Annotated in this window: 45 protein-coding genes (2 of these 45 only partly in view); 22 read left to right on the top strand and 23 right to left on the bottom strand. The window is 71.9% G+C overall.

Going from position 1 to position 57,671, the window contains the following annotated elements:
• A protein-coding gene (gene ngcE / locus M1O15_RS01610) for an N-acetylglucosamine/diacetylchitobiose ABC transporter substrate-binding protein (RefSeq protein ID WP_248631311.1) crosses the window boundary here: on the bottom strand, positions 1-178 show its start. It extends 1,277 nt beyond the left edge of the window; only the first 178 of its 1,455 coding nucleotides appear in the window; its start codon is at positions 176-178; its stop codon lies beyond the left edge, outside the window.
• Between the two features lie 582 nt (positions 179-760).
• Here ngcE and M1O15_RS01605 point away from each other — a divergent pair.
• Positions 761-4,615, top strand: a complete 3,855-nt coding sequence (locus tag M1O15_RS01605; protein ID WP_248631310.1) for a GH92 family glycosyl hydrolase — start codon at positions 761-763, stop codon at positions 4,613-4,615.
• A 180-nt stretch (positions 4,616-4,795) separates the two neighbouring features.
• Here M1O15_RS01605 and M1O15_RS01600 read toward each other — a convergent pair whose 3' ends face one another.
• Entirely contained in the window at positions 4,796-7,630 is a 2,835-nt protein-coding gene (locus M1O15_RS01600) for an aconitate hydratase (protein ID WP_248631309.1), read from the bottom strand.
• A 512-nt stretch (positions 7,631-8,142) separates the two neighbouring features.
• On the opposite strand from M1O15_RS01600, the gene M1O15_RS01595 reads away from it, so the two are divergent.
• Positions 8,143-9,672 (top strand): helix-turn-helix domain-containing protein, encoded by a 1,530-nt coding sequence (locus M1O15_RS01595; protein WP_248631308.1) that lies wholly within the window; start codon positions 8,143-8,145, stop codon positions 9,670-9,672.
• Between the two features lie 141 nt (positions 9,673-9,813).
• Here M1O15_RS01595 and M1O15_RS01590 read toward each other — a convergent pair whose 3' ends face one another.
• The 3 genes from M1O15_RS01590 to M1O15_RS01580 form a co-directional block, all read right to left on the bottom strand.
• Positions 9,814-10,581, bottom strand: a complete 768-nt coding sequence (locus tag M1O15_RS01590; protein WP_248631307.1) for a tyrosine-type recombinase/integrase — start codon at positions 10,579-10,581, stop codon at positions 9,814-9,816.
• A 131-nt stretch (positions 10,582-10,712) separates the two neighbouring features.
• The gene (locus tag M1O15_RS01585) at positions 10,713-11,015 is read right to left on the bottom strand and encodes a helix-turn-helix domain-containing protein (RefSeq protein WP_248631306.1); all 303 of its coding nucleotides are present in this window, start codon (positions 11,013-11,015) and stop codon (positions 10,713-10,715) included.
• A 383-nt stretch (positions 11,016-11,398) separates the two neighbouring features.
• Positions 11,399-11,692, bottom strand: a complete 294-nt coding sequence (locus tag M1O15_RS01580) for a site-specific integrase (protein WP_248631348.1) — start codon at positions 11,690-11,692, stop codon at positions 11,399-11,401.
• A gap of 669 nt (positions 11,693-12,361) precedes the next feature.
• On the opposite strand from M1O15_RS01580, the gene M1O15_RS01570 reads away from it, so the two are divergent.
• Complete coding sequence (locus M1O15_RS01570; RefSeq protein ID WP_248631305.1) at positions 12,362-13,483, top strand: three-Cys-motif partner protein TcmP; 1,122 nt, start codon at positions 12,362-12,364, stop codon at positions 13,481-13,483.
• Between the two features lie 101 nt (positions 13,484-13,584).
• Here M1O15_RS01570 and M1O15_RS01565 read toward each other — a convergent pair whose 3' ends face one another.
• Entirely contained in the window at positions 13,585-14,352 is a 768-nt protein-coding gene (locus tag M1O15_RS01565; RefSeq protein WP_248631304.1) for a DUF5131 family protein, read from the bottom strand.
• A gap of 897 nt (positions 14,353-15,249) precedes the next feature.
• Complete coding sequence (locus M1O15_RS01560; RefSeq protein WP_372499330.1) at positions 15,250-21,444, bottom strand: RHS repeat-associated core domain-containing protein; 6,195 nt, start codon at positions 21,442-21,444, stop codon at positions 15,250-15,252.
• Between the two features lie 1,376 nt (positions 21,445-22,820).
• Here M1O15_RS01560 and M1O15_RS01555 point away from each other — a divergent pair.
• The 3 genes from M1O15_RS01555 (at position 22,821) to M1O15_RS01545 (ending at position 26,808) form a co-directional block, all read left to right on the top strand.
• Complete coding sequence (locus M1O15_RS01555) at positions 22,821-23,078, top strand: hypothetical protein (protein ID WP_248631303.1); 258 nt, start codon at positions 22,821-22,823, stop codon at positions 23,076-23,078.
• A 610-nt stretch (positions 23,079-23,688) separates the two neighbouring features.
• Positions 23,689-25,122 (top strand): HIRAN domain-containing protein, encoded by a 1,434-nt coding sequence (locus M1O15_RS01550; RefSeq protein ID WP_248631302.1) that lies wholly within the window; start codon positions 23,689-23,691, stop codon positions 25,120-25,122.
• 423 nt (positions 25,123-25,545) lie between these two features.
• Positions 25,546-26,808: an extracellular solute-binding protein gene (locus M1O15_RS01545; protein ID WP_248631301.1), complete on the top strand. Its 1,263-nt coding sequence runs from the start codon at positions 25,546-25,548 to the stop codon at positions 26,806-26,808.
• A 36-nt stretch (positions 26,809-26,844) separates the two neighbouring features.
• Here the strand turns inward: M1O15_RS01545 and M1O15_RS01540 are convergent, their stop codons facing one another.
• Both M1O15_RS01540 and M1O15_RS01535 read right to left on the bottom strand, forming a co-directional pair.
• Entirely contained in the window at positions 26,845-27,858 is a 1,014-nt protein-coding gene (locus M1O15_RS01540) for a hypothetical protein (protein WP_248631300.1), read from the bottom strand.
• Complete coding sequence (locus tag M1O15_RS01535; protein ID WP_248631299.1) at positions 27,851-28,453, bottom strand: RNA polymerase sigma factor; 603 nt, start codon at positions 28,451-28,453, stop codon at positions 27,851-27,853. Before M1O15_RS01535 ends, M1O15_RS01540 begins: the two co-directional genes overlap by 8 nt.
• Before the next feature lie 316 nt (positions 28,454-28,769).
• Here M1O15_RS01535 and M1O15_RS01530 point away from each other — a divergent pair, with 316 nt between their 5' ends.
• The 4 genes from M1O15_RS01530 to M1O15_RS01515 all read left to right on the top strand — a co-directional run bounded on the left by M1O15_RS01530 (position 28,770) and on the right by M1O15_RS01515 (position 32,683).
• Positions 28,770-29,915 carry a hypothetical protein gene (locus M1O15_RS01530; protein WP_248631298.1) on the top strand — a complete coding sequence of 382 codons (1,146 nt, stop codon included), beginning with the start codon at positions 28,770-28,772 and terminating at the stop codon, positions 29,913-29,915.
• A 159-nt stretch (positions 29,916-30,074) separates the two neighbouring features.
• Complete coding sequence (locus tag M1O15_RS01525; RefSeq protein ID WP_248631297.1) at positions 30,075-30,518, top strand: hypothetical protein; 444 nt, start codon at positions 30,075-30,077, stop codon at positions 30,516-30,518.
• A 49-nt stretch (positions 30,519-30,567) separates the two neighbouring features.
• The gene (locus tag M1O15_RS01520) at positions 30,568-31,020 is read left to right on the top strand and encodes a hypothetical protein (RefSeq protein ID WP_248631296.1); all 453 of its coding nucleotides are present in this window, start codon (positions 30,568-30,570) and stop codon (positions 31,018-31,020) included.
• Between the two features lie 82 nt (positions 31,021-31,102).
• Positions 31,103-32,683, top strand: a complete 1,581-nt coding sequence (locus tag M1O15_RS01515) for a hypothetical protein (RefSeq protein WP_248631295.1) — start codon at positions 31,103-31,105, stop codon at positions 32,681-32,683.
• A 103-nt stretch (positions 32,684-32,786) separates the two neighbouring features.
• Here the strand turns inward: M1O15_RS01515 and M1O15_RS01510 are convergent, their stop codons facing one another.
• Positions 32,787-33,506: a hypothetical protein gene (locus M1O15_RS01510; RefSeq protein ID WP_248631294.1), complete on the bottom strand. Its 720-nt coding sequence runs from the start codon at positions 33,504-33,506 to the stop codon at positions 32,787-32,789.
• The gene (locus tag M1O15_RS01505; RefSeq protein ID WP_282576148.1) at positions 33,398-33,961 is read right to left on the bottom strand and encodes an iron chelate uptake ABC transporter family permease subunit; all 564 of its coding nucleotides are present in this window, start codon (positions 33,959-33,961) and stop codon (positions 33,398-33,400) included. Before M1O15_RS01505 ends, M1O15_RS01510 begins: the two co-directional genes overlap by 109 nt.
• A gap of 161 nt (positions 33,962-34,122) precedes the next feature.
• Here M1O15_RS01505 and M1O15_RS01500 point away from each other — a divergent pair, with 161 nt between their 5' ends.
• The 4 genes from M1O15_RS01500 (at position 34,123) to M1O15_RS01485 (ending at position 37,431) form a co-directional block, all read left to right on the top strand.
• Positions 34,123-35,352 (top strand): aminotransferase class V-fold PLP-dependent enzyme, encoded by a 1,230-nt coding sequence (locus tag M1O15_RS01500; RefSeq protein ID WP_248631293.1) that lies wholly within the window; start codon positions 34,123-34,125, stop codon positions 35,350-35,352.
• Positions 35,353-35,641: 289 nt separating this feature from the next.
• Positions 35,642-35,974 (top strand): hypothetical protein, encoded by a 333-nt coding sequence (locus tag M1O15_RS01495; protein ID WP_248631292.1) that lies wholly within the window; start codon positions 35,642-35,644, stop codon positions 35,972-35,974.
• Between the two features lie 58 nt (positions 35,975-36,032).
• On the top strand, positions 36,033-36,851 hold the full coding sequence (locus M1O15_RS01490; RefSeq protein ID WP_248631291.1) for a siderophore-interacting protein: 819 nt from the start codon (positions 36,033-36,035) through the stop codon (positions 36,849-36,851).
• A gap of 190 nt (positions 36,852-37,041) precedes the next feature.
• On the top strand, positions 37,042-37,431 hold the full coding sequence (locus tag M1O15_RS01485) for a VOC family protein (RefSeq protein WP_248631290.1): 390 nt from the start codon (positions 37,042-37,044) through the stop codon (positions 37,429-37,431).
• Positions 37,432-37,525: 94 nt separating this feature from the next.
• Here the strand turns inward: M1O15_RS01485 and M1O15_RS01480 are convergent, their stop codons facing one another.
• Complete coding sequence (locus M1O15_RS01480; protein WP_248631289.1) at positions 37,526-38,221, bottom strand: DUF5701 family protein; 696 nt, start codon at positions 38,219-38,221, stop codon at positions 37,526-37,528.
• A 40-nt stretch (positions 38,222-38,261) separates the two neighbouring features.
• Positions 38,262-39,827 (bottom strand): FAD-binding oxidoreductase, encoded by a 1,566-nt coding sequence (locus M1O15_RS01475; protein ID WP_248631288.1) that lies wholly within the window; start codon positions 39,825-39,827, stop codon positions 38,262-38,264.
• A gap of 582 nt (positions 39,828-40,409) precedes the next feature.
• On the opposite strand from M1O15_RS01475, the gene M1O15_RS01470 reads away from it, so the two are divergent.
• From M1O15_RS01470 to M1O15_RS01440, 7 genes are all read left to right on the top strand, one after another.
• Complete coding sequence (locus M1O15_RS01470; protein WP_248631287.1) at positions 40,410-41,861, top strand: ATP-binding protein; 1,452 nt, start codon at positions 40,410-40,412, stop codon at positions 41,859-41,861.
• A 2-nt stretch (positions 41,862-41,863) separates the two neighbouring features.
• Complete coding sequence (locus M1O15_RS01465) at positions 41,864-42,280, top strand: roadblock/LC7 domain-containing protein (protein ID WP_248631286.1); 417 nt, start codon at positions 41,864-41,866, stop codon at positions 42,278-42,280.
• Positions 42,277-42,660, top strand: a complete 384-nt coding sequence (locus M1O15_RS01460) for a DUF742 domain-containing protein (RefSeq protein WP_248631285.1) — start codon at positions 42,277-42,279, stop codon at positions 42,658-42,660. Before M1O15_RS01465 ends, M1O15_RS01460 begins: the two co-directional genes overlap by 4 nt.
• A complete protein-coding gene (locus M1O15_RS01455) occupies positions 42,638-43,285 on the top strand; it encodes a GTP-binding protein (protein ID WP_248631284.1) in 648 nt (215 codons plus the stop codon). Before M1O15_RS01460 ends, M1O15_RS01455 begins: the two co-directional genes overlap by 23 nt.
• Positions 43,282-44,514, top strand: a complete 1,233-nt coding sequence (locus M1O15_RS01450; RefSeq protein WP_248631283.1) for a cytochrome P450 — start codon at positions 43,282-43,284, stop codon at positions 44,512-44,514. Before M1O15_RS01455 ends, M1O15_RS01450 begins: the two co-directional genes overlap by 4 nt.
• 54 nt (positions 44,515-44,568) lie before the next feature.
• On the top strand, positions 44,569-45,798 hold the full coding sequence (locus M1O15_RS01445) for a cytochrome P450 family protein (RefSeq protein WP_248631282.1): 1,230 nt from the start codon (positions 44,569-44,571) through the stop codon (positions 45,796-45,798).
• Between the two features lie 136 nt (positions 45,799-45,934).
• Positions 45,935-46,216 carry a peptidylprolyl isomerase gene (locus M1O15_RS01440; protein ID WP_248631281.1) on the top strand — a complete coding sequence of 94 codons (282 nt, stop codon included), beginning with the start codon at positions 45,935-45,937 and terminating at the stop codon, positions 46,214-46,216.
• On the opposite strand, the gene M1O15_RS01435 is transcribed toward M1O15_RS01440, so the two are convergent.
• From M1O15_RS01435 to M1O15_RS01395, 9 genes are all read right to left on the bottom strand, one after another.
• Positions 46,213-46,446 carry a hypothetical protein gene (locus M1O15_RS01435; protein WP_248631280.1) on the bottom strand — a complete coding sequence of 78 codons (234 nt, stop codon included), beginning with the start codon at positions 46,444-46,446 and terminating at the stop codon, positions 46,213-46,215. The two genes, M1O15_RS01440 and M1O15_RS01435, sit on opposite strands and share 4 nt — an antisense overlap.
• A gap of 303 nt (positions 46,447-46,749) precedes the next feature.
• Positions 46,750-47,757 (bottom strand): hypothetical protein, encoded by a 1,008-nt coding sequence (locus M1O15_RS01430; RefSeq protein ID WP_248631279.1) that lies wholly within the window; start codon positions 47,755-47,757, stop codon positions 46,750-46,752.
• A 72-nt stretch (positions 47,758-47,829) separates the two neighbouring features.
• Entirely contained in the window at positions 47,830-48,747 is a 918-nt protein-coding gene (locus M1O15_RS01425) for a glutathione S-transferase C-terminal domain-containing protein (RefSeq protein WP_248631278.1), read from the bottom strand.
• Between the two features lie 129 nt (positions 48,748-48,876).
• The gene (locus tag M1O15_RS01420) at positions 48,877-49,041 is read right to left on the bottom strand and encodes a hypothetical protein (protein WP_248631277.1); all 165 of its coding nucleotides are present in this window, start codon (positions 49,039-49,041) and stop codon (positions 48,877-48,879) included.
• A gap of 163 nt (positions 49,042-49,204) precedes the next feature.
• Positions 49,205-50,890: an FAD-dependent oxidoreductase gene (locus tag M1O15_RS01415; protein WP_248631276.1), complete on the bottom strand. Its 1,686-nt coding sequence runs from the start codon at positions 50,888-50,890 to the stop codon at positions 49,205-49,207.
• Between the two features lie 34 nt (positions 50,891-50,924).
• Complete coding sequence (locus tag M1O15_RS01410; protein ID WP_248631275.1) at positions 50,925-51,869, bottom strand: AurF N-oxygenase family protein; 945 nt, start codon at positions 51,867-51,869, stop codon at positions 50,925-50,927.
• Between the two features lie 235 nt (positions 51,870-52,104).
• Positions 52,105-53,349, bottom strand: a complete 1,245-nt coding sequence (locus M1O15_RS01405; RefSeq protein ID WP_308282186.1) for a beta-ketoacyl-[acyl-carrier-protein] synthase family protein — start codon at positions 53,347-53,349, stop codon at positions 52,105-52,107.
• Positions 53,346-53,711: a phosphopantetheine-binding protein gene (locus M1O15_RS01400; RefSeq protein ID WP_248631274.1), complete on the bottom strand. Its 366-nt coding sequence runs from the start codon at positions 53,709-53,711 to the stop codon at positions 53,346-53,348. Before M1O15_RS01400 ends, M1O15_RS01405 begins: the two co-directional genes overlap by 4 nt.
• Positions 53,712-53,839: 128 nt before the next feature.
• Positions 53,840-54,901 (bottom strand): class I SAM-dependent methyltransferase, encoded by a 1,062-nt coding sequence (locus M1O15_RS01395; protein ID WP_248631273.1) that lies wholly within the window; start codon positions 54,899-54,901, stop codon positions 53,840-53,842.
• Positions 54,902-55,082: 181 nt separating this feature from the next.
• Here M1O15_RS01395 and M1O15_RS01390 point away from each other — a divergent pair, with 181 nt between their 5' ends.
• Entirely contained in the window at positions 55,083-57,431 is a 2,349-nt protein-coding gene (locus M1O15_RS01390; RefSeq protein WP_248631272.1) for an MMPL family transporter, read from the top strand.
• Positions 57,432-57,616: 185 nt separating this feature from the next.
• On the opposite strand, the gene M1O15_RS01385 is transcribed toward M1O15_RS01390, so the two are convergent.
• On the bottom strand, positions 57,617-57,671 hold the final stretch of the coding sequence (locus tag M1O15_RS01385; protein ID WP_248631271.1) for an LLM class flavin-dependent oxidoreductase. The gene runs 1,313 nt beyond the window's last position; the window shows 55 of its 1,368 coding nt (coding positions 1,314-1,368); the start codon falls outside the window, past its right edge; it ends in the stop codon at positions 57,617-57,619.

Raw genomic sequence — 57,671 nt, 5'->3', positions numbered from 1 at the left:
TGTCCTTGCTGACCTTGCCCTTCTCGACCTTCTCGGTGCCGCCGCCGGAGCCGCTGGCACAGGAGGTCAGCAGGCCCATCGCGGGGACGCTGATCAGGCCGATCGCGGCGGACCGCTTGATGAGGTCGCGGCGGCCGAGACCGCCGTCGGGGCCGGGTCGTGCGGAGGTGGTTCCCATGCTCAAGTCCTCGCCTTCTCCAGGGACTGAAGGCGGTGGACCGGTCGCCCGTACTGTTCACCCCATGGGCGAAGGGCCCCGCCACCGCGGTCGTTTGCTGGGTCGTGCAGGTGCGTGGTGCTGGGTGGTGCGCGTGCTGGACGGTGTCCACCGGTGCCGGATGCCGCGGGGGCACCGGATGGACGTGGTACGCGGCCGGGCGTGGGCGCGGTGGTCTTGCCGCCAAGGCGTCGCGACCTCCCCGGACGCCGACAGGTATAGTCCACTTCTCGCCGCCGGAGCAAGATCGAAAGCAGCCGGATACGGCAACCTTTCCCGAGTTGAGACCTGAGCCGGGTTTCGCCGAAACCGGTGCCGTACGCAACGGTCGGCGCGCGCCGGAGGCAGGACCGCGGAGAGCCACCGGCGGACACCGGAGACAGCGCCACCGCGAAACGGCCGGCGGGCCGCCGGAAAACGGCCGCCCCGCGCCGCCCCGCGCCGTCAACACCCTTGACACCGCCCTTCACTTGGCCCCTACTGGTGTCCGCGCTCTTCTCTGACAACGTTGTCCATGCGCCCCCCGGCAGGAGGCCCCCACGGATGCGGACACGCCCCGGACCCCCGAAGCGCGGCAGACGCCGCCCCCTCGCCCGTGCGGCCGCCCTGGTGGCGGCCGCTTCGCTGCTCGCCGGCGTCGCCCCCTCGTCGGCGCTGGCCCTGCCCGCCCGGCCCGATCGGCCGGCCACCGAGTTCCGTACCTCCTTCGAGGCCGACGAGCGCCAACCGGACTGGCGGGACACCGTGGAGACGGACGCCGCCGGCCGCCGGCTCGCGGCGAACGTGGACGGCGGCTTCTCCACCGGGATACCGGGCAATGTCACCGACAAGGTGACCGCCCTGCGGGCCAGCGGTGAGAACGCCGGCGCCGGGGAGACCAAGGAGAACCTGGTCGACCTCCAGCCCGGCAGCAAGTGGCTCACCTTCGCCTCCACCGCCTGGGTGGAGTTCGACCTGGACGAGCCGGTGCGGGTCGCCACCTACGCGCTGACCTCGGCCAACGACCACGCCGAGCGCGACCCGGAGACCTGGACGCTCAAGGGCTCGGCGGACGGCAGCAGTTGGACCGTGCTGGACACCCGCGAGAAGCAGGTGTTCGCCAAGCGCTTCGAGACCAGGCCGTACGAGATCGCCTCCCCGGCCGCGTACCAGCACTATCGCCTGGAGATCACCGCCACCGCCGGCACCTCCTCGATCGTCCAGCTCGCCGATGTGCAGTTCTCGAACGGGGACACCGACGCCCCGGTGCCGTCGGAGATGCGCAGCCGGGTGGACCGCGGCCCGGCCGGCTCCCCCACCGCCAAGTCGAACGCCGGCTACACCGGGCTGCGCGCCCTGCGGTACGCCGGTTCGCACAACGGCGAGGGCCGCGGCTACTCGTACAACAAGGTCTTCGACGTGGACTTGGCGGTGCGGCGGGACACCGAGCTGTCGTACCGGATCTTCCCGGCGATGGCGGAGACGGACCTGAAGTACCCGGCCACCCAGGTGTCGGTGGACCTCGCCTTCACCGACGGGACGTATCTGAGCCGACTGCGGGCGGTGGACAGCCACGGCGGCGGGCTCTCGCCGCAGGGGCAGGGGGCGGCCAGGCGGCTGTACGCCAACCAGTGGAACCAGGTGACCGCGGCGATCGGCTCGGTGGCGGCCGGCAAGCGGGTGGACCGGATCCTGGTGGCGTACGACGCGCCGAAGGGCCCCGCGGTGTTCCAGGGCTGGATCGACGATCTGGCGCTGCGGCCCGCGCCGCGGGTGGACCGGCCGGGGCGGCCCTCGGACTGGGCCTCCACGGTGCGCGGCACCAACTCCAGCGGCTCCTTCTCGCGGGGCAACACCTTCCCGGCGACGGCGGTGCCGCACGGCTTCAACTTCTGGACGCCGGTGACCAACGCGGCCTCCACCAGCTGGCTGTACGAGTACGCGCGCGGCAACAACGCCGACAACCTGCCGACCGTCCAGGCGCTGGCGGCCAGCCATGAGCCGAGCCCGTGGATGGGCGACCGGCAGACCTTCCAGCTGCTGCCCTCGGCGCAGTCGGGGACGCCGGAGACGGACCGGGTGAAGCGGGCACTGCCGTTCCGGCACGAGAACGAGACGGCGAAGCCGCACTACTACGGGGTGCGGTTCGAGAACGGGCTGAAGGCGGAGGTCACCCCGACCGACCACGCCGCGATGATGCGCTTCCGCTACCCGGGTGCGGACGCCTCGGTGGTCTTCGACAACGTCACCACCCAGGGCGGGCTGACGCTGGACCCGGCCACCTCCTCCTTCACCGGCTACTCGGACGTGAAGAGCGGGCTGTCCACCGGCGCCAGCAGGATGTTCGTGTACGGGGTCTTCGACGCGCCGGTCACCGACTCGGCGGCCGAGGGGGTCAAGGGCCACTTCCGGTTCGACGCGGGCGCGGACCGCACGGTCACCCTGCGGATGGCGACCTCGCTGATCGGTGTCGAGCAGGCGAAGGCCAACCTCGCCGCCGAGCTGCCGGAGGGCTCCCGCTTCGAGCGGGTCCGGGAGCGGGCGCAGTCGGCCTGGGACCGCATCCTGGGCCGGGTCACCGTGGAGGGCGCCACCCGCGACCAGCTGACCACCCTGTACTCCAACCTCTACCGGCTCTACCTCTACCCCAACTCGGGCTTCGAGAAGGTGGCCGGAAAGGACCGGTACGCCTCGCCGTTCTCGGCGCCCACCGGCCAGAACACCCCGACCGAGACGGGCGCGAAGATCGTCGACGGGAAGGTGTACGTCAACAACGGCTTCTGGGACACCTATCGCACCACCTGGCCCGCCTACTCGTTCCTCACCCCGCGTGCGGCGGGCGAGCTGGTGGACGGCTTCGTCCAGCAGTACAAGGACGGCGGCTGGATCTCCCGCTGGTCCTCGCCCGGCTACGCGGACCTGATGACCGGCACCTCCTCGGACGTGGCCTTCGCCGACGCGTACGTCAAGGGCGTGGACTTCGACGCGGAGGCGGCGTACGAGGCGGCGCTGAAGAACGCGACCGTGGTGCCGCCGTCCTCGGGGGTGGGCCGCAAGGGGATGGCGACCTCGCCGTTCCAGGGCTACGCCTCCACCGCCACCCATGAAGGGCTGTCCTGGTCGCTGGAGGGCTATCTCAACGACTTCGGCCTGGCGAGGATGGCCGAGGCCCTGCACAAGAAGACCAGGAAGGCCCGGTACAAGGAGGAGGCGGCCTACTTCCTCAACCGCGCCCGGGGCTACGTCCACCTCTTCGACTCCGAGGCCGGCTTCTTCCAGGGCAAGGACCTGCAAGGGAAGTGGCGGGTGCCCAGCGGTTCGTACGACCCGCGGATCTGGGGCTACGACTACACCGAGACCAACGGCTGGGGCTACGCCTTCACCGCCCCGCAGGACAGCCGGGGCCTGGCCAACCTCTACGGCGGACGCCCGGGTCTGGCGGAGAAGCTGGACACCTACTTCGCCACCCCGGAGACGGCCTCGCCGGAGTTCACCGGCTCCTACGGCAGCGTCATCCATGAGATGACCGAGGCCCGGGATGTGCGGATGGGCCAGTACGGGCACTCCAACCAGGTCGCCCACCACGCCACGTACATGTACAACGCGGCCTCGCAGCCCTGGAAGACGCAGGAGAAGGTGCGCGAGGTGCTGTCCCGCCTCTACACCGGCAGCGAGATCGGCCAGGGCTACCACGGTGACGAGGACAACGGCGAGCAGTCGGCCTGGTGGCTCTTCTCGGCGCTGGGCTTCTACCCGCTGGTGATGGGCAGCGGGGAGTACGCGGTCGGGTCGCCGCTGTTCACCAAGGCGACCGTGCGGATGGACAACGGCCGCACCCTGGTGGTCCGGGCGCCGAAGAACAGCGAGCGGAACCTCTACGTGCAGGGGCTGAAGGTCAACGGCAAGCGCTGGAACTCCACCGCGCTCCCCCACGATCTGCTGGCCAAGGGCGGCACCCTGGACTTCGCGATGGGCCCGCGCCCCTCCACCTGGGGGACGGGCGCCCAGGCGGCGCCGGTGTCGATCACCCAGGACGACCGGGTGCCGGAGCCCCGGCAGGATCTGCTGGCCGGCGCGGGTGAGTTGTTCGACGACACCTCGGCGACCTCGGCCTCGGTGGAGTCGGTGGAGCTGCCGGCACCGGCGGCCGGGACCCGGGCGGTGCAGTACACCCTGACCTCGGCGGACCGGACGAAGGCCCCGGCCGGCTGGCGGCTCCAGGGCTCCCGGGACGGGACGAACTGGCGTGATCTGGACGTCCGGACCGGCCAGTCCTTCGCCTGGGACCGGCAGACCCGGGTCTTCACGGTGGACCGGCCGGGGAGTTACCCGCGCTACCGGCTGGTGCCGGACGGCCCCGCGGTGCTGGCGGAGGTCGAACTGCTCGGCCCGGCGGGGAGGGAGTCCCCGAGGCCGTAGCGCCACGTGAGGACCACCCGGCGACAGCGGCTGGAACACCTGCCGCCTGCTGTTCTGGTCGCGCCACCCGTGTGAACGAAGGGAGCCGCACCCCCGCCAGGGGTGCGGCTCCTCCGCGTTCCGCTGCCCGTCCCACCGCTGCACCGGCCGGGGCGGGCCCGGCCGGTGGGCGGTGAGCGGCTACTTGCGGATCAGGTTGCGCAGCACGTACTGCATGATGCCGCCGTTGCGGTAGTAGTCCGCCTCGCCGGGGGTGTCGATGCGGACGACCGCGTCGAACTCCACACCGGTGTCGGTGGTGACCTTGACCGTACGGGGGGTGGTGCCGTCGTTGAGCTCGGTGACGCCGGTGATGGAGAAGGTCTCCTCGCCGGTCAGACCCAGCTCCTCGGCGGAGCCGCCCTCCGGGTACTGCAGCGGCAGCACGCCCATGCCGATGAGGTTCGAGCGGTGGATGCGCTCGTAGGACTCGGCGATGACGGCCTTGACGCCGAGCAGCGCGGTGCCCTTGGCGGCCCAGTCGCGGGACGAGCCGGAGCCGTACTCCTTGCCCGCGAGCACGACGAGCGGGATGTCCTGCTCGATGTAGTTGCGCGAGGCGTCGTAGATGAACGACACCGGGGAGTCGGCCTGCGTGAAGTCGCGGGTGTAGCCGCCTTCCGTCCCCGGCGCGATCTGGTTGCGCAGGCGGATGTTGGCGAAGGTGCCGCGGATCATGACCTCGTGGTTGCCGCGGCGGGAGCCGTAGCTGTTGAAGTCGCGGCGCTCCACACCGTGCTCGGTGAGGTACGTGCCGGCCGGGGTGTCGGCCTTGATGGCGCCGGCCGGGGAGATGTGGTCGGTGGTGACCGAGTCGCCCAGCTTGGCCAGCACCCGGGCGCCGCTGATGTCGACGACCGCGGCCGGCTCCATCTCCATGCCCTCGAAGTACGGGGGCTTGCGGACGTAGGTGGACTCGCTGTCCCACTCGAAGGTGTTGCCCGTCGGGATGGACAGCGCCTGCCACTGGGCGTCGCCCGCGAAGACGTCCGCGTACGAGTTGTTGAACATGTCCTCGCCGATGGCGTTGGCGACGACGTCGTTGACCTCGGCCTCGGTGGGCCAGATGTCCGCGAGGTGGACCGGCTTGCCCTCGGTGTCCACGCCGAGCGCGTCCCGGGTGATGTCCACCTTCATCGAGCCGGCCAGCGCGTAGGCGACGACCAGCGGCGGGGAGGCCAGGTAGTTCATCTTGACGTCGGGGTTGATCCGGCCCTCGAAGTTGCGGTTGCCGGAGAGCACCGAGGTGACGGCCAGGTCGTGGTCGTTGACCGCCTGGGAGACCTCCTCCGGCAGCGGGCCGGAGTTGCCGATGCAGGTGGTGCAGCCGTAGCCGACCAGGTTGAAGCCGACCTTGTCGAGGTACGGGGTGAGGCCCGCCTTGTCGAAGTAGTCGGTGACGACCTTGGAGCCGGGGGCCAGGGTGGTCTTGACCCAGGGCTTGCGGGTCAGGCCCTTCTCCACCGCCTTCTTGGCCACCAGCGCGGCGGCGACCATGACGTACGGGTTGGAGGTGTTGGTGCAGGAGGTGATGGCCGCGACGGTGACCGCGCCGTGGTCGAGCTCGTAGGTCGAGCCGTCGGGGGCGGTGACGGTGACCGGGTTGGACGGGCTGGTGTCGACCGCCTGGCCGCCGGTCCGCGGGGCGCCGGAGCCGTTGTCGTCGTTGCCGTAGGCGGGGGCGTCGGAGGCCGGGAAGGACTCGGAGCTCGCCTCGTCCACCGGGGAGGCCACGCCGTGCGGCTTCTCCTGCTGCGGTACGCCGGGGCGGCGGTCGTCGCCGCCGGTGACGCCGGCCTCGACGTAGTTGAGGACGTCGATGCGGAACTGCGCGGCTGCCTCGGCCAGGACGATGCGGTCCTGGGGGCGCTTGGGGCCGGCGATGGAGGGGACGACGGTGGAGAGGTCCAGCTCCAGCTTCTCGGAGAAGTCCGGCTCGGCGGCCGGGTCGAGCCAGAGGCCCTGCTCCTTGGCGTACGCCTCGACCAGCGCGACCTGCTGCTCGCTGCGCCCGGTGAGCTTGAGGTAGTTGAGCGTCTCGCCGTCGATCGGGAAGATGGCGGCGGTGGAGCCGAACTCCGGCGACATGTTGCCGATGGTGGCGCGGTTGGCGAGCGAGGTGGCGGCCACGCCCTCGCCGTAGAACTCCACGAACTTGCCGACGACGCCGTGCTTGCGCAGCATCTCGGTGATGGTGAGCACCAGGTCGGTGGCGGTGGTGCCGGGCTTGAGCTCGCCGGTCAGCTTGAAGCCGACGACGCGCGGGATCAGCATGGAGACCGGCTGGCCGAGCATGGCGGCCTCGGCCTCGATGCCGCCGACGCCCCAGCCGAGCACACCGAGGCCGTTGACCATGGTGGTGTGCGAGTCGGTGCCGACCAGGGTGTCCGGGTAGGCCTGGCCGTTGCGCACCATCACCGTGCGCGCCAGGTGCTCGATGTTGACCTGGTGGACGATGCCGGTGCCGGGCGGGACGACCTTGAACTCGTCGAACGCGGTCTGGCCCCAGCGCAGGAACTGGTAGCGCTCCTTGTTGCGGCCGTACTCCAGCTCGACGTTCTGGCCGAAGGCGTCGGCGGTGCCGAACTTGTCGGCGATGACGGAGTGGTCGATGACCAGCTCGGCCGGGGCGAGCGGATTGATCTTCGCCGGGTCGCCGCCGAGCTCCTTGACGGCCTCGCGCATGGTGGCGAGGTCCACCACGCAGGGGACACCGGTGAAGTCCTGCATGATCACCCGGGCCGGGGTGAACTGGATCTCCTGGCTGGGCTGGGCCTGCGAGTCCCACTCGCCCAGGGCGCGGATGTGGTCGGCGGTGATGTTCGCGCCGTCCTCGGTGCGGAGCAGGTTCTCCAGCAGGACCTTCAGGCTGTACGGGAGGCGCGCGGAGCCCTCGACCTTGTCCAGCCTGAAGATCTCGTACGACTCGTCGCCCACGCGCAGCGTGCTGCGGGCGTCGAAGCTGTTCGCGGACACGACAGTCTCCTTCTTCAATGTGCGCGTTCCCACCGCATCCTGCCGCGACGACTCTGCGCCGATCCGCTAAGGTAAGACTTAGTTAGGTAACCCTTACCGGGTCGGCGTGGCCGCGGTGCCGCTGCGGTGCGCCTTCCGACAGATATCTCGATGTCGAGATAACTCTAGTACATGACCGCGGCGCGGTCATGCCCGGACGCATGTGACCGGCGCCATCCGGCCCGCCCTCCCTCGGACGCATGCCGAAGAGCCGGCCCGCCCTCCCCGGGATACGCCGGAAGGCAGGGCGCCGGTCGCACCGCGCCGCCCCGCGCGGCCTCCCGTCCCGGGTACCCCGCCACTCCACCCCGTACCGCCCGTCGGCCACCCGTCCGGCCGCCCCCCGCGCGCGCACCTCTCTCCCCCGTCCCACCATGGGGCCGGGACGCACGCACCGGGCCGACCCTTTCGGCCGTCACTCGTTCGACCACCCCCGGCGCGAGGTCATCTCATATCTGAGATAACCTGCCGCCATGTCAGACGACTACCTCGTACGCATCGGCAAGCTCATCCGTGACGCCCGCCAGCATCGCGGCTGGACGCAGACGCAGCTCGCCGAGGCGCTGGCCACCAGTCAGAGTGCCGTCAACCGCATCGAGCGCGGCAACCAGAACATCAGCCTTGAGATGATCGCGCGCATCGGTGAGGCGCTCGACAGCGAGATCGTGTCCCTGGGCTACTCCGGGCCCATGCATCTGCGGGTGGTCGGCGGCCGACGGCTCTCCGGCGCCATCGACGTCAAGACCAGCAAGAACGCCTGTGTCGCCCTGCTGTGCGCCTCCCTGCTCAACAAGGGCCGCACCACCCTGCGCCGGGTCGCCCGCATCGAGGAGGTCTACCGCCTCCTCGAAGTCCTCAACTCCATCGGCGTCCGCACCCGCTGGATCAACGACGGGCTCGACCTGGAGATCATCCCGCCCGGTCACCTGGACATGGCCGCCATCGACGCCGACGCGGCCCGCCGCACCCGCTCCATCATCATGTTCCTCGGCCCGCTGCTGCACCGGCTGCGCCAGTTCAAGCTGCCCTACGCCGGCGGCTGCGACCTGGGCACCCGCACCATCGAGCCGCACATGATCGCGCTGCGCCGGTTCGGCCTGGACATCACCGCCACCGAGGGCCTGTACCACGCCGAGGTCGACCGGGACGCGGTCCCCGACCGCCCGATCGTCCTCACCGAGCGCGGCGACACCGTCACCGAGAACGCCCTGCTCGCCGCCGCCCGCCACGACGGCACCACCGTCATCCGCAACGCCTCCTCCAACTACATGGTCCAGGACCTCTGCTTCTTCCTCGAAGCCCTGGGCGTACGGGTCGACGGCATCGGCACCACCACCCTCACCGTCCACGGCGTCCCGCAGATCGACGTGGACGTGGACTACTCCCCCTCCGAGGACCCGGTCGAGGCGATGAGCCTGCTCGCCGCCGCGGTGGTCACCGAGTCGGAGCTGACGATCCGCCGGGTGCCCATCGAGTTCCTGGAGATCGAGCTCGCGGTCCTGGAGGAGATGGGCCTGGACCACGACCGCTCCGGCGAGTACGCCGCCGACAACGGCCGCACCCGCCTGGTGGACCTCACCGTCCGCCCCTCCAAACTCGAAGCGCCGATCGACAAGATCCACCCCATGCCGTTCCCCGGCCTGAACATCGACAACGTGCCCTTCTTCGCGGCCATCGCGGCCACCGCCCAGGGCCAGACCCTCATCCACGACTGGGTCTACGACAACCGGGCCATCTACCTCACCGACCTCAACCGCCTCGGCGGCCGCCTCCAGCTCCTGGACCCCCACCGCGTCCTGGTCGAGGGCCCCACCCGCTGGCGCGCCGCCGAGATGATGTGCCCGCCCGCCCTGCGCCCGGCCGTGGTCGTCCTCCTGGCGATGATGGCCGCCGAGGGCACGTCGGTGCTCCGCAACGTCTATGTCATCAACCGCGGCTACGAGGACCTGGCCGAGCGGCTGAACTCGGTGGGGGCGCAGATCGAGATCTTCCGCGACATCTGAGACCTGGGTGTCGCCGCGCCCCGTCTGACCTGCTGCTCGGTGGGTGAGGGCGGGGTGCGGCGGCATGTCTGGGACTTCTCCGGGACTTTGGGCCTGCGGCGGGCTACGAGCCACTCCACGGGCCCAGCGGACCGATCGTGGCTACGCGAAGATCACGTCGATGGCGGCGCTACCTCGTGCGCCGGCGCGGGGCAGGAAGTGGGAGTACTTCCGCAGCGTGAACCCAGGGTCCGAGTGCCCCAGCCAGCGTGCCAGGGAGACGACCGATTCGCCAGCCTCCAGTTCCTCGGAGGCGAAGAAGTGGCGCAGGGCGTGGAAGCCGTGCTCCCGGGACGGCTCCCACACGCGAGCACCATCGGCTCCCTCGTCCAGCGCGGCGATCACACCCGCCGTGGCCAATGCGGGCTTCCACACGTAGGAGTTGAAGTAGTTCCGGTTGATGGCCTTCCGCTCGCGTCCCGTCGCCAGGAGGCTGTAGGTCCTCGGCCGTCGGTGTTTGGCCTCCACCGGCGTTTCGGCCGGAGTCGGGTCGTCCCAGGGCAGCGTGACCGGGATCGGCGCGAACTGCTCCATGTGCTGCCGGATTGCCCGGGCCACGCTGGCTGGCAGCGGCACGTCCCGCACCTTGCGGCCCTTCGGAAGCGCGAAGCACAGTTTCGCTCGCACCATCTTGATCTGCCGCCGGACGTGGACGACTTCCTTCTCGAAGTCGATATCGTCCGCTGAGAGTCCGAGCGCTTCCCCTTGGGGGAGGGAGATGGCCCCGTCCCGGGGATCGACGAACTCGCCTCGACGTGCATCGGTCTGGGCCTGGGCGAGCCAGGTCTTGGCGTCCTGGAGTGCATCGAAGGAACGGTCCTTGACGCCGGGGATGCCCTTGACTCGGTAGCGGGTGCACTTGCCGTACATGTCGGTGCGGTCGCGTTTGCCGGTTTTCGGGTTCGGGCGCTTCTTCAGCCATCGGTCTTCTATGTAGCCGGCCAGGTGGAACTCCTTTGTGATGAGGGTGACGGCGGCGTTCTACGGCGCAGGAGGCTGTGTCAGGCGGTGGTAAGCGGGCGGAACGCTCCTGCGGGCGGGACGCTGAGTGGGTTGAGGGCGGGGTTGGAGCGGGAGTCGGCCTGCTCCTGTTCTCGGACCCAGGCGTCGAGGGCTTCCACTCGGTACATGACGCGACCGCGAGGGCCCATGCGGAAGCTCGGCGGTCCCTGCCGGCGGTGGCGCCAGACATAGAGGGTGTGGGGTGAGAGGCCGAGGTAATCGGCGGCATCCTTCACGGTCAGGACGGCCGTGCGTACCGCCGCGGAGGAAGCAGTGGGGGAAGGCAAGGGTCGTGCAGGCATCTGGGTTCTCTGTGAGGGACGGGAGAGGCGAGCCAGGCTGGGCGGAAACCATTGGTCCGCCCAGCCGTTGCCTGTCGTGAGGCAGGGAAGAAGCGCGGACAGACCGCGACCCGGTGTCCCGCTACGGACGCCGCGCAGTCGAAGTCGGCTGGCTCGGCAGGACTGCAAGGGTCAATTCAGCTTCGAGTCGACCCCACGGAATTTCGTCCCGTGTCGGCTTGCGGAGGCAGCACGCGAAGCATTCGGCGAGGCGGGGAGCGCTCATTCCGGCACATTCGGCCACCGCAAGGATGTGCCCCACCGTTTCGTCGCTGTTCTTCAGCCACTCCGCGATGCGTGCGTCACGGAGAGCCGAGACGTGCCTACCGAGCGGCGAGTCGATTTCATGCGCCTGCAAAACCTTGCCGCCAGACCTTCCGGTAGACCTCGGCGGTCAGCAGTCGTCCATCGTCGAGAACGAACATCGCGTCTTCCGGGTGGAGATCGCGCCGGATGGCTTCCTCCTTCAAGATCGCCGCCAACTCGCGGCAGACGGGAACACGCCGTACGACGCCCGCGTGGTCCGAATCCTTCTCGCGGCGCTCTTGTGCCTGAGGGTGGACCGGAAGCCAACTGGCGCCGTCTTCTGTGATTTCCATGTCTCGAACGCGCAGCGCCAGGGCTTCTTCCGGACGCATGGCCGCGAGAGCGATGGAAGCCAGGAAGGCCCGCAGAACGAGGCCGCTCTGTGACTGAGAACCGTCTCCGTGGGCGTCCGCGTCCGGTGGAGCGGCGCCGCGGCGCCAGCCGGCCGCCCCGGGGGGGGTGTCCACCCGGCTACCGGGCGGTCCAGTGGCTGCTCGCCGCCCACCACGTCCAGCCGTACCCGGGCCGGCACCCCGTCGTCGTACGCCGGGAAGGGCTCCCAGCCGGCGAACGGGGCCCCGTACGGCCAGGAGCATCGCCGGGGCGAGAGCGAGGAGCCTGCTCCAGGAGCAGTGGCGAGCCAGGACCTGGCGAACAGGTACGCGAAATGGAAGGCCGCCAGCAGCGTTCCGATGACACCCACCGGATTGCCGACCGCGGCCGTCTCCTGCAATTCCCAAAGCGGCACCGTGGGCGAGGAAGAATCGCCGTCCGGACTGGTCTCGGTCATGGTCGCCGATCTCCTTCAGGTACGACGTCGGTGATCACGCGCCATACCGTAGGGACGGACTGTTCAGGCAGCGGCGCCACCTGCCGCGGAGTCACCCCTTTGTGCACCCTCGGAGATCCCGTGGATCGGCCTCTCACCGCCCTCTTCCGCATCACAGCGCGTTATCGGACAATCACGCCATTGGCGGATCGAGTGGAACGGGGAGGGCGGCATGGGGGTGCTGTGGAAGCTGGAGCCAGCAACGGCAGCCAAGCACAGGCTGTACCAGCGGTACTTGGACGCCTGGTGGCCGATCTTGCTGCAGACCTCGCAGCGCACCGGGTTCGCCTTCCCACGGGTGACGTTGCTGGACGCGTTCGCCGGGCCCGGCCGGTACGAGGGTGGGGAGCCGGGCTCACCCGTGTTCATCCTGGACCGGTTGCTCCACCACGACGCGGTGGAGCGCATGCACCTGAGCCGAAACCGGGTGCATCTGGTGTTCATTGAGCGCGACCCGGCGCGCTACGAGCACCTGGTGTCCGAGCTGGTCGCGGTGTTCGGTCCCTTGGCCGATCTGCCGGTGCGGGTGGAGGTCCGGCGCGGTGAGGCCGGGAAGGACAGCCTGCCGATCCTCACCGGGCTGGGCGCGTGGGGCAACCCGATCCTGGGGATTTTCGACAGCTGGGGCAGTGTGAACGTGCCGCTGGAGGTCATGGGCCGTATCGCGCACAACCGGTCCAGCGAGGTCATCACGACCTTCGGCCCGAACTGGTTCAGCCGCCGGGAGGAGCTGAACGCGGACATCCTCGACACCGTCTTCGGCGGCCGCGGATTCTGGCGGCCGGCCGCCGACGAGGCCCGGCCCGACGAACGGTGGCGGGCATGGCTGGGTATCTACCGCAACGCCTTGAAGCGGGCGGGGTTCGGCTACCAGCTGCAATTCCAGCTGGTGCCGCGCACAGGGCAGCCGCTCTACCTGGTCTTCGGTACCGGAAGTCCTGCTGGACTGAAGGCGATGAAGGAAGCGATGTGGAAGGTCGACGACCGCGATGGTGAGAGCTTCCGCGACCCGCGCAATCGCGGAAGCGCAGTCGCCGGACAGATCGACCTGTTCCAGATGGAGGAGGCCATTGATCCGGAGCTCGTGGAGCTCGTCACCCAGCTGCTCTGGCAAGGGGACGTCTCCGTGGAGACCGTTGGGCGGTGGCTGCTGACCGAGACCAGCCGCTGGATGCCCACGCACGCTCTCAGAGCCGCTCGGCTGATGCGCCAGGAAGGCTCCCTGGTCGTCCAGTCACCAGGGAAGCTGACGACCAAGAGCGTGGTCGGCCTGCCGGCGCCCGTGCGGTCCTGACGCACCGCCGTTGGCCGCAGAGCCCGATCACGTCGGAACGCAACGGCCCCTGTCCTCTGGTGATGATCGAGGCCGGGGCCGCTGCGAGTGACCTCGCGCGATCAGGCGGGGACCCGGGGCGTCGTCCGGGGGTACTCCCGCACCCGCAGGGACTCCGGGAACCGGCCGATGTCCTTGTGGTGCGCCTTGTTCCAGCACGATCCCAACTGCTTGACGAACACGGCCGTGCCGGAGGCCCGGCACGTTGCGACGATGTCGCCCGCCCATCCGAGGTCCATGGGACGGGCACCGGTGCCGGACTCGCCTCCGACGATCACCCAGTCGATCCCGGTCACGTCCAGATCGGGAAGCGGTCCGAGGAGCGGCTCGCAGGACAAGAACCGTACGGCGGCCGGGACAAGCCGCAGGTCCTCCACCCGTGGCAGCTCCTTGGCGCTTTCCACGGACACGCCCATCCACAGGTTCTCCGGCCAGTCCAGCCGGTCGGCGACCTGCCGCACTCGGCGGGCCCGCTTGGTCAGTACCTGGTAGGTGTGCTGCGGGGTGGAGGCCATCACCTCGAAGACGCGCCGCACGTAGTCCAGTGGGACGCGGGCGTGGAACAGGTCGCTCATGGAGTTGACGAAGACCGTCCGCGGGGTGGCCCACTTCAGCGGTACGGTCAGCGCCTGCGGATGCACCGTCAGGGCGAACCCGGGGCCGGACGTGCGGCCATCACCATCGTTCTGGTACTTCGCCGACCCCATCGCCTTCAGGCGCTTGGCCAGGACCAGGGCGTAGCAGTTGTCGCACCCCGCCGACACCCGGTCGCACCCCGTGGTCGGATTCCAGGTCGCTTCGGTCCATTCAATCGAACTGCGGTCGCTCACCGCTCCCCTCCCGCTCTCGTCCCCGTGGCGCCCCGACGACAGGCGACCGCGGTGTGCTGCCTAACGATGCCTTTCCCGCAGGAGTACCGGGGTGGATACGCCGGTATCCGCTCGATGCTGTCTCCTCTCGCAACCCCGCCGTTCGAACCTTGGTTTGAAGCTACTGGTTGTCTCGGCTCGCGTCGATCACGCCGTAGGGTTCGACGGACGAGGGTGGACGCGGGCGTGATGCCGGCCCCCAGCCGTTCAGCTGCCTGAGCCCCGCCCGGCCTGAGCCCGCCGAGCATTGGCGACGCGGGAGTCGCCACGGCGCTCGCTGACGCTTCGCTCCGGCGATCCCCACGGACCCGGCTCCAGCGCTGGGAACGGCGTCCAGGTCATCTGCCAGATCCTCGTCATGGAGGAGGCATCGCGTAGCGACCGGATGACTCGCCTTGCGCTCTTGGGCCTGTTATGGCGACGGCCATGAAGCTGGAGCCAAGCCAGCAAGTAGCGGTAGTAAGGACATCGCGTGAAGTACCCATGTGTGGGCCCGGCCTACTGGTCGTAAGCCGGGCCCGCAGTCGCGGTCTTGAGCCGTCAGCGATCGAGTCGCATCAGCTTCGGTTCCGCCGTATACGAATGTTGATCCTCAGCCTTCTTCGCTCCGCTTCGTGGTTCGCTCAAAGAACCACGCTCCGGCGAACACAACGGATGAGCAGACGAAAGTCACCGTCGCTGAAGCTCTCCCCGACGCGATCCAGAAGACGGCTCCCGTCAGGAAAGCGAGCACACCCAGAAGGAAGAACGCCACTGAATTCTTTCGAGATTCTCTCATTTCAACTCCACATTCTTTGCTCATGGTCGATCCGGTTCCCTTGGTGGGACCCAAGGGAACCGGATCGGGGGGAGGCTAGATCACCGTCGCCACGACCACCACGATGACTTCTTGCGGTGGCTTCGGTAGACCGCGCGATGGTTCCCGCGCGCAGGGTAGCGCTTGACGGCCCATCGGGTGACGGCCCTCTTCACGCCCCAGCGGCCGATGGCGCCCCAGACGGAGCCGAAGGGACCGATGCCGGTGGCCCCGGCCACACCTGCGCGGGCGATGGAGCCGACGGATGCCTTACGGTTCCAGTACCACTTGGCACCGGCACCGGCAGCTGCGCCGGCGACGACCGCGCAACCCGCCGCGGCGAGTCCTGCGGTGAACAGGCCACAGCCGATACCGGCCGCCGTCGCCGCGATACCGACGCGGTGCCGCTTGACCCAGCGCTTGGCCTTCTTCCAGCTCCACCACTTGCCGTCGAGGTCGTACTCGTTGACGGGGTCCCCCGGATAGGCGTAGGCGTTGGCGCCGCCGCCGTAGACAGGGTCGAGGGAGAGGAAGCGACCGGTGCTCGCGTTGTAGAGGCGGACGCCCATGAGGGTGAGACCGGTGAGCGTCTCGGTGGAGCGCTGCTTGGCCCCGAGCCAGTTGTAGCGGGTGGCTGCCTGGCCGGTCCGCGGATTGCCGTACTCGTCGTTGTCGAGGACGACGGGGGCCTTGCCGGTGTCCAACGGGAGCTGGAGGGCCACGTCGCCGTGGATGGTGGTGAGTTGCAGGACGGTGTCGCCGGTCTTGCTCGTGGTGGCGGCGAGGTCGCCGGTGGCGGACTCGACGTTGCGGGTCAGCGTGCCGGTGGCGGTGTCCTCGGTGATCCAGCGGGGGTTGTCGCCGTCACCATCGTAGTGGTTCAGCTTGGAGCCGGTCTGGGTCCAGGTGCTGCCGCTGCCGGTTTCGGTCTTCCAGGAGCGGAACCGTTGGGCGGCGTCGAGCTGCCAGGTCTGCCGCTGGCCGTTCGCGGTCTGCTGGTAGGCAAGGTCGTTGGCGTAGTAGCCGAGCGTGCCGTTGCCGGGGACCGAGGTGGTGCGGCCGAACGCGTCGTAGACGTAGCCGGCGTCGACGAGGCGGTCGGCGCTGTCGTAGGTGTGGCTGGTGGTGGTTCCTCCGGTGGTGGTGCAGTCCAGGCCGGGGGCTGCTGCGGTCGTGGTGAGGGACTTGCGGTTGGTGCGTGCGTCGAACGTGTAGGCACGGCGCGTGCAGACCGTGTCCGCGGTGTCCTCGACCGTGGTGAGGCGGCCGGTGGTGTCGTAGCGGTACGTCTGGTCGGACCAGCCGGCGTGGCTGGTGACCTGGCCGTGGATGGACTCGGTCACGGTGTCCGCGTAGACGAGGGTGCCGTCGCTGTCACGCTGGTAGGAGCGGTTCAGCGTGGCCCCGGTGGTGTCCTCGGTGGTGGTGAGGGTGTAGCCGCCGGGCAGTTTCTCGCTCGCTACCGAGCCGTCCGCGTCGTAGGTGGCTTGGAAGACGCCGGCGATGGAGTCGGTGGTCTTCGTGGCCAGGCCGCGCGGTTCGACAGCGGTGTCGTAGGCGTAGGTGACGGTCGAGGGCGCGTTGTCGGTGACCTTGACCGGGCGGTCGAGCAGGTCGTACTCGGTGGTGGTGATACCGCCGTCGGCGTCCGTGTAGGACATCTGGCGGCCGAGCTTGTCGAACACCTTGGTGATGGTGCCCCCGGTCGGGGAGACCGTCTTGACCGCGCGCCCCGTGGCCGGGTCGTACTCGGTCGTCGCCTCCGGGACCGCCTGGCCGAGGCCGCCGGTGATCGCGATCTTGGTGGGACGGCCGGCGTTGTCGTAGGTGGTCGTGGTGGTGCGGGTGACGGAATTGACGGTCTCGGCCACCTTCGCCGGGCCACCCCACCAGCTGTATTCGGTGGTGGTGGTCGGCAACTGCGTCGGGTTGGAGCCGCCGCCGGTGATGGCACCGGCCGGGCCGGTGGAGCAGACCAGGTCGGCCCACTCGGGTCGGCCCTGGCAGGTGCCCGTACCGGTGGCGGACCAGTAGGTGGTCACCCGGGTCGCTGCGTCGGTGCCGGTGGCGCCGGGCAGCCGCTGCTTGGTGATGCGGCCCTGATCGTCATACTCGGTGGTCTCGGTGATCGCGAGACCACCCGGGTCCTTGACCGTCTGGGTGGGCAGGCCCTTGGCCCAGTCATACACCGTCTGGGTGAGACGGGCCTCACCGAGGACAGTGGGATGCTCACGCACCTGGGCACCGCTGGTGACCTTGGTGATCTGGTCCTTGACCTTGGCCGTGCCGTCGGTGGGACGCCCGGCGTCGTACTCGTTGACCGTCCTCGAACGGCCCGTCACCGAGGTACCAGCGGACACCAGGGTGGTGGTTCCGGACTTCAGGTCGGCGGTGAGGTCGATCCGCCGCAGCGGACCGACCTCCTCAAGCTCCCGGGTACCCGTCTCGTTGTAGACCGACTTGGTGGCCAGCAGGTCGGCCCGCTCGGCTGTGGGAAGCTGGGCGATACCGAGCTCGGCCTGGACGGCGTCGTCCGCGGCACTGCTGCCGAGGGCGACCTCGCGATTGCCGGCAGACAGCTCGCGCACCGTGTTGCCGAAGCGGTCGTACTCCGTGGTGGAGATGCGGCCGCCGGGGGCGGCACTGTTGACCGAACGCCCGGAAACACCCATATAGGTGATCGTGGCGCGCGTGTAGGAGCCCGCGGTCAGAGCGCTGCCCGCGTTCGCGGCCGGGACCGAGTCGGCGGGGAAGACGGCGGTCGCGTCGGTCGGGGTGTCCAGCTGTCCCCATGCCTTCACGTCCGCCGCGCCCATCTTGTACGGGGCGGCGGTGCCGGTCAGCGGCACGTCGTACACGAGCGAGGTGGACGCGGTGCCGGACTCGACGTCCTTGGTGCCCGGCTGGAGGGCGGAACGGGACGCCTTGAGGAGCATGCCGTCACCGGCGGTGGCGGCGTCGCCGGCCTTTCCGTAGGTGAAGGTCCAGGGAAGTTCCCCGGCGGACGTCAGACCGGTGACCCGGCCCGCCGCGTCGTAGGAGTACTCGCTCTTCAGCGCCGGGCTGATCTGCGGATTCCAGGCCTGGCGCATGCGCCCGGACGCGTCGTAGGCGTACGTCTGCACGGCCTTGGAGGTGGCCGCGGCGGCACCGGGTTCGGTGGACCACAGCCGGATCTCCTTCACCTGGCCGGCGAAGTCCCCCAGGGCCACTGCTGTGGCGGTGGTGGAGGCGGCGTAGACGAACTCCAGCGACCGGCAGCCCCTGGTGGAGGGCGTCGCCGTGCATGTCGCAGCCGATGCGCCCGAGGTCGGGGCGATGACCCGCTTGGGTCGGGCCAGCTTCTTGCCGTCCACGGTCACCGTCTCGGACACCACCGTGGTGGTGGTGTGGGACAGGCCGTCCAGCAGCGTGGAGGAGACCTGCCAGGTAGTGGAGGCGGCGTCAGGCTTGGCGAACTGGGTGACCGTGCCCTCGGTGTCGGTGAGCGTGAACGATCCGCTTACGCTGCCGGTCAGGGTGAGGTCCTCGGAACCGGTCTCGGCGATCCACCCGGTCTTCGCCGCGTTGGCGGTGAAGGAGGTCTCTTCGCCTTCCGACTCGACGACCGCGACGGCCGTGTCGGAGATTCGCCGCATGTGCGAGTAGTCCGACTGAGTCGCCTCGGCGACGGTGCCGGAGACCCATTCCTTACCGAAGATCGCTGCCTGGCCCTCCTGCTTGGCGCCCTTGTCCGGAGTGCGGGAGGAAGCCGTGCGGGACACCGACAGCCCGAAGGCCGAGGCGTCGCCGGCGGACAGCGTGTAGTCCCCCGTCAGCAGGTTCACCGAGCCGGGACCGATCTCGTCCGTGGCCGCACCGGAGGCGTTGCGGTCGACGACGACCGAAAGGGGCTGGGTGCTGCCGCCGGCGGAGTTCGGTCCGGTGAAGTCGGCCTTGATCTGGACAGTGCCGTCGGGGTCGACGGTGTCGGTGGCGTTCCACACCAGAGGGCTGTTCTTGCCGCCCGTCATGGCCACAGGCCACGCGGTCAGCGCAGTGCCGCCGGAGGTGACGTCACCTGCGGGGATACGCGTCCACGGGTCGGCCTCGGAGCGGCGCCAGGAGAAGGCCACCGCGTTGTACTTGCTGCCGTCGGCCTCGGCGACCAGCGGCAGTCGGCGTGCGGTGCGTTCGCCGTCGGCGGGTTGGACGAATCCGCCGGGTCCGGCGTGGAAGGTGTACTCGATTGGCTCGGACTTGTTGTCGGCCTTGTCGACCTGTCGGACCTGGAGGGTGTGGGTGCCGTCCTTGGGCGGGGAGAGGGAGATCTCCTTGACGGCCGTGGAACCGGCGGTGGCGACCTTGCTCCACGTCACGCCGTCGAGCGACCATTCCAGCCAGTTGTGGTCGGTGCCGCTCGGGGTGACGGTGAAGGTGCCGGGCTGGCCTGCGCCCTTGACCCAGGAGGTTGACGGGTAGTCCGTCGAGGTGATGCTCGTCGGAGCGATGGGCGAGGTGGTGTCGACCGTGAAGGTCTTCCACTCCGACCAGCCCACATTGTAGTGCGCGCCGTCGTACGGGCTGGTGCGGAACTTGTACGTCTTGCCGTTGGTGAGGACCCCGGCGGGGACGGTCACGGAGGCGACCTGCCCGGAATTCACCCAGGGGGAGACGATGACGTTGCCGACCTGGGCGTTGGTCGCGGAGTCGAAGATCTGGAAGGTGCCGTTGACCTTGTCACCATTGGGGTCGACGAACGTGTCCCGCAGCGTCGGCGTCGCGGTGTTGACCACATAGGCGCCGTTGTAGGAGAAGAACGGCGGGCCCGCCTCCTGCTTCGTCCCGGTGCGCGGCCGGTAGTTGTAGGTGACGACGAGCTTCGGCGGGTTCGAGGCGGCGTTGGCGGAGTTGACGATCTTCCACTGGCTTGTGACGTTCTCGTCGGAGGCACGCAGACCCATGTGGGACTTGGCGGCCTTGGCAGATGCCCACTCCTGCACCATCGTGGTGACATTGGCGTTGATCCAGCCGTCCGGCTGCGCGCTGCAGGACGGATTGCCACGGGTCTCCGAAGAGGTGGCTTTCTTCGCAGTCCACGCCGGCTGCGCCGTCCACCGCGACGAGGTGCTCGCGGCTCCGGTGGACCACACCTCCCACGGCTGCGTGGGGCAGGAGGACCCGGTGTAGTTGGCGGAGTGGATGTTCCACAGCGACAGCTTGGCGTCCGTCACCAGAGCGTCGGCAATCGGCGCGGTGTTCCACGAGATGAACGAACGCGCCGTGCGGAACGTGCCGTCGGCGTTCTTCGTGCCCGGGTTGCCCAGGTCCAGCTCGACGTCCGTGGACCAGTCGACGGTCGTGCCCTGCTGCACGTAGGTGTCGAAAACGTTCGACAAGGACGAGGTCGACGGGTCGACCGTCACGGGGTACTTCGTCGCCGGATCAGCGAGGAATTCGGGGTCCGGGGTGAGGACGAGATCCACGCCGCCCTTGGTCTTGACGACCTTCATGCCGACCTTGGCCTGGCGAGCGTGCTGGCCCGAAGCAGGGTCGAGGGCCGCATCCCACATCACCGGGGCGGGCATGACCGCGGTCTTCTTGTTCTTCTTGTCCGTGAACAGCACGCTGCCATCGGACTGCTGCTCTACCTTCAGGCCCTTGGCCTTCAGCGGCAGCGTGTAGGTGTAGCCGTCAGCGGCGGGCTTCTGCTTGATCTCGACGAACTGCTCGTAACCGGTACGGGTCGCCTCGACCACCACGTCAGCGCCCGGAACGGCGTTGACGTACTCGGCACGCGTGCCTTCCAGCTTCGGGGCGGGCAGGCCGCCCTTCCACTGCAACGTGATCTGCTCGTCGCCTTCGCCGAGGGTCACCAGATCGGTGGCCTTTGCCGACTGCGCCGCCTTCAGGGAGGTGGCCGGGGTACCGGTCTTGCCGGCCAGTCTCAGACCGCGAGGATGGGCCTTCGGCTCAACTCCGCCATCAGCCACGCCGACAAGGCTCAGATCGACATCGCGCCAGTCACCGGTTGCGTCGTCCCGGAAGCGGACCGGGCCCGCCGTCAGCTCGGTGGTGAGCGAACCGTCCTTGTTCACCCATGTCGTGGAGGTTTCCGTGCGCTCCGACAGCGCCTCCACCCGCTTGCCCGACAAGCGGGAGGCGACTCGCGCGGACGGAATGTCCGCCGCCTGGGTGACAGCCGGCTTCTCCGGCGCGGCAGGTGCCCGGCCCGGTGTGGCCATCGCGACAGTGCCGTCGAGCAGCGTGACGGACAAGGCCAGAGCAAGACTCCCCGCTATGCAGCGCAGATTCCCCCTGGACCAAGGCCGCCCGCGCTCCTCCGGCGCAGGTATATGAATCGTCATGATCCCTCGGTCTCAAACGAGTACATCGACATCACCTCGTGAGGTCAATGTGAAGATACCGGGGAGGAAAAGGTGACTAATCCCGGCAAGAAGGGCAAGATCGCCTTTAGAGTTCCCCAAAGTAAAGTGATCTACGTCTCTTACGACTGATCATTCCAGTATCAGGTTCGGAATTTTCGCAAGCAGACGCCGGTGCAGACGAGTTGGAGCACGCCGAGACGAAGGCCAGCGTGCCCTTCGTAGCGAGTCCGTAGCCGTTTGAACTGGAGGAGCCAGGCGAAGGCCCCGTTCCACGCCTGGACCCTGCCACGACCGCGCATCAACCGACCATCAGCAGCCACCGCATCCTCGTGGCCTCGCTGCGTCGCCGACCTGGTGGCACCGTGACACCACCCCTTCGCCGCCGGCGCTCCCCGCGCCACGCAGCCCAGCCATCTCACGCGCCATGAGGACAAAGGAGAAGCCGGGTCAGTCATCATGACCAGCCGGGGCTATGAGACCCGGACGAAGTGATAGGTGAGGGGAGGGACGGGTGCTTGAAACCGTGCCTGACATGCTCAAGGGAGCCACGGACATGTTCACCGTAGGCCCTGGCCGGGTTGCGCATGGCTGGGATGCTGAATGCGGCCGAACCGGCTTTCTGAGCCGATCCGGGGCCGGTATGGGCGGGTGAGAGGCTGGGGACTCGGCTACGTCCTGCTGGGGATCTCCATCTCCATGGAGACAGTCACTTTGGTGATCGGCGGGGCCAGCGCCGCCCGGCCCGGTGCGTGAAGGGTGGGCGGCAGACGTGAGGCGACCCGTGTCCTGGAGCGAGGCGGTGCTGGTCGCCGCAGCCTGCTGGGTGGTCAGCGTCCTCGGATACTCAGTGAGCGCCGCGCTTGACGAGCCGCATCTGTCCGTCATCCCCCTCATGGGTGCCGGGCTCATGCGATGGTTCTGAGTGCGGCACCGCTCCTGGCCGGCAGGGTTCGCGGCCGGCCTCGTGGGAACGGGCCTGCTGTTCGTACTCGTCGAGGTCCTGCCTCCGGAGCTGGGCCGGTACGTCGCGGACGCGTTGGCCACGGGGGCGGCGGCGACCGCCTCCATCGCCATGTTCACCCTCGCTGGACGAGTGAAAGGGCGTCATGCCGCCGCAGGGTGATCCGATCATTCATCGCCGCACGAGTCTGCCGCCGAAGCGGGGAACCGTCCGGCGGCGTACCCTCCGGCGTCGCATCTGGGGACTGGGCGCGGCGCTTCTCGGTGTCGCGACGCTTCTCCTCGGCGCGGGGGGACTGGCCATCGTGCCAAGTCTGATCGACAACGAGAAGGCGTTCCGCACCGCGACCTCCTGCGGCGCTCCCTCCTCTTCCCAGGGTGACTGCCTGCGCTCGTTCGACGCGACGGTGACCCGTACGGTGATCAAGGAGCAGGTCAAGTCGTCGGAGTACACGCTGTATCTGCACGGCCTGGCGCAGGTGCCCCGCAGCATCGACATGGGCGCCTCGGAACCGCTGCTCAAGCGCCTGCACCCAGGTGACCACGTGACGGTCGCCCTGTGACGGGACTACGCAACCGCAGTACGCAAGGACGCGGTCGTCCAGGAGAGCGCCGATACCCCGGAGGGCGAGTCGGTCTTCGTGTGCGCGCTCGTCCTGGCGATGATCTGCGGCGGCGCGTACGGCCTGTACGCGGGAGGCTCGGCCCTGTCCCGGGCCTGGCGTTACGCCGTTAGGGACATGCCCGGCGCACTCGTGACGCGAGGCAAGGAAGCAGCCGGAGCTGCCTTGTGCGCACTTCCGGCCCTGTTCGTAGGCGACTTCACGAGCGTGCCGGTGATGCTGGTGGTGTGGCTGGGCCTGCTGCCGCTGGTCCGATGGGTCGCGCAACGCCGGCAACAGCGCCGGACCGCACGGCACGTCCGGCCTCCGGCGCCCACAGCAGGATTACCGACCCTGCCCCATAAGGTGCCGTCCTCGCCGAACCTCCGCAGAAACACCATTCCGCGCATCGCCGCCACTCTGATTAACCGACATCTCCGGTCTTTCCTCGCGACCTGGCACAGCGCCCTCCGCCGACACGAGGATGTCCGCCCAGCTAATCGCAGTCCGCTGTAGCACGAGCGCTCTGGTCCCGCTCTGCGGAGGTGTGCTCGCAGCTTGCCAATCTTGAGTGGTCGTTGACTCTGCGAGCGGCCGCCGCTATCTGGACCGGGACAAGATCGAACCGGTCGTCTCCACGCTTGGCTGGCTCTACTACGAGCTGGTCACCGCACGTCTCGGCCGCCACCCCGGCGTAGGCGAGGATCTCACGGCCCTGGACCTGAGCGACCCTGCCGACGGGAAACTGGGCGAGTGGGCCGAGGGGCTGGACATCCAGCTCCTGGCCCTGCTCGCCGAGGAGGTCGTCGAAACGCCCGACCAGCAACTCCTCGAGCAGGACGCCCAGACACTTCTCGGTGACACCCTCGGCGGATACCAACTCGGGACTCAGGAATGGTCCCTGGCCCCGCTGGCCAGCTTCTCTGCCCGCCGCGTGACTGCCATCGCTCACCGTCTGCCCGACCGACTCGCCCGCGCCGCGATCGTCCGCTCCGGTCTCAGCGTCCAGGGCTGGATCGACGCGCTCGCAGCCGCCGAACAGCTCCAGACCGTCCCCGAGGTACGCCCCGAACTGCTCACCTCCGAGCTCTGGCCCACCTTGCAACGCCTCATCCTGACCCTCGCCACGGACGTGCACGAAGTCCAGCGCCGCATCCGCCAGAAGAAGGTCGCCAGCCCCGCGCTCATACCGCTGGCCACCGACTGGATCGCCGGCCTCCCGGCAGCCGACCTTCACCAGAAGCACCACGGCGACCTGCTCACCCCCGACATCACCGCGACGACCAGCGCGATCGATAAGCTCATCGTCCAGGACCTCGCCTGGGTCGTGTCCGCGGTCCTCCACCTCCTCGAACTCCGGCGCGGCGTCCCCGCCGAAGGCCACATGGCCCCACTTCCCGCCATGATCAAATACGGGGTCGGCAGCCCCGCCGCCTGCTACGCCTCCAGCATCGGCATCCGCGATCGCGCCACCGCGACCAACCTCGCCGGGAACTGCCCCTATTCGGAGCCGACCTTCCGACAGTTCCTCGACTGCATCAGCCAGCTCACCACCGACGAGATCACCACACTCACCGACCAGGACACCGCCCGCCTCCTCATCCGCAGCACCGAACGCCGAAGCCCTCGCGCCACCCACGTCGCGATTCTGAGCGGCGCCGGGACCTTCACCTGTCCCCTGCGCGGTGTCCGCCACAGCGGCAACGACGCAACCCTCGCGCAGCTGCCGGTTGGCGCTCCCCTCGACCTCGTTCGCGACCCCGGCAACGAGACCGACCCGAACGCCATCCAGGTTCAGCACCAGGGTGTCTTCATCGGATGGATCGCCCGAGAGATCGCTCGCCCTCGCTCTCGACCAGGACCCCGCCCCCCGTATCTACACGCAGCTCGCCACCGACGCGCGCTCGATCGCACAACAGGGCGGAGCCGACCAGCTACACGTCCACAACGCAGTCACCCTGACCATCATGCTCGCTCCAAGGTGACCGTCCGGCCACCCGCGTAATATTGGGTCTGAATGAAGGCGAGTGCGGCAGCACTTGACTGCATGCACGCCCCCCCGGCGCCGGGCCTCCGTCCCGCGTAGCTGTCGCAAAACCGGAGTGCACGCGTCTGCGCGGCCCATACAAGGCGGAAAGATCATCCGCTGACGCTGGGACTTTCGGCTGCATCAACAGGCAAGAGCGTGAAATAATCGAAAGGCCATTCCCACAGGTCAACGCCCCCTGACCATCCATCGCCGCAGGTCACAAAGCTGGCTGGTCTCTTCCGGGACATCTGAGACCTGGGTGCCGCCGCGCCCCGTCTGACCTGCTGTTCGGTGGGTGAGGGCGGGGTGCGGCGGCATGTCCGGCGGCGCTGGGCGGGGTGCGGCGGGCCGTTGAGACAATCGCGGTGTGAACGTTTCCAGCAGGACCGTGGAGGCCGCATGAGGGCGGCCGTTCGGCGGATGGCCGCGCCCCTGGCCGTACTGCTGCTCCTGGTCGGGTGCGGCGAGAGCGCGCACCGACCGGATCCGAAGACCCTCACCGTGTGGATGTACCCGGTCATCGCGGATCGTGTGGCCGACGAGAGGTTCTGGGACGGGATCGCCCGGGACTTCGAGCGGACGCACCCCGGTGTGCGGCTCACCGTGTCACACCGGCCGTGGGCCGACCGGGACCGGAAGCTGGCCGAGGCGTTCGCCGAGGGCACCGGCCCGGACGTGGTGCTGCTCACGCCGGACCAGGTGGCGGGCTTCGAGGCGGACGGCTCCATCCGGCCGGTGGACGAGGCGGTACGGGGGCGGGTGTTCCGGTCGGCGGCCCGCGCCGCGCTCACCCGGCGGGGCCGGCTCTTCGGGGCGCCCGTCTACCAGACCGTCACCGCCACCATCTACAACACCAGGCTGCTGGCCGAGGCCGGGGTCGCCAGTCCGCCGGCCACCTGGGAGGAGATCCTGGCCGCCGCCCCGAAGCTCCGGCGCCGGGGTGTGGCGGTGCTCGACTTCTCGGCCTCCGACGAGGCCACGGCCAACCTGAACTACTACCCGCTGCTCTGGCAGGCGGGCGGCCGGGTGTTCTCCGAGGACGGCACCCGCACCGCCTTCGCCGGCCCGGCCGGGGTACGGGCGCTCACCTTCCTGGCCAGGCTCTACCAGGCCGGCGGCATCCCCGAGTCGGGGCTGCGGAACACCAATCTGCTGGCCGGCCAGGCGCTGGGCGAGCAGCGGGCCGCCATGGGCTACTCGGTGGTGCTGGCCGACGCCGACCTGGCGGCGAGGCTGTGGGGGCGGGAGAACGTCCAGGTCGGCTCGCCGTTGAGGGGTCCGGAGCGGGAGGTGGCCTTCGGTATCCCGGGTTCGCTGTCCGTCAACGCGGCCTCCGCCGTCCCGGACACCGCCGACGCGTTCCTCTCCTTCATGACCGAGCGGGAGCAGGTGAAGTCGCTGGGCCGGGCGAGCGGTTACCTCTCGCCGCTGGAAGAGGTGGAGGTGCCGAACGCCTCGCCGTACACCAAGCAGTACCGCACCGCGCTTGCCAGCGTCTTCCCCGGCGAGCCGCACCCGGAAGCCCGGGGCGTGATGCGGCTGCTCGGCCCGGAGATCAGGGCCGCGATGACCGGCCGCAAGTCTCCGCAGCGGGCCCTGGACGACGCCGCCGCGGCGGCCGACCGGCTGCTGCGGGAGCGCCGCGCCGCTCCGGCCCCCTGAGAGCCGCCGCGCCGCGGGGCGCCGTGCGGCGGAGGGTCAGGGCCGGGTCCCGGAGGTGTCGACCACCTCGGTCCGAAGCCGGGTGGCGGTGGCGACCACGGTGCCCTCGCGCACGAAGGGGCCGCCGGAACTCCCGCCGCCCACGCGGTAGTCGACGCCCGCCACATAGCGGACGCCCCGGTAGGCGAAGGTGTCCGGGTCCAGCAGCACCTGGAGGGCGTTGCGCTCGTCCGAGTAGTCCCGCGCGTAGCCGTCCACGCCGAGCGCCAGTGCGGGACGGCCCGCTCCGTCGGTCACCCGGACCGGCGCGGTCGCCCCTGCCAGTCCCGCGACGAGGTCCCGGAGCAGGACCGCCTTGCCGTCCGCGATGTCGGAGGCCCCGGCCATCAGCTCGACGATCTTGCTGAAGTCGCGTTGGGCGGCGGTGGACCGCCCGGCTCCGACGAGTTGGTCCGGCACCGACCGGGCCCGGATCATCCGCAGGGCGGCCGCCCGGTCCGCGGGCAGGTCCGCGACCAGCCGGTCCGAGGCGTCGGGGGAGAGCATCTGCCAACCGCCCTGGTAGCGGCCCTCCCACACGTCCACGTCACCCGGACGGCCGGAGGGCCCGGCGGGCATGGCCAGCGCTCCGCCGTCGTAGCGCACCCACTTGTCCCGGCGCACCTGACGCGCGGGCTCGGCGCGGCAGCGGGGCGCGGCGGGGCCGAGGTCGAACGGGCCCACCTCGCTGAAGCCGGAGGTGCTCGCTCCCGAGGCGCAGTCCCAGGTGTCCCACCGGACCTCCTGGTACACCCACCGGTGTGCCTGCGGCACCGGGGTCGCGGGGTCGGCCGGCGCGCCGGCGGACCGGAGGGGCAGGGCGCAGAGGAACGCCACGACCGACACGGCGGCGGCCGTCGCCAGGGAAGTCAGCCACCAGCCGGCGTTCCGGCGGCGCGGCTGATGGCTGTCCAGCCTCTGCTGCAGCCGCCTCCGGGCGGAGGCGAGCCGCGCGGGATCGGGGTCCGGCGCCTCCGCCCTGAACCGCCGCAGCCGCGCCATCTCATCCACCTTCGACCACTCCTCGGAAACCCCACACGAGGGCGGGGTCGGATTCACCCAGGGCCTCCCGCAGCTTTCTGCGGGCCCGGTGGAGGCGTGAGCGTACGGTGCCGACGGGTATGCGCAAGGCCTCGGCCACCTCCGCGTAGCCCAGCTCGGACCAGGCGACCAGCAGCAGCACATGCCGGTCCCCCGGCGACAGGTCCGCGAGCGCGGCGGCCAGTGCGGCGTTCGCCGACTGGGCGGTGACCCGGTTGTCCGCCCGGTCGGTCCACGAGTCGGCGACCGGGTCGTGCCCGCACCGGGCCAGGGCGCGCAGTCCCCGTACCTCGGCCCGGCGCTGCTTGCCGATCAGGTTGGCGGCGATGCCGTACAGCCAGGGCAGCGCGCTCGGACGGTCCAGGTCGTAGCGGCGGCGCATCCGGAAGGCGGCCAGGAAGGTGTCGGCGGTGATGTCCTCGGCGGCGTCCTCCCCCAGCCGGCGCGCAGCGTACCGGTGGATCTCGGCGGCGTACCGCTGGAACAGCTCGCCGAACAGCTCCGGTCGCGTCAGCGAACCGGCGATCACCGAGGCGTCGTCGGCCTGGCCGGGGGGCCCGTTCACATCATCTCCGTCTGGACCGCGAGGACATTGTTCGGCCGCACCCCCCACTTGCCCGGTGGTCCTCCCCCGGGTGGGGTGCGACACCCCTCCTTACCCGAAGCCCCCGACGGGGTTCACGGCAGCACCCGGTCATCCGACGTGACCACCGTCACCCCCTGGACCGCGAACCCGTCCGGGGGGTGCGGGTGAAGACAGGTGCCGGACCGCCGACCAGGGCCCGGTACGCGGCAGCCGCCGTGGACACGTGGGACGGCCCGAGGGGGCCAGGGGGGCTGGGACCGGTATGGATGACGCGCGGGAGGGGATCACCCGGCGTATGACGAGCGCCCTGCTCGCCCTGCTGGTGGTCGCGGCGGCGCTGGTCGCCGCCCAACCCGCCGGGGCCGCCGCGGCACTGCCTGGAGGGAAGGCCCACTGGGTGGTCGCGGTGGGCGGTCTGGACACGTCCGCCAAGACCAACTTCCGCAACTGGGTGCGGATCGGCTACTACACCTTCGCCCCCGACTCCACGGTCACCACCAGCTTCTGGAACTGGAACCAGCGGGACCAGCCGATGCGCGCCGACACCATGGAGGCCGACTGCGGAGGGACGGTGCCCCGCTGCCCCATCCGTACGGTGGAGGGCTTCACCGGTGCTCCCAGCGGCGGCTTCCGAGGTAGCTACACCTACGCCTCCGACGGCCGGCTGACCGTGACCTGGACCGGTGACGAGGCGGGCAACCCACTCGCAGAGCCCCTGACCGAGCACTGGACCGTCGAGGGGGCACTGGCCGGCGGCACCGCCGCGCGCATGCTCAGCCCCACGTTCTACGGCCCGGTGCTGACCGAGCGGGTGCCGGTGCCGGCACCGGGCGCCTTCTCCAGCTACACGGCCACCTTCGGCATCGGCTACGGCAGCAACGCCGCGCTCGACCGGGAGAGCCGCGCCGCCATGAAGGACCTGGTGACCGACGCGCGCTACAACTCCCGGACGTACAAAGGCGCGTTCGTGGTCGCCAAGGGAAACGGGGACCGGAAGACCGGCGTCGTGGGACGCGAACAGACCGGCGGCGACTGGTCCTTCGGTGGCCCGCAGGGCTGGCGGCTGTGCGGAAGCGCCCCGTGCATGGGGTACCTCCAGCATCCCACCGGCTGCGACGACCCGTTGAACAAGAACCGCGTCCGCTATCTGGCCGAGGTCGGGGGCGGCCGGCGCAACACCGAGGAGTACTGGTGCCAGGGGCTGGCCCAGAAGGCCACGTGCTACCCGTACAACTCGCATCCCCGCCCCCTCCTCCAGGTGGTCGACGACGCCGGCCGCTTCCAGGGCTGGGTGGGCGCCGAGGCGTTCACCGAGGTGGACACCCGCACCAACAGGCCCACCGGGACCTGGGCCGCCGGCTACTGGGGCGTCTTCGACATGGTCTCCGCCGATCTGAAACCCCGGCTCCCCGTGGACCAGAAGCCCCCGGCCGGCCGCTGACCACGCGCTGACCACTCACTGACCATTCACCGAGCGCTCGCCGCCCACCCGCTGTCCGTCTTCAGCCCGGACGCGGAACAGGCGGCGGAGCCGAACCGCACACGGGTCGACTTGTCGACCCCGAAACCCTCGCCACACCCGACAGAGAGAAGGAAACCCATGCGCACCTCCACGTTCTCCGCCGGACTGCTCGCCGCCGTCGCGGCCGCGTCCCTCTTCGCCGCCCCCTCGGCCCATGCCGCGGGCGAGGTGAACACCTTCACCCTCTCCTACGGCGCGGCCACGCTCACCGGCACCAACACCTGGAGCAACCGCACCGTCACCACCGAGGGCGTCAACTACGTCCCCCAGGGCGCCGGAAGCTGCCGGCGGGTGATCGCCCGGGCCTACGACGCGAACAGCACCACCCTGGCCGAGGCCAGCAGCAGCTGGAAGTGCTCGGCCGGCAAGCACCCGTACGGGACGGAGCTGGCCACCCAGGTCCCCGGCGGACCGGCGTTCGTCGGGTTCGCGTGGCAGCAGAAGCCGTCCGCGACCTCGCCCGACACGCAGGCCACCTATCTCGGAGAGGTCTTCTGCACCCGTAACAGCGGTTGCAGCTGACCCGCGCCCGCACACCCCACCCCGTTCACCCGTCTCGGAAGGCACTCCCATGAGGAAGCCGGGTCTCGCCCTCAGCACCTTCACCGCCGCCGTCGCGGCCACCGTCCTGGCCGTCGGACCGGCCCACGCCACCTCGGACCCCAGCTATTTCACCCTGTCCTACGGCGCCGCCACGGTGACCGGCACCAACACCTGGACCAACCGCACCGTCATCACCGAGGGGGTCAACTACGTCCCCGAGGGGGCCGGTAGCTGCCGCCGCGTGTACGCCGAGGCCCGGGACAGCCAGGGCCGCACGCTCGCCGCGGCGAGCAGCAGCTGGAAGTGCTCGGCCGGCAAGCACGCCTACAAGACGACCCTGGACACCAAGGTCGCCGGCGGCCCCGCCTACGTCTGGTTCAACCTCCAGCAGAAGGCCACCGCCACCACGCCCGACTCCGAGCGCGACGGCCTCGTGGGCATCTTCTGCTACCCCGGCGGCTGCGACGACGGCACGCACTGACCGTACGAGCGACAATCCGCATATCGGCCGCGCCGTCCGGGATCGTGGACGGCGCGGCCCTGGAACTCCTGGAGTCAGCGAAGTGGGCGGGAACGCGGGACAGCCACGGGCGCGGTGGTGGGAGCGGGGTGCGGCGGCCCTGCTGGGGTTCGTCGTGCTGACCGCCTCCGCCGTCTTCTCGGTCGTCGGCTCGGCGGGTGCGGCGCAGGCCGCCCCGGCGCCGCCCGGCGGGAAGCGGAACTGGGTCGTCTCGGTCGGCGGTCTCGCCACCGGCTCCCAGCCGGAGGACGAGGACAACTGGGTGCGGCTCGGGTACTACCGGTTCGCCGCCGACGGGACGGTCACCACCGATTTCTGGTACTGGACCGAGAAGGCGAACCCGATGCGTGAGGACGCCATGCGGGCGGACTGCGGGGCGCCTGAGGTGCCCAACTGCTCGGTGCGCACGGTCGCGGGCTTCCGCGGCGCCCCGGCCGGCTCGTACACCGGCGTCTACGACTCCACCGCCGACGGCCGGCTCAGGGTGACCTGGACCGGGGGCGCGTCGGTGGGACGACCCTCGGGCCGGGCGCTCACCGAATACTGGAACGTGCAGAGCGGCCTGGCCTCCGGCGGCGTCGCGCGGATCACCAGCCCGACCTACTACGGCAGGACGACCTCGGTGACCATGCCGGGTGACGAGGACCCGTTCTCCGACTACGGCGCGACCTTCGGCGTCGGCTACGGCAGCAACCACTCGCTGGACAGCGGCAGCCGGGTGGGCGTGGACACCCTGCTCACCGACCCCGCGTACAGCACCCAGATGTACAAGGGCGCCTATGTGCGGGCCGCGGGCGCGGGCGTCGGCCGGGAGGGCACCGGCGGCGACTGGACGTTCAGCCGCATCGGCGGCACCAACGACAAGCCCTGGCGCCGATGCGCCTCCGGTGCCTGCATGGGCTTCCTCCAGCAGGGCGCGGGCACCTGCCGCAAGGCGTGGCAGGACCAGGACGCCCCGGCCACCCGGGTGCGCTACATCGGCGAGGTGGGCGACGGGCGGCGCAACACCGAGGAGTACTGGTGCCAGGGCCTGGCGGGCAAGCCCGTGGACGGCAAGTGCTACCTCCACAACTCCCATCCGCGGCCGATGCTCCAGGTCATCGACGACGCCGGCCGCTTCCAGGGCTGGGTCGGCGCCGAGGCGTTCACCCACGTCAAGACCGACACCGGCAAGCCCAGCAACGACTGGAACGGCTACTACTACGGCGTCTTCGACATGGTGTCGGTCCCCGCGCTGAAACCCGTACTGGTCGAGCCGCCCGACCCGCCCGAGTCCACCGACTTCACGGTGTCCCACGGCGCCAGTACCGCCACCGGCAAGCTGACCTGGCTCAACCGGTCTGTCACCTTCGAGACCGACAACAAGGTGGTCAGCGGCTGCCGCAAGCTGCTGATGCGGGCCACCGGGGCGGACGGCTCGACCCAGGACCGCTCCTCCAGTCCGCTGTGCACGGCCACCACCCGGGCCTGGGACGACCTCTTCGACTTCTCCACCGTCCCCGGCGGCGTGACCAGGGTCGACATCACCTATCTGGCTTCCGGCAACGGGACCGACCCCTATGTGGCCAAGGATGCCGAGGTGTGCACCCGCACCCGCTGCGTCAACGGCCCCCCGCCCGCATAGCCGCCGGTCGCCCGGGACCTGGCCGGCTTCCGGTGGCCCATGGCGCCGGCACGGCCACCGGCGAACCGAGAGGTGAGACGCGGCAGACCCGCCGCTCAGCGGGTCAGGGAGTGAACACCTGATCGAGTCGGTCGATGGCGCCGTCGGCGCCGAGGTGGTACTCGAACACCAGCCCGCTGTCGGGGTGCGCGTCCAGCCAGTCGATGAACTCCTGGACCCCGATGGGCTGGTTCTCCGTGCTCTCCACGATCGGGGTCGTCACCGTGATCTGGGCGGCCTGGTCGAGCGGCTGCCAGATCTCCTTGCCGACCGTCTCGAAGGGCGGCCCGTCGGAGTCCGGCTCGGGGCAGCCCCAGTTGCCGTACTTGACGATCAGGCTGAGGCTCCCTCCCTCGGGGGTGTAGCGGTAGACGGCGAGCTCGTCGGGTGAGATCGGCATCTTGTGGTCGCAGCCGTCGTCCGCCCCACCGCCGCCTCCGCCTCCGCCCTTGGCCGAGGGTGAGGGTGTGACCGAGCCGACCGGCTTGGCCGCCGCGGTCGGCGTGGCGGCCGGCGGGGCCGCGGTGGTGTCGTCGACGTCGGGCGAAGGCGTGCCGGTGGGCGTGGCACCGGTGGCGGCGTCCGCCGTGGGAGAGGCTCCGGCGCCGGGTGCGGTGGATGCCGGCTGCGTGCTCGGGCTTCCCGCCGCTCCCGCGTCGTCCCCCTCGCAGCCGGTCAGCGCCAGCACCATGACACCGGCCAGGCACGTACCGGCCACCGCCGTCCACGCCCCGCGCGGTCTCGGCCGCGCCGCCGTCCCGGTTCTCGTCCTGCTGTCTGCCATGACGGGTCCCCCCCCTTGGCGGGCCCGCTCCCCAGCCGGCCCTCGTTGCGCATGATGTTCGCGGCAGAGGACGCGTTTCGGCCAGTGGCAGGTTCGCGTCCGGAGGGGTCTTTGCGTACTCGTGACGTACGCCCGCCATCCTCACCCCGGCGTCGTCCCCGCCCGCCAGACGGCGACCTCCGGCAGGGCCCGGCGCCCGCGGAGACCCCGAGCACAGAGGGGTCGGCGAGCGGGTTGCGGACGGTCGCCCGCAGGGTGGTGCCGACGACGGCGAGCCCCGCGCCGACGGCGGCGGCCAGCAGGACGCGCGGCAGCCGCAGGCTCCACACGATCTGGTCGTCCATGGTGCCGGCGGGCGTCCCGAGGCCGGTCAGATGGTCGGCGAGGACCTTGACGACGGTCCCCAGCGGCACACTGACCGACCCCACCGACACGGCCGCGCAGACCGTGACCAGGAGGAGGACGAGCGGCGGCGGTGCGATGACGGAGAGGGGGCCCGCCTGACCTCCGGGAGCCGGGGAGAGACCGGCGATGACACCCTCACGCCCGGGCTGGAAGACTCACCGCTCGGCGTCCGATGTCCCGGCGTGCCCAAAGACGGCAGAAGTGAGGTCATATGAGCGAGACCGAGGTCATCACCGCACCGAGCCCCCTCACCCTGCCCGACGGCCGGCCCGCCGCGGCGGCGTGGTCGCTGGACCCGGCGCTGCGGCATCTGAACCACGGCTCGTTCGGGGCGGTCCCGCTGGTGGCGCAGGAGCGGCAGAACGCGCTGCGGGCGGAGATGGAGCGCGCCCCGGTGGTGTGGTTCCCGGCGCTGCCGCAGCGGCTGGCCGCCACCCGCGTCCCGCTCGCGGCCTTCCTCCGCACCTCCCCCGACTCCCTCGCCCTGGTGCCGAACGCCAGCGCCGGCATCAGCGTCGTCCTCGCCGCCCTGCCGCACCGCCCCGGCGGGGAGGTCGTGGTCACCGACCACGGCTACGGGGCCGTCACCCTGGGCGCCGAACGGCTCGCGCGGCGCTGGGGCGGCCGGGTACGCACGGCCAGGGTGCCGCTGGACGCCGACGAACAGCAGGCGTACGAGGCGGTGGTGGCCGAGTGGAGTGAGGACACCGGCCTGGTCGTGGTGGACCAGATCACCTCGCCGACGGCCCGCCGGATGCCGGTGGACCTGATCGGCGCGGAGGCGCGGCGGCGCGGTATCCCGTTCCTCGTGGACGCCGCGCACTCCCCCGGCCTGATCGCCGCCCCGCTGGCCGGTGTTCCGGCCGACTTCTGGGTCGGCAACCTCCACAAGTGGGGCTGCGCCCCGCGCGGCACCGCGGCCTTGATAGCCCAGGGCCCCCTGGCCGAGCGCCTCCACCCGCTGATCGACTCCTGGGGCGCGGCCGACCCCTACCCCGACCGCTTCGACCAGCAGGGCACGGTGGACGCCACGTCCTGTCTGGCGGCGCCCACGGCGCTGGACTTCATCGAGCGGTCCTGGGGCTGGGAGACGGCCCGCCGCTATATGGACGACCTGGCCTGCTACGCCGAGCGGATCCTCACCGCCGCGTTCACCGAGGCGGCCTCGGCCGGCGGCCCCGTCGACGCCGGTACGCCCGTCCCGGGCATGCGGCTGGTCCGGCTGCCCGCCGGTCTCGGCGCGACCCGCGTCGAGGCCGACGCCCTGCGCGACCGGGTCGCCCGCGAACTGGGCGTGGAGGCGGCCTTCACCAGCTTCGGCGGCACCGGCTATCTGCGGCTCTCCGCCCATGTCTACAACACCCCGGACGACTACGAGCACTTCGCCGAGAGGTGTGTGCCCGTTCTCGTCGCGTGGGCCCGTGCGGCCCATCCAGCCTGACGGCCCCGGGGTGAGTGCGGGGTCCCACGATTCCGCCGAACCCCGCGCCCCTGGTCTCGCGTCCTTGCCCGCGGAAGCCCCGGTACGCCCGGGGGCCCGTACGCGACCGAGGAGCGGCACCATTCACGTACCGGAGAACCACGTACCGGAGACTCACGTACCGGAGACTCACGTACCCGGGACTCACGTACCGGAGACCCGCACACCGGCGTCCGTTCCACCCGGTGGAAGCACTCGGCTGCGCCGGCGCGCGGCTCTGCGCCCGGCCCTGCTCGGCGGCGCCGTGGGGGTGCTGCTCACCTCCGTCGTGATGGCGGTGCTGTGGTGGCCGTGGTCCGAGGTGGCGTACCGCAGCACCGCTCCCGCGTCCGTGGCCTACGAGGACGGCTCCCCGCACCACCTGGGGCTGGTCCATGAGTGGACGCTGTCCGGGCGGCACTCGTACACCCTGGTGATCGGCAGGGACCCCGGGCTGTCGTACGGGCACCGGCTGGACGTCGACCCGGAGATGGCCGGGCAGGGGGTGGCGTCCACCGCGTGGACGGAGGAGGGGGTGCGCGTCCGCTTCCCCGCGGGCCATGAGCTCCTGGTCCCGGCGCGGTTCTTCCTGCACGGCCGGTGAGGCGGCCCACAGGCTCGCGGGCTCCCAAGAAGGTTAAGTTAGGCTAGCCTTCGTTGGCATGGCGAAGATCCGTCGGCTGACGCCGCAGCACCCCGGGATGTTCCGCGCACGTGTCCTGCGCGGAGAGCGTGTGACCCCCTCCATGCACCGCCTGACCGTCACCGGGGAGGATCTCGCCGGGTTCCCGTGGCAGGGCTTCGACCACTGGTTCCGGCTCTTCCTCCAGCTCCCCCATCAACAGCGGCTCCGGCTGCCGGAGTTCACCGGCGACCGGTGGTGGCAGCCGTATCTGGCCATCCCCGAGGCCGAGCGGCCGCACTGCGCCAACTACTCGGTGGCCGACTTCCGGCCGGAGTCGGCCGAGTTGGACATCGACTTCGTGGTGCACCGCGACCACACCGGTGAGATCGAGGGCCGGGCGGCCGTCTGGGCCTGCCGCGCCCGTCCCGGCGACGCGCTCGCCGTCCTCGACCAGGGCATCCTGTTCGACTGCCCGTCCGACGCCTCCGAGGTCATCGTCGTGGCCGACGAGACCGGTCTGCCCGCCGCGGTCAACATCCTGCGCTCCCTGCCGCGCGGGACCGTGGGGCGGCTCATCCAGGAGGTGCCCACCGCGGACGACCGGCGCGCACTGGACGCCCCGGCCGGGATGGCCGTCTCCTGGGTCGTCCGCGAGGACGCCGGATCCGTCCCCGGCACCGCCGCGCTCCACGAACTCCTGCGGCTCCGCTCCGCCGACGGCGCGGGGTACGCCTTCGTCGTCGGCGAGTCCACCCTGGCCACCGAGGGCCGCAGGCATCTGCACCGGCTGGGTCTGCCCAAGGAGCGGATCACCTTCTCGGGCTTCTGGAAGCACGAGACGGCGCGGGCCGCCTGAGCGAAGCGAGCGGAGACCGCGGTCGGTGGCGGGAGAGCCGCCTCCGCGGCCCTGTCGCGAGCCCACGGTCCGCTCGCGCCAAAGGAGTTGATCGGCGAACGGAGGTTGATAGGGTCGACGACGACATCGCGTGCCGGTCACCGTCCGGGTGAGGCATGGAGGTGTCAGGAGATGCCCTCGGAGGCATTCCTTGCCAGTCGAACTGAACCACACCATCGTGCACGCCCGGGACAACCGCGAATCCGCGGAGTTCTTCACCGAGCTGCTCGGCCTGAAAGTCACCAGCGAATGGGGCCCCTTCATCGCCGTCGCCCTCGGCAACGGTGTGACCCTGGACTTCGCCACCGTCCCCGCGGACAAGATCACCATGCAGCACTACGCCTTCCTCGTCTCCGAGGAGGAATTCGACGCGGCGTACGCGAAGATCGAGCAGCGCGGGATCGAGCACTGGGCCGACCCCCGGCAGACGCAGCCCGGCACCATCAACCGCAACGACGGCGGCCGCGGCGTGTACTTCCTGGACCCGGCGGGTCATGCGCTGGAGCTCATCACCGTGCCGTACGGCGGCTGGGCCTCGTAGCGGCGCCACTGCTCCTTGTACGGCCGAGGGCCGCACCCCGTGGTGGGGTGCGGCCCTCGGCCGTTGTTTCCTGACACCCGGACCCGCTCGGGGGTCAGGCCTGCGGGGCGGTGCGGCGGCCGGTGGTGGAGGCGAAGCCCAGCCAGGTGTGGCGGTTGTTCCACCAGCACCAGCCGACCTTGGGGGCGTTGCGCCGCTCGCGGCCGTCCCGACCGGTGCCATTGCTGATCCAGATCGCCGGGGTGCGGGCGTCGTACGAGCCGTTCGCCTTGCGCAGCCGGGAGCCGATGGTCATGAAGCAGTGGTTGCGGGCGAGGACGTCCGGTGTCTGGAGCAGCCAGTGGATTCCCTCGGTGAGCAGCAGCGGGGTGCGGCCCTCGCCGGTGAGCGCGGGCAGGGCCTCGTCGGGGCTCCAGTCGGACATGCGGTCGCCGCGGTCGACGCCGTCGACGAGGTAGAGCGGGCTGTCGGGCAGCTCGACACCGTACGGGGTGAAGAGGTCGACGTCGGGCATGTCGGTGACCACGAAGCCGGGTCGGTCGGCGTGGCGCAGCAGGGGCGCGAGGGCCGAGGCGGGGGCGGCGGCCGGGTGGACGGCGAGCAGGGCGCCCTCGGCTCCGGTGCCGGCGGTGTCACCGGCGGCTCTGGCGGCTCTGGCGGCGAAGTCGCGCACCTCGTCGGCGGACAGCCCGGCCGGCTCGGGTACGCCGAGCCGGATCAGCTGTTCCGCCTGGTCGCTGAGGGACGGGAGAGCGGGTACGGCGGGCGCCGCGGTGCCGGTGTCCGGCATGGTGGGCCTCGTTTCGCTTGCTGGTAGGAGAATATGCCGTTCAGAGGCCCTGGGGTGAGGTGAAGACCCGGTCGGGGTCGTAGGTCCGCTTGATCTTCGCGAGGCGGGCGGCGTTGGCGCCGTAGTAGGCCTGGCGCCAGTCCTTGAGGGCGGGGTCGGTGTAGTTCTGGTAGGCGCCGCCGCTCGCCCAGGGCCGCATCGCGGCATGGGTGCTGTCCAGCCAGGAGCGGTGCGCGGCGACGGTGGCGGCGGAGGCGTTGTCGGGCCAGGAGACGATGTACTGGGCGAGGAAGCGGGCGTCGCGGTGGACGAAGGCGGTGCTCTGGGCGCCGACCCGGTTGACCGCCCCGCCCAGTGCGTCCAGGGCGATGCTTCCGGAGCCGCCGCCGCGGAGTTTGGCGAGGGCCTCGACGCGGGCGATGAGGGCCTGGACGCCGCGGGCCGGGATCTCGCGGGTGTAGAAGTCGGAGCGGGCGGCGTACGACTCGCGGGCGACGGTGCCCTGGCGGGTGCGGCCCGGCAGGGTGCCCCGCTGGTGGGCCTGGGCGATGGTGCGGCCGGAGACCCCGCCCATGGTCTTCATGGCGTCCATGAAGGTGTGCGGCTTCACCGAGACGCCGGTGGCGGGGGCGCCCACCCGGTCGGCGAAGCGGTCGAGCTGGTTCATCAGGGTGGAGCGGGGCTCCAGACTCAGACCGCCCACCCGTACCTTGCCGGGGCGGCCGCCGACCGGGGCGGCGAGATGGAGGTTGGCCCAGATGCCGTCGGGCGCGGAGGGCGCCCAGCGCTGCCACTCGCGGACCACGGCGGCCGCCCGGGACCAGGGCCAGGAGAGGAAGAAGGTGGTGCAGGAGGGCAGGGCGTGGGTGCGCAGGTCGAGGGAGGTGACCACGCCGAAGTTGCCGTTGCCCGCGCCGCGCAGGGCCCAGAAGAGGTCCGGGTCGTGGGTGGCGTCCACCGTGCGCAGCCGGCCGTCCGGGGTGACGATCCGGGCGGCGCTGATGTGGTCGGAGGTCAGCCCCCAGGCCCGGGCGACGACACCGATGCCGCCGCCGAGCGCCAGCCCGGAGACCCCCACGGTGGGGCAGGACCCGGCCGGCAGCGCCCTCTTGTGGGCGGTCAACCGGTCGTATACGTCGATGAGTTTGGCGCCCGCGCCGACGGTGGCCGTGGTCCCGGAGAGGGTGACCTTCGCCATCCGCTGTACGTCGATGACCAGACGGTCCTTGCCGCTGGACCAGCCGGCGTAGGAGTGGCCGCCGCTGCGTATCGCCACCGGTATGGCGTGCTTGCGGGCGAAGGCGAGCGCGGTGCGGACGTCGTCCGGCCCGGCGCAGTAGGCCACTCCGGCCGGACGGACCGTGTCGAAGCGCGGGTTGAACAGCACCCGGGCCGCGTCGTAGTCGTGGTCGCCGGGCCGGATCAGGCTGCCGTCCAGCTCCTTGCCGAAGGCGGTCCAGGCGCTCTTGGGCGCGCTGCCGCCGGCCGCGTGCGCGGTGCCGCCGGGCAGGGCCGCACCGGTGGCCGCGACCGCCGCCCCGAGGCCGGCCCGCAGCACTCCGCGCCGGGCGGGGCTCCGCCGTACACCCGTCGTCTCCAGGGTCATCGCGCCTCTTCCTTCCGTCCGTCGGATGCGGGTGGGGGCGGGGTCGATCCCCCGGCCGCCCGGCAAGGGGGAGGATGCGGACGGGGGGTGCGGGGTTGCCCGGGGGCGGGTGGGGGAATCGGGCGGAATGTGTGGCGGCGGGGGGGGCGGCGGCTGAGCTCGCGTCAGGTGCTGGTCGAGGATGGCTGGTCCGGGCCCCTTGGGGCGGGGTGAGCCCGGCCGGGGGCCGCTCCGGGCCGAGGCCGCAGCAAGGCCGTGTCGAGGCCGCACCGAGGCACCATCGCCTTCACCCAGGGGGCTGACTTCGGCCGGTCCGGGGCCGGATACCGTCTTGCGCTCCATGGGCTGAGCGGAATGATCGAATCCGCCGTACCCGGCGGCCGCCGGCCCGCTAGGCTGCGGGATCATGCACCGGACCGTCGATGAACGAGACGCGCACGCACGGGAGTTGGCGCGTGCGCGCGTGCGGCTCGGGTACCGGGCGCTCGGCCTGCCCGCCTGCCGGAAGGAGGCGGGGCCGGTGTGCGGCGCCGTGGGCGCCTCGGGGCGGGCCTTCCCCACGATCATCCCTGCGAGGACCCGATGACCGAGCTGATCTGGACGATCGCCGCCCTGGTGGCGGCGGTGGCCAGCGTGGCGGCCGCGCTGTACCAGCGCCGGGCGGCGCGGCGCGAGCGGCGGCGGGCGGACCGGTTGGAAGGGCAGGCCCGGGACCTGGGCGGGCAGTTGCGGGCCGCCGAGCAGTTCATCGGCCATCTCGCCGGCACCGCCGTCCCGGCCGCCGCCACCGCGGCCCAGCACGGCCAGGAGCACCGGGTGGAGCTTCCGGTGCCGCCGCAGTTGGTGAACACCCCGCTGGCGACCGGGCTCGGGGTGCTGGCCGAGCAACTGGGCGGCGCGGTGGCGGCGGTGGGGCGGCACGCCCGCGCGGACACCGAGCAGCGGCTCGGGCTGGCCCGGCAGGAGGCCGAGGAGCGGATCGCCGCGGCGCGGCGGGAGTCGGTGGACGTGGCGCGCGCCGCGGTGCGCAGCTTCGCCTCCAGCACCGTGCAGCGTGCGGCGAAGCTGAGCACTCGGATCAGTGCCGGGGTGCGCCGCCATGTGTCGGACGAGGCCTATGTGACGCTGGTGGAGATCGACCATCTGGCGCAGCAGATGCTGCTGACGGCCTCCGGGTACGCGGTGCTCTCCGGCGACAAGCTGTCGCGCCGCTGGCCGACCACCACGCTGACCGATGTGGTGCGTTCGGCCATGGGGCGGGTCGAGGGGTACGAGCGGGTCCAGCACCCGGACATGGACACCCTGTCGGTGGAGAGCCGGGCGGTGGAGGCGGTGGTGCACGCCCTGGCGGTGCTGCTGGACAACGCCCTGCGCTACTCGCCGCCCAACGCCCGGGTCCATGTGTCCCTGGAGCACGGGCACAACGCGGCGTTCCTGATCGTGGACGACGCCGGGCTGCGGATGGAGGACGAGCGGCTGACCTGGGCGCGCGAGGTGATGTCCGGTGTCCAGCGGGACGACATCACCCGGCTGGGCGCGTATCCGCAGACCGGTCTGCGGGTGGCGTCGGTGCTCGCGGAGGACTACGGCTTCCGGGTCGATGTCACGGCGCCGAACATCTACGGCGGTACCCGCGCGGTGATCGTGCTGCCGCCGGCCCTGCTGACCACCCCGGCCCCGGCGCGCCCGGCCACCGCGGCGGCGGTCCGCGCGGTGCCGACCGCCCGCCGGGAGGCTCCGGAGCCGGTGGCCGCGGCCTCCACCACGGCGAGCGGGCTGACCATCCGGCGGCGCACCGCGCGCCCCGCCCCGGCCCGCCGGGCGCTGCCCGCCGCGGACGCGGTGGAGCCGGGCAGCCCCGGGATGGCGGCCGCCTGGCTGGCGGGCACCCGCAGCGGCCGGGAGAACGCGGCCCCGGCCGACGGCCCGAAGGACCCGGCAGGCGGGCGGGCGGACCACGCGGCCGGCGCGCCTCCCGAGCAGCCGAGCACCCCCCGTACGCCCTCTGCGCCCCGGATGAACGAAGGACACTGATCATGTCGGACACCCACTCCAACACCCTGGGCTGGCTGCTGGACGAGCAGCTGGGCTCCGTCGAGGGGGTCAGGTACGCCGTGCTGATGAGCGGCGACGGGCTGCTGAAGGCCCGGACCCGGACGATCGGCCAGGAGGACGGCGAGAAACTGGCCGCCCTGACCGCCTCGCTGCGGGCCGCGGGCCGGGCGTGGGACGAGTTCACCGGCGGTGCCGGGGTGCGGCAGCAGCTGATCGAGTGCGTGGGGAACGTCGGTCTCACCACGGCGGCCGGGCAGAACACCATGCTGTCCGTCTGCACCACCGGCCCGCACGCGGACATCGGGCTGATCGGCCGCCATATGGCGGAGCTGGCGGTGCGGCTGGGTGAGCAGTTGGGCACCGGCCAGCGGCATACGGACCGGAGCACCGCGGTATGACCGGGCCGCGGCGCGATCCGGACATGGTCCGGCCCTATGTGCGGACCGGCGGGCAGATACGGCCCCGGGCCGACGTACGGCTGGAGAGCGTGGTCATCGCGGCCAACGGCCCCACCGGGGCGCTGGCCGCCGACGCCCGCCTGGTGATGCGGCTGTTCGCGCCGGGGGACGGTGACCCCGGCGGCGGTGGCCCCCGGGGCGGCGGTCTCGCGGTGGCGGACATCGCCGCCGCGCTGGAGATGCCGCCGTCCACCGTGCGGATCCTGGTCTCCTCGCTGATGGACAGCGGCCATCTGACCAGCCCGCCGTCCGCCCTGCCCGACGAGCCCGCGTCCGATGTGCTTCAGGAGGTGCTCCGTGGTCTTCGGGAACTGGTCTGACCCGTCGGCGGATCCCGGCCGGCCGGTCGCCTATGTGCCCGCCTCGGTGCGGCGGTCCGCCAAGATCGTGGTGGCCGGCGGCTTCGGGGTGGGCAAGACGACCCTGATCGGCAGTGTGTCGGAGGTGGCGCCGCTGCGGATGGAGGAGCCCATCACCGAGGAGAGCACCGGGGTGGACGATCTGCGGGGCACCCCGGGGAAGACCACGACCACGGTGGGCATGGACTTCGGCCGGATCCATCTGGCCGGCGGCTCGCTGGCGCTGTACCTGTTCGGGCTGCCCGGCCAGATCCGCTTCCGGCCGCTGTGGGAGGACCTCACCGAGGGGGCGCTGGGCTGCCTGGTGCTGGCCGACACCCGGAACCTGGACGCCTGCCACGGGGCGCTGACCCTGCTGGAGGAGCGGGGGACCCCGTACGCGGTGGCGATCAACACCTTCCCGGACGCCCCGGCCCACCCGGACGCCGAGCTGCGCGAGGCCCTGGCCCTCGATCCGGCGACCCCGCTGACCCGGTGCGACGCCCGGGACCGCGCCTCCTCGCTGTACGCCCTGATCACGCTCGCGGAGTACCTGACCACCCGCCCCGCGGCCACCCATCTGGACCCCCTGGAGTCCCTGCGATGATCCCCACGAGTCCGGAGCCCGCCCCGGACCCGGCTCCCTCCCCCACCGCGGACCGTTTCCCGCTCTACACCCCGGAGTTCGCCGCCGACCCGCATGGGGCGTACGAGCGGATGCGGCGGGTGTACGGCCCGCTGGTGCCCGTCGAGCTCTCCCCCGACGTCCCGGCGACCCTGGTGATCGGCTACGCGCAGGCCCGCCGGGTCCTCAACGACCCGCTGCGCTTCCCCGCCGACCCCCGGGTCTGGGAGCAGCAGGTGCCGGCCTCCTGCCCGGTGCGGCCGATGATGGAGTGGCGGCCCAACGCGCTGCGCAGCGGCGGCACCGAGCACGCCCGCTACCGCGCCCCCAACACCGCGGCGCTGGACGCGGTGGACCAGCACGAGCTGCGGTCCCTGGTGGAGAAGATCGCCGCCGAGGCGATCACGGAGCTGCGGGCGGCGGGCCGGGCCGATCTGCTCGACCGCTACGCGCGGCCGATCGCCTTCCGGGTGCTGAGCACCCTGCTGGGCTGCCCGGACGAGATCGGGGCCCGGATCGCCGACGGCATGGCGCGGATCTTCGAGGCCACCGACGCCGAGCGGGGCAACCTGATCCTCGGCCAGGCCGTCCAGGACCTGGTCACCCTGCGCCGGCACCGGCCCGCCGACGATGTCACCTCCCGGATGCTGGCGCACCCCGCCGGGCTGACCGACGAGGAGATGGCCCATCAGCTGGTGACCCTGTACGGGGCCGGGATCGAGCCGCTGACCCAGCTCATCGGCAACACCTGTCTGAAGATCCTCACCGACGAGGACTTCTCCGGGGCCCTGCACGCCGGGCAGTCCACCGTCCGGGACGCCCTGGACACCGTGCTCTACACCGACCCGCCGATGGCCAACTACTGCATCAGCTACCCGCCGTTCCCGGTGGACCTGGACGGGGTGCTGCTGCCGCCGCACCAGCCGGTGCTGATCTCCATGGCCGCCTGCAACAACGATCCCGAGCTCACCCGCGGGCTGCCGCCGGACGCGATCTCCGGCAACCGGGCCCATCTGGCCTGGAGCATCGGGCCGCACAGCTGCCCGGCCCGCTCGCACGCCTATCTGATCGCGGAGACCGCCATCAGCCACCTTCTGGACGCCCTGCCGGAGATCGACCTCGCCGTCCCGGCCGGTGAACTGCGCTGGCGGCCCGGCCCCTTCCACCGCGCGCTGGAGTCCCTGCCGGTGGCCCTCCCGGCCGCCCGCTGAGCCCGCCGCCCCTTTCTTCCCTCCGTCCTCCGTCCGTCCTCGAAGGAGCCCACCGTGTCCGAGCAGTCGACCGTCCTCCTCCTCGACCCCAGCGGGTCAGACCACCACACCGAGCACCGGACACTGCGCGCCCAGGGTGCGGCCACCCGGGTGGACGTCCTGGGGGTGCCCGCCTGGTCCGTCTCGGACCCGGTGCTCCTCAAGCGGTTGCTGACCAGTGCGGAGGTCTCCAAGGACGCCCGGGCGCACTGGCCGGAGTTCGCCCAGGCCGTCACCACCTGGCCGCTGGCCCTGTGGGTGGCGGTGAGCAACATGTTCACCGCCTACGGGGCCGACCACCGCAGGCTGCGGCGGATGGTCGCGCCGGCGTTCAGCGCCCGCCGGGTCGCCGCGTTGCAGGAGTCGGTGGAGTCCATCGTCACCGAGCTGGTGGACCGGCTGGCCGCCGTACCCGCCGGAGAGACCGTCGACCTCCGCGAACGGCTCGCCTACCCGCTGCCGATCGCGGTCATCGGCCGGCTGATGGGCGTGCCCGACGAGCGGCGCGAGGGCTTCCGGGCGGTGGTCGACGGGGTCTTCGACACCACGCTGACCGCCGAGCAGGCCGAGGCCAACACCGCCGCCCTGTACGGGGCACTGGACCAGCTGGTGGAGGCCAAGCGCGCCGAGCCGGGCGACGACATGACCAGTCTGCTGATCGGCGCCCGGGACGAGGAGGGCGACGGCAGCGCGCTGTCCGACGCGGAGCTGCGCGACACCCTGCTGCTGATGATCAGCGCCGGGTACGAGACCACCGTCAACGTCATCGACCAGGCCGTGGTGCTGCTGCTGACCCACCCCGAGCAGCTGGCCGCCCTGCGGGCCGGGCGCGCCGACTGGAACGACGTGGTGGAGGAGACCCTGCGGCACGAACCGGCGGTGAAGCACCTGCCGATGCGGTTCGCGGTCACCGACATCCCGCTGCCGGACGGGCGGTTCATCGCCAAGGGCGAGGCCATCCTCGCCTCCTACGCGGCGGCCAACCGGCACCCCGACTGGCACGGTCCGTCCGCCGACACCTTCGACATCACCCGGGTGACCAAGGACCATCTGGCCTTCGGCCACGGTGTGCACTTCTGCCTGGGCGCCCCGCTGGCCCGCCTGGAGGTGGTCACCGCCCTGCGCTCGCTCTTCGACCGCTTCCCCGCCATCGAGCTGGCCGTCCGCCCCGACGAACTGCTGCCCGTGCCCTCGCTCATCAGCAACGGCCACCGGACGGTGCCGGTACGCCTCACGCCCGCCTAGGTCGTACCGGTCTCGGGTAGGTGGTGATCACCTGCCGGCGCCAACGGGAGTACGCCGGAACAGCGATCGCGCTTTACGGTGGGACCGATTCTCGTGAGTTGAGATCGACGTATGTGCACTCGAAGGGATACAAGCAATGGCAAGGGCTACGGCGCGACACATCCTGGTCCCCTCCGAAGAGAAGGCCCAGGCGCTGAAGGAGCAGATCGAAGCCGGGGCTGACTTCGCCGATGTCGCCAAGGCGAACTCCACCTGCCCCTCCAGCCGCCAGGGCGGTGACCTCGGCTCCTTCGGACCGGGACAGATGGTTCGCGAGTTCGACACGGTGGTGTTCTCGGCCCCTCTGAACGCAGTCCAGGGGCCGCTGCGGACGGAGTTCGGTTATCACCTCGTGGAGGTGACCAGCCGCCAGGACTAGGCGCCGTCCAGCAGCCGGCGCCGCCAGGCGGGGGTGAGCCGGGGGCGGATGAGGACGACGCCCTGCTCGGTGGCGATCCCCATGTCCAGGTGCGGGCTGCCCGGACGCAGGGCGAGGGAGGTGACCAGCGCGGGCAGCGGGGCGGACCACACGTCCTCCCCGCTGGGCAGATGCACCAGCCGCACCCCGTGCTCGTCGCTCCTGGTGGTAGAGGCGGAAGTGCTTCCCACTCACGGAGTCCAGACAAATCAGATAGGACTCGTCCTCCTCAACCAGGGCGTCGATGTCGGTCTCGCGCAGGTCGATGCCGGTCAATCGGCGGGCAGCCGCCGGCCAGACCCTGCGCGGCAGCCCCTGGCCCTCGCCGAAGGCCAGGGTGGTGGTCGGCAGGGCCATGGCACTCTGGCGCCGGGCGGGCGGCAGCCGCCGGAGGTACGCGTCGAAGGCGCCGCCGACGTCCGGGGGGGGGAGGTCATCCGCCCAGCCGGGTACGGAGGTGTCGACCAGCTCGCCGCGCAGCAGCGCCGTCGCGGTCATCCGGGCCACCAGGAAGCAGCGGCCGGAGCGGCGGGCCACCTCGGTGGCGACGACCTCGGCCTCGGCGGGGCGACCGATGTACGGGGAGGGCGGGTCGGCCAGCACCCGGCGGACGTACTCGGCGGTGCTGGTGTCGTCCGCGTACGCCGTGCTGTCCAGGTCCACGGTGGTGAGCCGTTCGCCGAGGTGCGGCAGCAGCTCCCGGCGGGAGCCGACGACCAGCCGGACGCACTCCACTCCGCCCAGCGGTCGCAGCAGCTCCCAGGCGATCCGCCCGGCCTCGGTGCGTCGTCGGCCGGACCGGCCCCGTCCAGGGAGTCGACCACGATCAGGAAGGGGGCCCGGGCGGGCGGCGAGCGAGCGCAGCAGGGTCGGCGGGTCGGCGGCGGCCGCCAGCCGGGCGACCAGGGCGTCCAGGGTCTGGTGGCGGGGCGTTGACCGAGACATCGGAGCAGCCATCGAGGACCAGCCTGCAGCCGGGTCAGGGCGTTGGCCCGGCCGGTGAAGTACGAACCGGGGTCGCGGACAATGCGGACGTCCTCGTCCCGGAAGTAGGCGGTGACCTGCTTGAGGTCGCCGATGAGGGTCCGGTCGAGGACGCCGCGCAGGCGGCGGGCGCCGGTCAGCGCGTCCAGGGCGGCGCGGACGGTCCGCAGCCGCAGCGCCCGGGAGAGCGCGTAACCGGCCGGGCCGCGGGTGCCGGGCTCGTCCGGGGCGGGGACGTCCGGGTCGGTACGGGCGGCCTCGGCCCACCACGCCATCAGCAGCGCGAACTCGTCATCGCCCTCGATGTCGACGGCGTCGTAGCCGGGTTCGGGTCCGGCGCGGGTGCCCGAGGGGCGGAACAGGTCGCCGTAGAAGGCCACCGCCACCTCGGACGGTTCGGGCACCGGGCCACCCGCCAGCCGTATCCCGGCCAGCAGTTCGGGCACGGTGTCCCGGGCGAGGGAGGCCTCGCTCAGGTACTGCCTGCCGACACCGTGCACGAAGACGACCGTGGCCATGCGCGCCCCTCCTCGATCCCCGTTCGGCCTACGTGAGGCGGCCGGTAGAGGAGGTGGGCGACTCGGATGCGATCAGCCCCCGTTGGCGACGGGCTCAGGGGCGGGCGCGGGGATGGTGGACGGCTGCCGGGCTGCCGCTGCCGCCCAGTCGACGATGGGCATGGCGGCCCCGGCGGCCTCCCGGCCCCGGCAGTGGGCGTGGTGGCGCAGGGCGATGCCGTCCAGGTCGAGATGGGCGCCGAAGGCGGGGTGGGCGGCGAGGCGGCGGGCGTAGGCCCACAGCCTGGGGTGGCCGGCCAGCCGGTGCACGGCGGCGGCGTCCAGGTGCCAGCGGTGCACGGTGTCCAGCTGGACCAGGGTCGCCCACAGCTGGACGTCCGCCAGGGTGAGTCGGTCGTCCAGCCAGAACTCCCGATCGGCGAGGTGGTGTTCGGCTGCCTGCAAGCCGTTCAGCAGGGTCCGCAGCGCGGCCTCGCGGGTGCCGGGGCCGGTGTCGGCGCGGCCGGCCTGCTGGGCGGCGGCGTTGATGTCCTGCTCGCAGAGCCAGTCGACCGCCCGCAGCGGCCCCGCGCCGCCCCGGCCTCGCAGGTCCGGGCCCCGGTGGGCGAAGTGGCGGGTGAGGTCGTCCAGGATGTCGGGGGTGTGGGTGCTGACGATCCGTCCGGTCCAGTCGTCGCTGAGCACCGGCGCAGCCAGCGGCCCCCGGTAGCGGTGGGCGCTCGCCTGGTACAGGGGGCGCAGCGCCAGGTAGCCGGTGCCGTCCGGGGTGTCGGGCACGGCGGGCAGCAGGGTGGCGGGGAGCATCCCGGCGAGGTCGAGCAGGCTGTGGGTGACGGCGATCCGCAGGCCGTTCGTACAGGACGGGGTGAGGTGGAGCCGGTAGCGGTGCGGCACCGGCGGATAGCCGCTGCGCTCGGCGGCGCCGATCCTGCCCCGGAAGGCGGGGGCGGTCGACGGGCCCGGTGCGGCGGACGGGTGGAAGGTGGGCATGTGTCTTCTCCCTGGAGGTCGTCAGGCGGACCTACGGTGAGGAATGGGACGTGCGAGGAGGCGGCACATGCCGACGAGACGGCGGTGCCGGAGCGCGGAGGCGTACCAGAAAAGCCGGACCGCGCGGGGTCAGGCGGTGCGGGCCGCGGGGCCGCTGGGGCCGGGGCGGCGGGTACCGGCCGCGCTGCAGACGCGCAGCAGGTCGATATGGCGGCGGGAGGTCAGCAGCGGCAGGGCCGGGAGGGTCCGGGATGCGGGGAGGCCCCTGGCGGGCTCCGGCACCGGACGGTCCATGGCTTGCCTACCTTTTCGCTGGGGATTCCTCATTCGGAGTGTGCGGGGGCGCCGCGGCGGCGTCAAGGGCGCGTACGAGGGGTGGGACACGACCGGGGGCCGGAACCGGACGATGTGCGATCCGGTTCCGGCCCCCGGGGCCGAGAGGGGTACGGGGCGGGTGTCAGCGCACCAGCCGCAGCGGGCGTTTCGCGGTGGCGAGCAGCTCCTCCACGGTGGCCAGCTTGACCCGGGGGCGGCCGTCGCGGCGGCCCCGGTCGGTCTCGGCGCGGTCGATCACCGCCATGCCCCGGGCGTCCACCACCCGCCGGTTGCGCCGACGGGCCAGTCGGTGGAAGTCCCGCGCCGAGCCGGTGGGTCCGGGCAGGGTGCCCGCCACGGCGTCGGCGAGCAGGGTGCCGACCGTCTCGGCGGCGCAGGTGCGGTTGGCGCCGATGCCGCCGGAGGGGCCGCGCTTGATCCAGCCGACCACATAGGCGCCCGGCATCCCGGCCACCCGGCCACCCTGGTGCGGGACGGTGCCGCTGATCTCGTCGAAGGGCAGCCCGGGTACGGGCTCACCCCGGTAGCCGGCGGCGCGTACCACCAGACCGGCCGGGATCTCCTGTACGCCGCCGGGGGCCGCGGTCTCCACCGCCGACACCGCCGACACATCCGCCCCTTCTCCGTCGCCGAGAATCCGCAGCGGGGCCGAGTGGAAGCGGAGCACGATCCGGCGCCGCCCCTCCCCCGGTCGCCGGGACCAGTCCACCCGCTCCCGGGCGACCTCCCGGAGGGCGGCGGCCTTGGTGCCGGGCTCGGCCGCGTCGATGGCCGCCCCGATCCGCTCGTCGTGGTCGTCCACCACCAGCCTTACGCCCGGCAGATGGCGCAGCGCCAGCAGCTCCGAGCGGGTGTAGGCGGCGTCCTCGGGCCCGCGCCGGCCGAGCACCACCACCTCCCGGACCGTACCGGCGCGCAGCCGGGCCAGGGCGTGGTCGGCGATGTCGGTGGCGGCCAGGGCGTCCGGGTCGGCGACCAGGATGCGGGCCACGTCGAGGGCGACATTGCCGTTGCCGACCACCACGACCCGCTCGGCGGCCGGGTCCACGGCGTCCGGGGCGACCTCGGGGTGGGCGTTGTACCAGGCGACCAGCGAGGTGGCGGAGAGCACCCCGGGCAGTTCCTCGCCGGGTATGGAGAGCCGCCGGTCGGCGGAGGCGCCCACCGCGTAGACCACGGCGTCGTGGTGGGCGCCCAGCTCCTCGGCGCTGACGTCCTGTCCGACGGTGAGGCCCAGGTACATCCGCACCCGGGGGTGCTGGTGGAAGCGGGCGAAGGACTCGCCGGCCCGCTTGGTCGCCGGGTGGTCGGGGGCCACCCCGTACCGCAGCAGTCCGCCGGCCACCGGGAGCCGGTCGATCAGGGTGACCTCGGCGCTGGTGTGCAGCAGCAGGTCCTCGGCCGCGTACATCCCGGCCGGGCCGGTGCCGACGACCGCGACCCGGATCGGCGGGAAGTCGGCGGGCAGGCTGCGCTCGAAGGCCGGGCTGCCCCAGGTGTGGAAGTTGGGGCCCTCGCGCTCGGCGCCCTGCTCCGGCCGCGGGGTGCCGGCGAAGTAGGCGGCGTTGATCTCCGCGTACTCCCGCAGGTCGGGCCGGGAGGCGGTCAGTTCGTCGACCGGGTGGATGGCGTCCACCGGGCAGGCGTCCGCGCAGGCGCCGCAGTCGATGCAGGCCCGGGGGTCGATGTACAGCATCTCGGTGGAGCCGAACGCCCGCTCCTCCGGAGTGGGATGGATGCAGTTGACCGGGCACACGGCCACACAGGCGGCGTCGTTGCAGCAGGTCTGGGTGATCGCGTAGGTCATGTACCGGGCCCCGGGTGTCCGCGTCGGATGGTGGTCAGATGAGGTGGGCGCGCTTGTAGAAGGCGAGCGCGGGCCGGGTGAGCAGGCGCACCGAGGCGAGGAAGTCCATCAGCCCGGCGCAGCTGGAGCGCATCATCGCCTTGTGGTGCTCGTTGGCCCGGGCCTCGGCGAGCGCGCGCTCCCGGTCCAGCCCGGCGTTGGCGTACACGTTGCGGTTCACCATGCTGGTGACGATGTAGTACGAGGCGACCGCGACCACGAAGGCGTTGAGCTGGCGGCGCAGCCAGCCGGCCCCGGCCAGCCGCTTGCGGGTCTCGTCCCGGGCGAACTTCATGTGCCGGGACTCCTCGACCACATGGATGTTGTTGATGGTGCGGACGAAGGGCACCACCCGCTCGTCGCGCATCCAGTCGCGCTGCATGACGTCGAGGACCTCCTCGGCGACCAGGATCGCGGCGTACGCGGCCTCGCCGAAGGCCAGCGTCTTGAAGGCGCGGCCGAGTTCGAGCACCGGCCGGGGCGGTCGGTAGGCGGGCGCGCCGAGCTTCTGGGCGCCGCGGGCGAACATGATCGAGTGCCGGCACTCCTCGGCGATCTCGGTCAGCGCCCACTGGAAGTCGGAGCCGGTGGGATCCTTGGCGTAGATGTCGCGGAGCACCATCTGCTGGAGGATCATCTCGAACCAGATGCCGGTGCTGGCCACCGAGGCGGCCTCCTGACGGGTGAGCTCCTTGCGCTGCTCCTCCGTCATCTCCCGCCAGTACGCGGTCCCGTAGAGGGTGCTCCACTCGGGGCTGGCCCCGTGGAAGTCCTTGTCGAGCGGGGTGTCCCAGTCGACCTCGACCGCCGGGTCGTACGAGAGCTGGGCCGAGGAGTCGAGCAACCGCCGGGTGACTCCCTGGTCCCGGTCCGGCCGCTGGTCCTGACCGGGCTCTCCCCGATCGGCGCCGGTGTCCGGCCGGGCGGTGCTGCTGGCCATGTGCGGGCTCCTTCCGTGGCGTGCCGTCGCGCGGGAGCCGCCGCACCGTCGCCGCCGTCGAACGGGCCGAGTGCGGGCACCCCCACCGTTGTTAGACGGACCGTATAGTAAGCGCCCCGCCGGGGCCTAGCCCTCGGTAGAAAATTTGTCAGCAAGATGGCCGGAGTCCCGCGCACGGGTCGGCGGGCATACGGCAGCGGGCGCGGAACCAAGGGTTCCGCGCCCGCTTCCCGGTCTAGACGGCTTCCGTGGTCTCCGTGGTGAGGACGACCACGGCGTTCTGGCCGCCGAAGCCGCTGGAGGTGCTGAGCGCGGCCCGCATCGTGGCCGGCCGGGGCGCCTTGGCGACGATGTCCAGGTCCAGCGCCGGGTCGGGATTGTCGAGGTTGGCGGTGGGCGGGATCAGCTGGTGCCGCAGGGTGAGCACGGTGGCGGCCGCCTCGATGGCGCCGGCGCCGCCGATGGAGTGCCCCAGCACGCTCTTGAGCGCGGTCAGCGGTGGCGTACGCGGGAAGACCGAGCCCAGCGCGCGGGCCTCCGCCTCGTCGTTGTACGGGGTGGAGGTGCCGTGCGCGTTGACATGGCCGATGTCCTCGGGGCGCAGCCGGGCGTCCGCCAGGGCGCCCTCGATCGCCTGCGCCAGGCCCCGGCCCTCCGGGTGCGGCGAGGTGACATGGTGGGCGTCGCAGGAGGCCCCGTACCCGGCCAGCAGGGCGTGGACCGCGGCCCCCCGGGCGCGGGCGTGGTCGGCCCGCTCCAGCACCAGCACGGCGGCGCCCTCGCCGAGCACGAAGCCGTCGCGGTCCCGGTCGAAGGGGCGGGAGGCGTGCGCGGGGTCGTCCCGGCGGCCGGAGAGCGCGCCCATCTGGCCGAAGCAGATGGACGGGATGCGGTGGGCCACCGACTCGGCCCCGCCTGCCAGCACGATGTCGCAGGCACCGGAGCGCAGCAGGTCGCGGGCGGTGCCCAGGGCGGTGGTGCCGGAGGCGCAGGCGGTGGAGACGGCCAGGTTGGGTCCCTGGGCGCCGAGGTCCAGGGCGATCTCGGCGGGGACCATGTTGGGGATGGAGCGAGGCAGCGCGAACGGCGAGACGGTGTCCGGCCGGCCGTCGGCGGCACGGGCGAACTCCCGCTCGTAGTGCTCGAAGCTGCACGTGCCGACGCCCATGACGACGGCCACCCGCGGGGCGCTCCAGCCGCCCGGGTCGAGCCCCGCGTCGGCGACCGCCTCCCGGGCGGCGACCAGGGCGAGGTGGGTGCCCCGGTCCAGCCGCCAGGCGAGCCGGCGGCCCAGCAGCCGGTGCGCGTCGAAGCCGGGGACCCGGCAGGAGAAGTCGTGCGGCAGTCCGGCGAGCAGCGGGTCGGTGGTGGCGGTGGGGGTGCCGGCCAGCAGGCCGTCCCAGGTGGCCGCCGTCCCGATACCGGCCGGCGTCACCATGCCGAGGCCGGTGACGGCGACCGCGGTGGACGCGCCCGTCACCGTCCGGCGCCCGTGGTGGTGGCGGAGTCGGCGGCGGTGGGGGCGGGCTCACCGGCGACGGAGTCGGCGGCCGTCGGAACGGCAGTGGGGGCGGACGTACCGGCATCCGCGGCGGCGGGGGCAGGCTCGGCCTCGCCCGCGACCAGGCGGTCCACGGCGGCCGTGGCCTCGGCGAGGGTGGCGGTGGCCGGCAGTTCCTCCAGCCGGTGGCCGGTGCGCTCCTCCAGCAGCAGGGACAACTCCACCAGGGCCAGGGAGTCCAGCTCAAGCTCGTCGAAGGTGGCGTCGGGGCGGAGGGCGTCGGCCTCGACGCCGAAGGACTCGGTCAGGATGCGGGTGATCGCCGGGTAGCTGTCGGCCATGGGATGCGGCTCCTGGGTCGGGTCGGTCGGCCCGGCGGCGCGGCACGGTGGCGGGGCGCCGCCGGGACGGGGCGGGTGGGGTGGGGAGGAGGGGAAGGACAGGGGGCGGGGCGCCGGGTGAGGGGGCGTCAGCCGGACCGGACGGGGGCCGCCGCCCGGGTGAGCCGGGCGAGCAGGGTGTAGCCGGTCTGGTCGGCCCCGACGGACAGCCGCGCCGTCTGGTGCGGGGCGGCCGCCCGCACCAGGTCCTCGACGTCCTGCCGGGTCCGCTCGATCAGCGGCCAGTCGGCCAGGTACTTCATCAGATGGGCGAACGGGTTGCCGGCGGCGATGTTGGAGAAGTGGAAGTCCCCGCCGGGGACGCAGAGCCGGGTCATGGCATAGGCGATCAGCAGCCGGGCGTAGCGGTCCGGGAGGTAGTCGAAGAGGCCGCCGGCCAGGACCAGGTCGTAGGGGCCGTGCCGTTCGAGGGCGGGCAGTGCCTGGAGGACGTTGCCGGGTTCGACGGCGGTGTGGAGCGCGGTGGCGGGCGGCAGGGCCGCGCGGGCGTACTCCAGCGCGTCGGCGTCCACGTCGTTGAGGACCACCAGGTCCCCGGCCGCGAACAGCTCCGGCTCCACGGCCCGCAGATCGGCCGCCCCGCCGCAGGCCACCAGCAGCACGCGGCGCCCGCCGCCGTCCGCCGAGGTCCCCGAGAGGGTCCGGCGGATCAGCCCGGCCTGGTGGGCGATCTTGTTGCGGTGCTGGCGGGTGATGGCCGAGTCCTGGAGGTAGGAGTCGATCTGCCAGGCCAGGGTGCCCGGTTCGGCGTCGTTGCGGCCGGAGAGCAGATACTCGATCATCTCGAAGTCGCCCGGGTGCCCGCGGTCCTGCCGTTGGCCCCGGCGGATCAGCGGGGAGCTGCCGAGGGCGTCCCGGAGCGGCGCCACGGCCGCCGCGATCTCCTCGTCACCGGCGCCCTCGGTCAGGCAGCGCTGGACCGCCGCGCTGAACTCGGCGACGAACACCTCCATCGCGGCCCGCGTCTCCGGAGTGGCGGCGGCGGTCTCCATCGCCCGGCGGTAGGCCTCGCCGAGGGCGCGGAGGTCGGCGAGCGCGACCGTGGCACGGGCGGACGTCTCGTCGGCAGCCTTGTCGGCGGCCGAGCCGGCGACCCGCTCGGCAGCCCCGTAGGCAGAAGGAAGGCCCATACCGCGCACCCTAAATTTCCGTTACGTCATGTTTTGCCGCCCACGCCGCCGGTATCCGCCAAATGTTCGCCAAAAGGCCGTCATTCGCCCATTGGGGGGATCGCCCGACCAGGGGAGCGAGGGACGTCCCGGGGCGCGTCCTGACCGGGCGCGGGGCGCGGGGCCTGGAACATGTCCGCCCATGAACCGCGAGCCCCGAGGACCCAGCCCGGCACCGTCCCCGCTCCCGTCACCGGCCCCGGACGCGAGGGCGGGTGCCCTGCGCAGAGCCAGACGGACCCTGGTGCTGGCCGGTGTGCTGTGCGCGCTCTTCGCCGCCGGGGCCGCCGGACTGTACGGGCGGCTGGCGAGCGGCGGGTTCGCCGCCACCGGGACCGAGGCGGCCCACGCGGCGGAGCTGGCCACCCGCCTCGGCGCCGACCGGCCCGATGTCATCCTGCTGCTCCGCCCGGCGGCCGAAGGCGGCGCGGGCAAGGGCACGACGGTGGACGGGGCGGCGGCCCGGGCGCAGGGGGCCGCGCTGGTGGCGCGACTGGCGCGGGAGCCGGGCGTGCAGCGGGTCCGCTCCCCCTGGGCGGCGGGCCCCGGCGGTGACCCCGGGCAGCACACCGGTGACGGGCGCCAGGGCGGCGACCCCTCGCTGCGCACCCGCGACGGGCGCGCCGCCCTGGTGCTGGTCCACCTCGCCGGGGACGAGTCGGACGCCGCCCGCCGGGCCGCCGAGCTGGTCCCCCGCCACCGGGAGGCGGCCGGGCCGCTGCGGGTGACGGCGACCGGGCCGGCCTGGTTCTCCGCCCAGTCCACCGAGCGGTCCCGGGCCGATCTGCTGCGCGCCGAACTGCTGGCCGCGCCGCTCACCTTCGCCGTACTGGCGATCGCCTTCCGCTCGCTGGTGGCCGCGCTGCTGCCGGTCGTCGTGGGCGGGATCGCCACCGCCGGGGCGCTGGCCGCGCTGCACGGTGTCACCTTCCTCGCCCCGGTGTCGGTGTTCGGCGTCAACCTGGCCGCCGCGCTGGGCTTCGGGCTGGCGGTGGACTACTCACTGCTGATGGTCAGCCGCTACCGCGAGGAACGCGCCCTGGGGCGGGAGCCGCTGGCGGCGGTGGCCACCACCACCCGTACGGCGGCCCGCACCGTCGCGGTGTCGGCCTGCACCATCACCGCCGCGCTCGCCGCGCTGCTGGTCTTCCCCTTCCCGTTCCTGCGCTCCATGGCGTACGCGGGGATGGCGGTCGCCGTGCTCGCCGCCGCGACCGCGATCGCGGTCATCCCCGCCGCGCTGCTGTGCCTGGGCCCCCGGGCGGAGGCGCTGGACCCGCTGCGGCGCTTCGGCCGACCGGCCCGGGCGGACGCGGCGGAGGGCAGCCGGGCCTGGGCGGCGCTGGCCCGGGCGGTGACCCGCCGGCCGGTGCTGTCGCTGACCGCCAGCACCCTGCTGCTGGGGCTGATGCTGCTGCCGTTCGCCTCGGTGCGGCTGAGCCTGACCGACCACCGCAACCTGCCGGTGAGCGCCGAGTCGCACCGGGGCGCCGAGGCGGTGGCCCGGCTCTTCCCGCAGGTGTCGGACCGGGCGCTGACCGTGGTGCTGCCCGGGCTGCGGACCGGTACCGCCACCGCGCCCGCCCTGGACCGCTACGGCCGGATGCTGTCCGCGCTGCACGGCGCCGCCGCGGCCACCACCCCCACCGGGCGGTACGAGAAGGGGCGCCGCACCTCCCCCGCACTCCCCCTGCCCGCCTCCGCCGCCTCCCCTGCGGGCACCCTGGCCACGGTGGTGCTCACCGGCCCGCCCTCCTCCGAGGCGGCGGCCCGGGTGGTAAGGGCGGTGCGCGCGCTGCCCGCGCCGGGACCGGCACCGGTCGCGGTGGCCGGCCAGGCCGCGGCCACCGTGGACGCGCGCCGCGCCCTGACCGACCGCCTGCCGCTGGCCGCGGCGCTGGTCGCGCTGGCCACCCTGGCGGTCGTCGGGCTGCACACCCGCAGTGTGCTGGTGCCGGTCAAGGTGGTGCTGGTGGCCGCGGTCAGCCTGGGCGCCGCGCTGGGCTGTGTGGCGCTGGTCTTCCAGCACGGGGTGTTCGCCCCGCTCACCGCGGGCTTCGCGCCCACCGGGGCCCTGGACACCACCATTCCGGTGCTGGTCTTCTGCATCGCCTTCGGGCTGGCCGTGGACTACGAGCTGTTCCTGCTCTCCCGGATCCAGGAGCACTACCGGGCCACCGGGGACAACACCGCCGCCGTGGTGGAGGGCATCGCCCGCACCGGCCGGGTCTTCACCGCCGCCGCGCTGGCCGTGGCGGTCTCCCTCGGGGCGCTGATCGCCGCCCAGGTGATGCCGCTGCGCCAGCTGGGCTTCGGCATCGCACTGGCGGTGTTGGTGGACGCCACGGTGGTCCGCGGGGTTCTGGTCCCGGCCACCATGCGGCTGCTGGGGCGCGCCAACTGGTGGCTGCCCTTCCGCCGGGCGGAGCCGGTGGAGCCGGTGGGGCCCCCGGCCGCCGCGCCGTCCCGGCCGGAGACGGCACGGGTCTGAGGGCCCGGTCCGGGGCTCCTCACCAGGAGGTTCACCCGGGTGGCTCCGTATGCGCCCCCGGGGGCCGGGCAGACGCCCGTCATGGCGGCACGCCTCCCGGGCCGTACCGCCGCTCGTGGGGAACGAGGGGAAAGCCGCAGCCGGACGTCGAGACGGCTGCGGCGAACCTCACCGCTCCCGCGCGGTCAGGCCAGCGCCAGCGGGCTCTCGGGACTCTCGCTCCGGGCGCCGGCAGGGCGC

The sequence above is a fragment of the Streptomyces lichenis genome (assembly GCF_023218175.1).
Taxonomy (GTDB): Bacteria; Actinomycetota; Actinomycetes; order Streptomycetales; family Streptomycetaceae; genus Streptomyces; species Streptomyces lichenis.
Note: the sequence above shows the minus strand (reverse complement) of the source record. Positions and strands in the feature narration are given on the sequence as shown.

What these genes read in the sequence shown, in the direction of transcription:
- M1O15_RS01545 (WP_248631301.1), top strand. Translation starts at nt 25,546, where the DNA reads ATGAGGGCGGCCGTTCGGCGGATGGCCGCGCCCCTGGCCGTACTGCTG.
- M1O15_RS01450 (WP_248631283.1), top strand. Translation starts at nt 43,282, where the DNA reads ATGATCCCCACGAGTCCGGAGCCCGCCCCGGACCCGGCTCCCTCCCCC.
- M1O15_RS01460 (WP_248631285.1), top strand. Translation starts at nt 42,277, where the DNA reads ATGACCGGGCCGCGGCGCGATCCGGACATGGTCCGGCCCTATGTGCGG.
- M1O15_RS01570 (WP_248631305.1), top strand. Translation starts at nt 12,362, where the DNA reads ATGGGGGTGCTGTGGAAGCTGGAGCCAGCAACGGCAGCCAAGCACAGG.
- M1O15_RS01530 (WP_248631298.1), top strand. Translation starts at nt 28,770, where the DNA reads ATGACGAGCGCCCTGCTCGCCCTGCTGGTGGTCGCGGCGGCGCTGGTC.
- M1O15_RS01390 (WP_248631272.1), top strand. Translation starts at nt 55,083, where the DNA reads ATGAACCGCGAGCCCCGAGGACCCAGCCCGGCACCGTCCCCGCTCCCG.
- M1O15_RS01510 (WP_248631294.1), bottom strand. Translation starts at nt 33,506, where the DNA reads ATGGCAGACAGCAGGACGAGAACCGGGACGGCGGCGCGGCCGAGACCG.
- M1O15_RS01590 (WP_248631307.1), bottom strand. Translation starts at nt 10,581, where the DNA reads ATGTACGGCAAGTGCACCCGCTACCGAGTCAAGGGCATCCCCGGCGTC.
- M1O15_RS01425 (WP_248631278.1), bottom strand. Translation starts at nt 48,747, where the DNA reads ATGCCCACCTTCCACCCGTCCGCCGCACCGGGCCCGTCGACCGCCCCC.
- M1O15_RS01440 (WP_248631281.1), top strand. Translation starts at nt 45,935, where the DNA reads ATGGCAAGGGCTACGGCGCGACACATCCTGGTCCCCTCCGAAGAGAAG.
- M1O15_RS01480 (WP_248631289.1), bottom strand. Translation starts at nt 38,221, where the DNA reads ATGCCGGACACCGGCACCGCGGCGCCCGCCGTACCCGCTCTCCCGTCC.
- M1O15_RS01470 (WP_248631287.1), top strand. Translation starts at nt 40,410, where the DNA reads ATGACCGAGCTGATCTGGACGATCGCCGCCCTGGTGGCGGCGGTGGCC.
- M1O15_RS01415 (WP_248631276.1), bottom strand. Translation starts at nt 50,890, where the DNA reads ATGACCTACGCGATCACCCAGACCTGCTGCAACGACGCCGCCTGTGTG.
- M1O15_RS01605 (WP_248631310.1), top strand. Translation starts at nt 761, where the DNA reads ATGCGGACACGCCCCGGACCCCCGAAGCGCGGCAGACGCCGCCCCCTC.
- M1O15_RS01430 (WP_248631279.1), bottom strand. Translation starts at nt 47,757, where the DNA reads ATGGCCACGGTCGTCTTCGTGCACGGTGTCGGCAGGCAGTACCTGAGC.
- M1O15_RS01585 (WP_248631306.1), bottom strand. Translation starts at nt 11,015, where the DNA reads ATGCCTGCACGACCCTTGCCTTCCCCCACTGCTTCCTCCGCGGCGGTA.
- M1O15_RS01580 (WP_248631348.1), bottom strand. Translation starts at nt 11,692, where the DNA reads ATGCGTCCGGAAGAAGCCCTGGCGCTGCGCGTTCGAGACATGGAAATC.
- M1O15_RS01395 (WP_248631273.1), bottom strand. Translation starts at nt 54,901, where the DNA reads ATGGGCCTTCCTTCTGCCTACGGGGCTGCCGAGCGGGTCGCCGGCTCG.
- M1O15_RS01400 (WP_248631274.1), bottom strand. Translation starts at nt 53,711, where the DNA reads ATGGCCGACAGCTACCCGGCGATCACCCGCATCCTGACCGAGTCCTTC.
- M1O15_RS01410 (WP_248631275.1), bottom strand. Translation starts at nt 51,869, where the DNA reads ATGGCCAGCAGCACCGCCCGGCCGGACACCGGCGCCGATCGGGGAGAG.
- M1O15_RS01525 (WP_248631297.1), top strand. Translation starts at nt 30,075, where the DNA reads ATGCGCACCTCCACGTTCTCCGCCGGACTGCTCGCCGCCGTCGCGGCC.
- M1O15_RS01595 (WP_248631308.1), top strand. Translation starts at nt 8,143, where the DNA reads ATGTCAGACGACTACCTCGTACGCATCGGCAAGCTCATCCGTGACGCC.
- M1O15_RS01465 (WP_248631286.1), top strand. Translation starts at nt 41,864, where the DNA reads ATGTCGGACACCCACTCCAACACCCTGGGCTGGCTGCTGGACGAGCAG.
- M1O15_RS01475 (WP_248631288.1), bottom strand. Translation starts at nt 39,827, where the DNA reads ATGACCCTGGAGACGACGGGTGTACGGCGGAGCCCCGCCCGGCGCGGA.
- M1O15_RS01490 (WP_248631291.1), top strand. Translation starts at nt 36,033, where the DNA reads ATGGCGAAGATCCGTCGGCTGACGCCGCAGCACCCCGGGATGTTCCGC.
- M1O15_RS01420 (WP_248631277.1), bottom strand. Translation starts at nt 49,041, where the DNA reads ATGGACCGTCCGGTGCCGGAGCCCGCCAGGGGCCTCCCCGCATCCCGG.
- M1O15_RS01520 (WP_248631296.1), top strand. Translation starts at nt 30,568, where the DNA reads ATGAGGAAGCCGGGTCTCGCCCTCAGCACCTTCACCGCCGCCGTCGCG.
- M1O15_RS01500 (WP_248631293.1), top strand. Translation starts at nt 34,123, where the DNA reads ATGAGCGAGACCGAGGTCATCACCGCACCGAGCCCCCTCACCCTGCCC.